At 70.1% G+C, this 56584-nt stretch carries 47 protein-coding genes, 1 tRNA gene and 2 rRNA genes (2 of these 50 running past the window's edge); 23 read left to right on the plus strand and 27 right to left on the minus strand.

Annotated features, from left to right (window positions below):
- The 3 genes from ACQP2Y_RS01005 to ACQP2Y_RS01015 form a co-directional block, all read left to right on the plus strand.
- Positions 1-2185, plus strand: a 23S ribosomal RNA gene (locus tag ACQP2Y_RS01005) (it extends 928 nt beyond the left edge of the window).
- A gap of 114 nt (positions 2186-2299) precedes the next feature.
- Positions 2300-2416, plus strand: a 5S ribosomal RNA gene (rrf, locus tag ACQP2Y_RS01010).
- A gap of 412 nt (positions 2417-2828) precedes the next feature.
- Positions 2829-3668: a hypothetical protein gene (locus ACQP2Y_RS01015; RefSeq protein WP_433723684.1), complete on the plus strand. Its 840-nt coding sequence runs from the start codon at positions 2829-2831 to the stop codon at positions 3666-3668.
- Positions 3669-3814: 146 nt separating this feature from the next.
- On the opposite strand, the gene ACQP2Y_RS01020 is transcribed toward ACQP2Y_RS01015, so the two are convergent.
- The 3 genes from ACQP2Y_RS01020 to ACQP2Y_RS01030 are packed head-to-tail and all read right to left on the minus strand — an operon-like array spanning position 3815 to position 7829.
- A complete protein-coding gene (locus ACQP2Y_RS01020; protein WP_433723686.1) occupies positions 3815-5212 on the minus strand; it encodes an FAD-binding oxidoreductase in 1398 nt (465 codons plus the stop codon).
- Positions 5209-6018, minus strand: a complete 810-nt coding sequence (locus tag ACQP2Y_RS01025) for an alpha/beta fold hydrolase (RefSeq protein WP_433723688.1) — start codon at positions 6016-6018, stop codon at positions 5209-5211. The genes ACQP2Y_RS01020 and ACQP2Y_RS01025 overlap by 4 nt, the downstream gene beginning before the upstream one ends.
- Positions 6019-6038: 20 nt before the next feature.
- Entirely contained in the window at positions 6039-7829 is a 1791-nt protein-coding gene (locus tag ACQP2Y_RS01030; protein WP_433723690.1) for a LamG-like jellyroll fold domain-containing protein, read from the minus strand.
- 143 nt (positions 7830-7972) lie between these two features.
- Between ACQP2Y_RS01030 and ACQP2Y_RS01035 the strand changes: the two genes are divergently transcribed.
- Both ACQP2Y_RS01035 and ACQP2Y_RS01040 read left to right on the plus strand, forming a co-directional pair.
- Positions 7973-9112: a glycosyltransferase family 4 protein gene (locus ACQP2Y_RS01035; protein WP_433723692.1), complete on the plus strand. Its 1140-nt coding sequence runs from the start codon at positions 7973-7975 to the stop codon at positions 9110-9112.
- Positions 9109-10230 (plus strand): glycosyltransferase, encoded by a 1122-nt coding sequence (locus tag ACQP2Y_RS01040; protein ID WP_433723694.1) that lies wholly within the window; start codon positions 9109-9111, stop codon positions 10228-10230. The genes ACQP2Y_RS01035 and ACQP2Y_RS01040 overlap by 4 nt, the downstream gene beginning before the upstream one ends.
- Here ACQP2Y_RS01040 and ACQP2Y_RS01045 read toward each other — a convergent pair.
- The gene (locus tag ACQP2Y_RS01045) at positions 10193-11380 is read right to left on the minus strand and encodes a phytase (protein WP_433723696.1); all 1188 of its coding nucleotides are present in this window, start codon (positions 11378-11380) and stop codon (positions 10193-10195) included. The genes ACQP2Y_RS01040 and ACQP2Y_RS01045 overlap by 38 nt on opposite strands.
- Positions 11381-11477: 97 nt before the next feature.
- On the opposite strand from ACQP2Y_RS01045, the gene ACQP2Y_RS01050 reads away from it, so the two are divergent.
- Entirely contained in the window at positions 11478-12068 is a 591-nt protein-coding gene (locus tag ACQP2Y_RS01050; RefSeq protein ID WP_433723698.1) for a TetR/AcrR family transcriptional regulator, read from the plus strand.
- Here ACQP2Y_RS01050 and ACQP2Y_RS01055 read toward each other — a convergent pair.
- Both ACQP2Y_RS01055 and ACQP2Y_RS01060 read right to left on the minus strand, forming a co-directional pair.
- Entirely contained in the window at positions 12065-13165 is a 1101-nt protein-coding gene (locus ACQP2Y_RS01055; protein WP_433723700.1) for a Gfo/Idh/MocA family protein, read from the minus strand. The genes ACQP2Y_RS01050 and ACQP2Y_RS01055 overlap by 4 nt on opposite strands.
- Positions 13162-13920 carry a sugar phosphate isomerase/epimerase family protein gene (locus ACQP2Y_RS01060; protein ID WP_433723702.1) on the minus strand — a complete coding sequence of 253 codons (759 nt, stop codon included), beginning with the start codon at positions 13918-13920 and terminating at the stop codon, positions 13162-13164. The genes ACQP2Y_RS01055 and ACQP2Y_RS01060 overlap by 4 nt, the downstream gene beginning before the upstream one ends.
- Positions 13921-14308: 388 nt before the next feature.
- Here ACQP2Y_RS01060 and ACQP2Y_RS01065 point away from each other — a divergent pair, with 388 nt between their 5' ends.
- Complete coding sequence (locus ACQP2Y_RS01065) at positions 14309-14731, plus strand: hypothetical protein (RefSeq protein WP_433723704.1); 423 nt, start codon at positions 14309-14311, stop codon at positions 14729-14731.
- 141 nt (positions 14732-14872) lie between these two features.
- Here ACQP2Y_RS01065 and ACQP2Y_RS01070 read toward each other — a convergent pair whose 3' ends face one another.
- Positions 14873-19681, minus strand: coding sequence for an ExeM/NucH family extracellular endonuclease (locus ACQP2Y_RS01070; RefSeq protein ID WP_433723706.1), 4809 nt, complete (start codon positions 19679-19681; stop codon positions 14873-14875).
- Between the two features lie 248 nt (positions 19682-19929).
- Here ACQP2Y_RS01070 and ACQP2Y_RS01075 point away from each other — a divergent pair, with 248 nt between their 5' ends.
- From ACQP2Y_RS01075 to ACQP2Y_RS01085, 3 genes are all read left to right on the plus strand, one after another.
- A complete protein-coding gene (locus ACQP2Y_RS01075; RefSeq protein ID WP_433723708.1) occupies positions 19930-21078 on the plus strand; it encodes a calcium-binding protein in 1149 nt (382 codons plus the stop codon).
- A gap of 128 nt (positions 21079-21206) precedes the next feature.
- Positions 21207-22100: a helix-turn-helix domain-containing protein gene (locus ACQP2Y_RS01080; RefSeq protein ID WP_433723710.1), complete on the plus strand. Its 894-nt coding sequence runs from the start codon at positions 21207-21209 to the stop codon at positions 22098-22100.
- Positions 22097-22885: an SAM-dependent methyltransferase gene (locus ACQP2Y_RS01085; protein ID WP_433723712.1), complete on the plus strand. Its 789-nt coding sequence runs from the start codon at positions 22097-22099 to the stop codon at positions 22883-22885. Before ACQP2Y_RS01080 ends, ACQP2Y_RS01085 begins: the two co-directional genes overlap by 4 nt.
- A 7-nt stretch (positions 22886-22892) precedes the next feature.
- Here ACQP2Y_RS01085 and ACQP2Y_RS01090 read toward each other — a convergent pair whose 3' ends face one another.
- Positions 22893-23483, minus strand: coding sequence for a hypothetical protein (locus ACQP2Y_RS01090; RefSeq protein WP_433723714.1), 591 nt, complete (start codon positions 23481-23483; stop codon positions 22893-22895).
- Positions 23484-23581: 98 nt separating this feature from the next.
- Positions 23582-24334, minus strand: a complete 753-nt coding sequence (locus ACQP2Y_RS01095) for a TetR/AcrR family transcriptional regulator C-terminal domain-containing protein (RefSeq protein ID WP_433723716.1) — start codon at positions 24332-24334, stop codon at positions 23582-23584.
- Positions 24335-24436: 102 nt separating this feature from the next.
- Here ACQP2Y_RS01095 and ACQP2Y_RS01100 point away from each other — a divergent pair, with 102 nt between their 5' ends.
- A complete protein-coding gene (locus tag ACQP2Y_RS01100; RefSeq protein ID WP_433723718.1) occupies positions 24437-25954 on the plus strand; it encodes an MFS transporter in 1518 nt (505 codons plus the stop codon).
- Positions 25955-25968: 14 nt separating this feature from the next.
- Here ACQP2Y_RS01100 and ACQP2Y_RS01105 read toward each other — a convergent pair whose 3' ends face one another.
- Both ACQP2Y_RS01105 and ACQP2Y_RS01110 read right to left on the minus strand, forming a co-directional pair.
- A complete protein-coding gene (locus ACQP2Y_RS01105) occupies positions 25969-26610 on the minus strand; it encodes a response regulator (protein WP_433723720.1) in 642 nt (213 codons plus the stop codon).
- Complete coding sequence (locus ACQP2Y_RS01110) at positions 26607-27764, minus strand: sensor histidine kinase (protein WP_433723722.1); 1158 nt, start codon at positions 27762-27764, stop codon at positions 26607-26609. Before ACQP2Y_RS01110 ends, ACQP2Y_RS01105 begins: the two co-directional genes overlap by 4 nt.
- 135 nt (positions 27765-27899) lie before the next feature.
- On the opposite strand from ACQP2Y_RS01110, the gene ACQP2Y_RS01115 reads away from it, so the two are divergent.
- Positions 27900-28307 (plus strand): hypothetical protein, encoded by a 408-nt coding sequence (locus tag ACQP2Y_RS01115; RefSeq protein WP_433723724.1) that lies wholly within the window; start codon positions 27900-27902, stop codon positions 28305-28307.
- Positions 28308-28314: 7 nt separating this feature from the next.
- The gene (locus ACQP2Y_RS01120) at positions 28315-30159 is read left to right on the plus strand and encodes a WD40 repeat domain-containing protein (RefSeq protein ID WP_433723726.1); all 1845 of its coding nucleotides are present in this window, start codon (positions 28315-28317) and stop codon (positions 30157-30159) included.
- Here the strand turns inward: ACQP2Y_RS01120 and ACQP2Y_RS01125 are convergent.
- The 3 genes from ACQP2Y_RS01125 to ACQP2Y_RS01135 form a co-directional block, all read right to left on the minus strand.
- Complete coding sequence (locus ACQP2Y_RS01125; protein WP_433723728.1) at positions 30119-30619, minus strand: MarR family winged helix-turn-helix transcriptional regulator; 501 nt, start codon at positions 30617-30619, stop codon at positions 30119-30121. The genes ACQP2Y_RS01120 and ACQP2Y_RS01125 overlap by 41 nt on opposite strands.
- A gap of 8 nt (positions 30620-30627) precedes the next feature.
- Positions 30628-31875 carry an FAD-dependent oxidoreductase gene (locus ACQP2Y_RS01130; RefSeq protein WP_433723730.1) on the minus strand — a complete coding sequence of 416 codons (1248 nt, stop codon included), beginning with the start codon at positions 31873-31875 and terminating at the stop codon, positions 30628-30630.
- Positions 31876-32022: 147 nt separating this feature from the next.
- Positions 32023-32943 (minus strand): DUF4265 domain-containing protein, encoded by a 921-nt coding sequence (locus tag ACQP2Y_RS01135; RefSeq protein WP_433723732.1) that lies wholly within the window; start codon positions 32941-32943, stop codon positions 32023-32025.
- Positions 32944-33570: 627 nt separating this feature from the next.
- On the opposite strand from ACQP2Y_RS01135, the gene ACQP2Y_RS01140 reads away from it, so the two are divergent.
- Complete coding sequence (locus ACQP2Y_RS01140) at positions 33571-33885, plus strand: hypothetical protein (protein ID WP_433723734.1); 315 nt, start codon at positions 33571-33573, stop codon at positions 33883-33885.
- 387 nt (positions 33886-34272) lie between these two features.
- Positions 34273-34344 (plus strand) — tRNA-Lys (locus ACQP2Y_RS01145).
- Between the two features lie 18 nt (positions 34345-34362).
- Here ACQP2Y_RS01145 and ACQP2Y_RS01150 read toward each other — a convergent pair.
- From ACQP2Y_RS01150 to ACQP2Y_RS01160, 3 genes are all read right to left on the minus strand, one after another.
- Positions 34363-36597: an alpha/beta hydrolase gene (locus ACQP2Y_RS01150; RefSeq protein ID WP_433723736.1), complete on the minus strand. Its 2235-nt coding sequence runs from the start codon at positions 36595-36597 to the stop codon at positions 34363-34365.
- A gap of 175 nt (positions 36598-36772) precedes the next feature.
- Positions 36773-37315 carry an aldo/keto reductase gene (locus ACQP2Y_RS01155; protein WP_433723738.1) on the minus strand — a complete coding sequence of 181 codons (543 nt, stop codon included), beginning with the start codon at positions 37313-37315 and terminating at the stop codon, positions 36773-36775.
- A gap of 112 nt (positions 37316-37427) precedes the next feature.
- Positions 37428-38051, minus strand: coding sequence for a dihydrofolate reductase family protein (locus ACQP2Y_RS01160; RefSeq protein WP_433723740.1), 624 nt, complete (start codon positions 38049-38051; stop codon positions 37428-37430).
- A 214-nt stretch (positions 38052-38265) separates the two neighbouring features.
- Here ACQP2Y_RS01160 and ACQP2Y_RS01165 point away from each other — a divergent pair, with 214 nt between their 5' ends.
- The 3 genes from ACQP2Y_RS01165 (at position 38266) to ACQP2Y_RS01175 (ending at position 40956) form a co-directional block, all read left to right on the plus strand.
- The gene (locus ACQP2Y_RS01165; RefSeq protein WP_433723742.1) at positions 38266-38652 is read left to right on the plus strand and encodes a hypothetical protein; all 387 of its coding nucleotides are present in this window, start codon (positions 38266-38268) and stop codon (positions 38650-38652) included.
- Positions 38649-39560 carry a hypothetical protein gene (locus tag ACQP2Y_RS01170; protein WP_433723744.1) on the plus strand — a complete coding sequence of 304 codons (912 nt, stop codon included), beginning with the start codon at positions 38649-38651 and terminating at the stop codon, positions 39558-39560. Before ACQP2Y_RS01165 ends, ACQP2Y_RS01170 begins: the two co-directional genes overlap by 4 nt.
- Positions 39561-39729: 169 nt before the next feature.
- Positions 39730-40956 carry a pectate lyase gene (locus tag ACQP2Y_RS01175; protein ID WP_433723746.1) on the plus strand — a complete coding sequence of 409 codons (1227 nt, stop codon included), beginning with the start codon at positions 39730-39732 and terminating at the stop codon, positions 40954-40956.
- A gap of 47 nt (positions 40957-41003) precedes the next feature.
- Here ACQP2Y_RS01175 and ACQP2Y_RS01180 read toward each other — a convergent pair whose 3' ends face one another.
- Positions 41004-41378 carry an aldo/keto reductase gene (locus tag ACQP2Y_RS01180; protein WP_433723748.1) on the minus strand — a complete coding sequence of 125 codons (375 nt, stop codon included), beginning with the start codon at positions 41376-41378 and terminating at the stop codon, positions 41004-41006.
- The gene (locus tag ACQP2Y_RS01185) at positions 41326-41856 is read right to left on the minus strand and encodes an aldo/keto reductase (protein WP_433723750.1); all 531 of its coding nucleotides are present in this window, start codon (positions 41854-41856) and stop codon (positions 41326-41328) included. The genes ACQP2Y_RS01180 and ACQP2Y_RS01185 overlap by 53 nt, the downstream gene beginning before the upstream one ends.
- Positions 41857-42092: 236 nt before the next feature.
- On the opposite strand from ACQP2Y_RS01185, the gene ACQP2Y_RS01190 reads away from it, so the two are divergent.
- Positions 42093-42365: a helix-turn-helix domain-containing protein gene (locus ACQP2Y_RS01190; protein ID WP_433723752.1), complete on the plus strand. Its 273-nt coding sequence runs from the start codon at positions 42093-42095 to the stop codon at positions 42363-42365.
- A complete protein-coding gene (locus ACQP2Y_RS01195) occupies positions 42358-43665 on the plus strand; it encodes a type II toxin-antitoxin system HipA family toxin (protein ID WP_433723754.1) in 1308 nt (435 codons plus the stop codon). Before ACQP2Y_RS01190 ends, ACQP2Y_RS01195 begins: the two co-directional genes overlap by 8 nt.
- Here ACQP2Y_RS01195 and ACQP2Y_RS01200 read toward each other — a convergent pair whose 3' ends face one another.
- A complete protein-coding gene (locus tag ACQP2Y_RS01200) occupies positions 43666-46446 on the minus strand; it encodes a BTAD domain-containing putative transcriptional regulator (protein WP_433723756.1) in 2781 nt (926 codons plus the stop codon).
- 128 nt (positions 46447-46574) lie between these two features.
- Between ACQP2Y_RS01200 and ACQP2Y_RS01205 the strand changes: the two genes are divergently transcribed.
- The 3 genes from ACQP2Y_RS01205 to ACQP2Y_RS01215 are packed head-to-tail and all read left to right on the plus strand — an operon-like array spanning position 46575 to position 50402.
- The gene (locus ACQP2Y_RS01205) at positions 46575-46943 is read left to right on the plus strand and encodes a hypothetical protein (RefSeq protein ID WP_433723758.1); all 369 of its coding nucleotides are present in this window, start codon (positions 46575-46577) and stop codon (positions 46941-46943) included.
- Positions 46944-46990: 47 nt separating this feature from the next.
- The gene (locus tag ACQP2Y_RS01210) at positions 46991-49345 is read left to right on the plus strand and encodes a glycoside hydrolase domain-containing protein (protein WP_433723760.1); all 2355 of its coding nucleotides are present in this window, start codon (positions 46991-46993) and stop codon (positions 49343-49345) included.
- Positions 49338-50402 (plus strand): hypothetical protein, encoded by a 1065-nt coding sequence (locus tag ACQP2Y_RS01215; RefSeq protein ID WP_433723762.1) that lies wholly within the window; start codon positions 49338-49340, stop codon positions 50400-50402. Before ACQP2Y_RS01210 ends, ACQP2Y_RS01215 begins: the two co-directional genes overlap by 8 nt.
- An 8-nt stretch (positions 50403-50410) precedes the next feature.
- Here the strand turns inward: ACQP2Y_RS01215 and ACQP2Y_RS01220 are convergent, their stop codons facing one another.
- The 7 genes in view from ACQP2Y_RS01220 to ACQP2Y_RS01250 are tightly spaced (at most 2 nt apart) and all read right to left on the minus strand, a layout consistent with a single transcriptional unit that may run on beyond the window.
- Positions 50411-51790 carry a DUF4407 domain-containing protein gene (locus ACQP2Y_RS01220; protein WP_433723764.1) on the minus strand — a complete coding sequence of 460 codons (1380 nt, stop codon included), beginning with the start codon at positions 51788-51790 and terminating at the stop codon, positions 50411-50413.
- Positions 51787-53256: a hypothetical protein gene (locus ACQP2Y_RS01225; protein ID WP_433723766.1), complete on the minus strand. Its 1470-nt coding sequence runs from the start codon at positions 53254-53256 to the stop codon at positions 51787-51789. Before ACQP2Y_RS01225 ends, ACQP2Y_RS01220 begins: the two co-directional genes overlap by 4 nt.
- Positions 53253-53759, minus strand: coding sequence for a hypothetical protein (locus ACQP2Y_RS01230; protein ID WP_433723768.1), 507 nt, complete (start codon positions 53757-53759; stop codon positions 53253-53255). The genes ACQP2Y_RS01225 and ACQP2Y_RS01230 overlap by 4 nt, the downstream gene beginning before the upstream one ends.
- Entirely contained in the window at positions 53756-54439 is a 684-nt protein-coding gene (locus ACQP2Y_RS01235; RefSeq protein ID WP_433723770.1) for a protein DA1, read from the minus strand. The genes ACQP2Y_RS01230 and ACQP2Y_RS01235 overlap by 4 nt, the downstream gene beginning before the upstream one ends.
- On the minus strand, positions 54420-55421 hold the full coding sequence (locus tag ACQP2Y_RS01240) for a hypothetical protein (protein ID WP_433723772.1): 1002 nt from the start codon (positions 55419-55421) through the stop codon (positions 54420-54422). The genes ACQP2Y_RS01235 and ACQP2Y_RS01240 overlap by 20 nt, the downstream gene beginning before the upstream one ends.
- Positions 55418-56395: a protein phosphatase 2C domain-containing protein gene (locus ACQP2Y_RS01245; RefSeq protein ID WP_433723774.1), complete on the minus strand. Its 978-nt coding sequence runs from the start codon at positions 56393-56395 to the stop codon at positions 55418-55420. Before ACQP2Y_RS01245 ends, ACQP2Y_RS01240 begins: the two co-directional genes overlap by 4 nt.
- Before the next feature lie 2 nt (positions 56396-56397).
- Positions 56398-56584, minus strand: the 3' portion of a protein-coding gene (locus tag ACQP2Y_RS01250) for a vWA domain-containing protein (RefSeq protein ID WP_433723776.1). 521 nt of this gene lie beyond the right edge of the window; 187 of the gene's 708 nt are visible here — the last part of the coding sequence; its start codon lies beyond the right edge, outside the window — the gene reads right to left on this strand; it ends in the stop codon at positions 56398-56400.

A 56584-nucleotide genomic window follows, 5' to 3' on the forward strand; every position in this document is an offset into this window, starting at 1 on the left:
GCGTGTTTCTTGCCGGAGGTAGAGCACTGGATGGTCTAGGGGGCCTACAAGCTTACCGAAATCAGCCAAACTCCGAATGCCGGTAAGTGAGAGCGCGGCAGTGAGACTGCGGGGGATAAGCTTCGTAGTCGAGAGGGAAACAGCCCAGATCACCAGCTAAGGCCCCTAAGCGTGTGCTAAGTGGAAAAGGATGTGGGGTCGCATAGACAACCAGGAGGTTGGCTTAGAAGCAGCCATCCTTTAAAGAGTGCGTAATAGCTCACTGGTCAAGTGGTTCCGCGCCGACAATGTAGCGGGGCTCAAGCACACCGCCGAAGCTGTGGGACTCACATATTAACCCGGTTTGGTCTCTTGAAGATTGGATCCAGGTGTGTGGGTCGGTAGGGGAGCGTCGTGCTACCGGTGAAGCGGCAGGGTGACCTAGCCGTGGAGGTTGCACGAGTGAGAATGCAGGCATGAGTAGCGAATGAAGGGTGAGAAACCCTTCCGCCGGATGACCAAGGGTTCCAGGGCCAGGCTAATCCGCCCTGGGTGAGTCGGGGCCTAAGGCGAGGCCGAGAGGCGTAGTCGATGGATAACGGGTTGATATTCCCGTACCCGCAAAGGAGCGCCCAAGACGAACCTTGTTGTGCTAACCACGCGAAGCGCCGGCGACTTTCGGGTCAAGGGTGTGGAGTCTGGGAACCTGGCAGGTAGTAGTTTAGCGATGGGGTGACGCAGGAAGGTAGCTGATCCCGGCCGGTGGTTGTGCCGGGGTAAGCGTGTAGGCCGTGTCATAGGCAAATCCGTGACACATGAGGCTGAGACGTGATGCCGAGCCGATTCAGGTGAAGTCAGTGATCCTATGCTGCCGAGAAAAGCCTCTAGCGATGTTCCGAGCGGCCCGTACCCCAAACCGACACAGGTGGTCAGGTAGAGAATACCGAGGCGACGGGCGAACTGTGGTTAAGGAACTCGGCAAATTGCCCCCGTAACTTAGGGAGAAGGGGGGCCGGACGCGTGAAGCCCCTTGCGGGTGGAGCGTGGTATGGCCGCAGAGAGCAGGGGGAAGCGACTGTTTACTAAAAACACAGGTCCATGCCAAGTCGTAAGACGATGTATATGGACTGACGCCTGCCCGGTGCTGGAACGTTAAGGGGACCTGTTAGCCTTTCGGGGCGAGGCGGAGAACTTAAGCGCCAGTAAACGGCGGTGGTAACTATAACCATCCTAAGGTAGCGAAATTCCTTGTCGGGTAAGTTCCGACCTGCACGAATGGCGTAACGACTTCCCCACTGTCTCAACCACAGGCCCGGCGAAATTGCAGTACGAGTAAAGATGCTCGTTACGCGCGGCAGGACGGAAAGACCCCGGGACCTTTACTATAGCTTGACATTGGTATCCGAATGTAATTGTGTAGGATAGGTGGGAGCCTGTGAAGTCCGGACGCCAGTTCGGGTGGAGGCAATCTTGAAATACCACTCTGTTGGATTTGGGTATCTAACTTGCGGCCCTGATCGGGTCGAGGGACAGTGTCTGGTGGGTAGTTTAACTGGGGCGGTTGCCTCCTAAAAGGTAACGGAGGCGCCCAAAGGTTCCCTCAGCCTGGTTGGCAATCAGGTGTTGAGTGTAAGTACACAAGGGAGCTTGACTGTGAGACTGACAGGTCGAGCAGGGACGAAAGTCGGGACTAGTGATCCGGCACTTGCGAGTGGAAGCGGTGTCGCTCAACGGATAAAAGGTACCCCGGGGATAACAGGCTGATCTTCCCCAAGAGTCCATATCGACGGGATGGTTTGGCACCTCGATGTCGGCTCGTCGCATCCTGGGGCTGTAGCAGGTCCCAAGGGTTGGGCTGTTCGCCCATTAAAGCGGTACGCGAGCTGGGTTTAGAACGTCGTGAGACAGTTCGGTCCCTATCCGCCGTGCGCGTTGGATACTTGAGAAGGGCTGTCCCTAGTACGAGAGGACCGGGACGGACGAACCTCTGGTGTGCCAGTTGTCCCGCCAGGGGCACGGCTGGTTGGCTACGTTCGGAAGGGATAACCGCTGAAAGCATCTAAGCGGGAAGCTCGCTTCGAGATGAGGTATCCCACCACCTTGAGTGGGTAAGGCTCCCAGCTAGACGACTGGGTTGATAGGCCGGAGATGTAAGCCTAGTAATAGGTTCAGTCGACCGGTACTAATAGGCCGAGGGCTTAACTACACCAAACTTGATGTTCGACCGCGTCCACTGTGTGATTCACAGCAAACAACCACCCCACCCCAACCCAGCATGTGGTTGGGGGCGTGGAGTGTTGGTTGTGTCGCTGATAGCTGTTTCGGTGGTTATAGCGGAGGGGAAACGCCCGGTCTCATTCCGAACCCGGAAGCTAAGCCCTCCAGCGCCGATGGTACTGCACTCGGGAGGGTGTGGGAGAGTAGGACGCCGCCGGACTTAACGTTGGGAAAGGCCCACACCAGTGATGGTGTGGGCCTTTTCTATATCCCCTTTTGGAGCTCACCCCGGCCGGGGTGAGCTCATTTTGCGTTTCTAGGGGCCTGCCGGCCAGGTTGGGGGTGGTTCTGCCCGGCAGCGAAACTGTGACGGTGTAGCGGCCGCAGGTGCGTATGGACGGTCTTGCCCCTGAAGATCGGGGTGACGCTGCCGTCGGCGTTGACGCTCGTGCCGGCGGAGACAGTCTGGGCGGCCGGCTTCGCCGTCAATGCGTAGCGGACGCGGGCACCGACGACCGGGATCATCGTCGGTGGGAAACGCGGCCCCGTTGTCTGACCCGTTGCGAAGTGGAGGATGGCGTGATGGAGTCTGGCGGCGTGGTCGTGTAGTTGACGGAGGCGGTGGGTAATAGGTGAACGTGATTGTCCGGGTGGGAGCGTTCGCCGTGGCCGTGGGTCTGCTGGCCGGCTGTTCCGCTGCTGACGGTGGCGGACGGGACTACAACCCGGCCCATCAGCCTCGCTATGTCGTGCCTGACGAGTCCGACGGGGTTCCCGGTCCGGCGGCCACGTGGCCCGGGTCCGGCACCGGTCTCGGGCTGCCGGGCATCGGACAGGCCGCACCCAGCGAACCCGACCATGTCGTCCGCGGCGGTGCCGTTTCCGCTATCAAGAACAAGCCGGCGACCTTCTCACTCGTGAACGCTGCTGATGTCGTACGGGTGACGGTCGGGGATCTTGGTACTGATCTTTTTGAGGTCTCCACCCCCGCGGAGTCCAAGGTGGTGCCCAAGGTTGATGTTGACGGGCCCGCCGTTGTCGCGGGGTTGCGGGACACCGGGCTCACTGGTCCGGCGCTGGTCACCGTGGTGCTCAGCGACGATGTGCGCTGGAGTGTGCGGCTGGCCGGCGGTGCCAGCGACCAGGCCGTTGACCTCAAGGGCGGACCTGGGGGCGATGTCGACTTCGCGGCCGGCACGAGCCGGGCCGAGGTGTGGCTTCCGGCCGCCAGTGGCACTCAGCGGGTTGTTCTCGGCGGTGGGGCCAGCCAGCTGGTCGTCAACCTGACCGGGGCGGCGCCCGTGCGGGTCGCTGCGAAGAACGGGGCCGGCGAGGTCACGGTGGACGGGCAGACCAAGTCCGGGGTGCCCGGGGGCGCGGTGTACACCGCACCGGGCTGGGACGCGGCCGCTGACCGCTTCGACATCGACGCCACCAGTGGCGTCTCCTCAGTAACCGTCGCCCGCAGCTGACCCGACCGCCGACGCGGGAAGCGTGACTGGCGGGAGGCGCTGGAACGGTCTGGGGCCCGAGCCGATCTCAGGCCTGGGAATGAGACCATCACGGTGCACGGCGGCAGGCGCCAAACAGGGGTCGGCGTTCGCCGACCCCGAAGCGGCTACGGCAGATCGGGGTCGCCGACTACCTTGCCGGGGTTGAAGAGGTTTTGCGGGTCCAGGGTCTGCTTCACCGCCTGCATCATCGCCAGCGCCGGCCCCTCCAGCTCCTGCCGCATCCCCCGCCGCTTCAACAGACCAACCCCGTGCTCGCCGGTCACCGTGCCGCCCAGTCTGATCGCCGCCGCCAGGATTTCCTCGAATGCCGCCTGCGCAGCCTCCCGCGCAACCTCATCCCCGACCGGCGTCCGGATCAGCGGATGCAGATTTCCGTCCCCCGCGTGCGCGATCGTGGCGATAGCCACCCCGTGCCGCGCCGCGCTTTCCTCGATCGACGCGAGCATCGTCGGCACCGCCGACCGAGGCACGCAGACGTCTTCGGTCAGCACCGGGCCCAGCCGTTCCATCGCCGGATAGGCCAGCCGCCGCGCGGCGAACAGCGCCTCAGCCTCGAATTCGTCGGTCGACTGCTCGGCCCACTGCGCGCCCGCGTCCCGGAAGACCTGGGCCAGGGCGTCCGCTTCGGACTGGCCCGATTCTCCCGGCGTGTCGATCTGCGCCAGCAACAACGCCTCGGCCGTCGCGGACAGGCCGAGGTGCTTCCATTCCTCCACCGCTTGCAGGCACGCCCGGTCCAGCAGCTCCAGCGCTGTGGGGAGCAGGCCCATCCGGGTGGTCGCGGCCACCGCGTCGCCGGCGGCGACGATGCTGTCGAAAGCCCCCACCACGGTACGGGGAGCAGCAGCGCGAGCCGGCCGCAGCCGCAACGTGACCTCGGTGACGATCCCCAGCGTCCCCTCGGCCCCGACGAACAGGCTGACCAGGTCGTAGCCGGCCACACCCTTCGTCGTGCGGTGGCCGAGGCGCACCGCCGTACCGTATGCGCCGGCCGGGCCTCCCACGACGGCCTGCAGGCCAAGCACGTAGTCGCGGGTCACGCCGTATTTCAGGCAGCACAGGCCGCCGGCGTTCGTCGCCACGTTGCCGCCGATGGTCGACCACGGTGCGCTGGCCGGGTCCGGTGGGTACCAGAGGCCGTGCGCCGCGACGGCCGCCTTCAGGTCGTCGTTGACGACGCCGGGCTGGACCACCGCGATCATGTTGTCGGGGTCGATCTCCAGGATCTTGTTCATCCGGGTGAGGTCGAGGATCAGGCTTCCGTCGACCGCGTTCGCCCCGCCGGACAGACCCGTGCCGGCTCCGCGCGCGATCACCGGGATGCCGCGGGCCGCGCAGGCCGCGACGACGGCGCTCACCTCTTCCGTGCTGCGGGCGCGGATCGCGCCGACCGGCCGGCCTGCCGGGGCCCACTCGGCGTCATCGTGGCTGAGGGAGTCGAGGACGTCCGGGTCGACGATCAGGTCCAGGTCCGGCAGGTCCGTTGCCAGCGAGCCGGTCATGCCAGGCCGGCCAGGAACTTGAGCAGTGCCTCGTTGACCAGGTCGGGTTGGTCGATGTTGGCCGCGTGGCCGCTCTCCTCGACGATCAGCGCGGCCGCGCGCGAGTTCGTCGCGGCCGCGGCGGTGGCGTGCTCGCACGGCCACAGCTGGCTGTCGCGGCCGGCGATGAACAGGCTCGGCACCGCGACCCGGGCCACCACGTCACGCCAGTCCTGCTCGGCGTGGTCCTGCAGCAGGGGCCACGTCTCCGGGGCGCGGGCGTCGCTCATCTGCGGCACCCGGCCCAGCGCCTCGATCAGCCGGCCCAGCCGCTGCACCGACTCGGCGACCGGCCGGCCGCGGCCGGTGTCCGGCACGCCGTCCTCGAAGAAGGTGCCGAGGTTGTGCCGGGTCAAGCCGTAGAAGCCGTACGGCCAGACCTCGTCGTTGACCATCTTGGGGGTCTGGTCGATGGTGACGATGCCACGCAGCCGGTCGGCGCCGAACAGGTCGTAGTAGGCCCAGATCGCGCTCGCGCCCATCGAGCCGCCGACCAGGACGACCCGGTCCAGGCCGGTGGCGTCGAGGAAGTCGCGGATGTCCTTGCCGTGCCGCGCCATCCGCTGGCCGTACGCGGGATTGTCCGAACTCCCGTGCGAGCGGCGGTCCAGGCCGAGCACCCGGTGGCCGGCGCTGAGCAGGGCCCGGCGCTGCAGCTCCCAGGTCTCGGCCGAGGCGGTGAAGCCGGCGATGAGCACGACCGGCTGCCCACCGCCCTCGTCGGTGTAGTGCAGGTTGACCCCGTCGCTGGTGGCGATCGTCGACATGTCTCGACACTACGGCGGGCTCACGGCACGCGCTGGAGGAACTGCCCCCGGGTCAGAGCCCGGGCGGTGATCCGGACGTCGCCGAGCCAGCCGTAGAAGCCCTGGCCGTAGCGCAGGTCGAAGGACGTGGCACCGAGCACGAAGGGGCGTCCCAGAGTGGCGATGCCGTGTGACGCCTCGCTCGGGTTGCGCAGGATCTTCGAGCCGTCGATCCACACGGTCGTCCGGCGGCCGTCGTTCACCACCGCCACGTGCATCCACCGGCCCACCGGCACGGCGTGGCTCCACGACGTCGGGTCCGCGTCGCGGTCGGCCGGGTAGACCACGTACTGCAGGAAGCGTTCGGGGGACACGTTGAGGCTGCAGGTCGGCTCCAGCGGTGACCAGCCGCTGTGCTTGCCGGCGTCGCCGCTGCGGCCCTCCCAGCTGAGGATGCCCATCCAGGCGTGGTCGCCGACGAACGGATCGGGCAGCTTCAGGAACGCCTCGATGGTGTAGCCGCCGGTGAAGGTCATGCCGTTCAGCGCGGCGTGCGGGCCGGTGTGCAGGATCGCGCCGCGGTCGGGGCCTTTGCCGCCGTCGAAGCGGAGGCTGGCGTGGGCGGGCTGGGCCGGGTGGTGCTCGGCGGACAGCGTCAGGACAGCTGAGCCGCTGTTCGCCAGTCGCCGTACCGTGAGGTCGTTGCCCTTTCCGGTGAGGTCCCGGACCGTGGCGCCGTCGGCGACCGACTGCCCGGCCCCGTCGAAGCGCCAGTAGGCGGCCGTGTGCCGGTCGACGACCGCGGCGGCCGGCCGGGGCGCGGGCAGCGCCGGCGGGTCGAAACCGGCGAACCGCTCGGCGAAGTCGATCTCCAGGCTGAACCGGTCGGCCGGGCCGGTGAGCTCGATGGTCTCCGCTTCCAGCGGCGTGCGCGCCGCCGGTCGCTCGGCCAGGAACCAGGGTGCGAACGTCTCGACGTCGATGGTGTCGCGGGCGAGGTCGAACGTGTAGGTCCGGATCATCCCCGCGCCGCCGTAGTAGCGGTCCTGGTAGTTGGTGATGTGCACGTGGACGTCGTGCCCGGCGTCGTTCTTCAGCACGGTGCGCCCGGGCGGCCAGTAGTGGCCGTTGAGGGTCAGGAAGATCTGGTCGTTGCCCTTGATCAGGCGGTCCCACAGGCGCTGCCCGTGGGCGGACAGGGCCGCGACCCCGGCGTCGTCGGCGTAGGCGAGGTCATGGGTGGTGACGATCGCCGGCACCCGCCGGTGCTTGTCCAGGATGCTCTGCGCCCAGGCCAGACCGCGGTCGGAGATGCGCCAGTCCAGGGCGAGCACCAGCCACTGCCGGCCGCCGGCCGTGAGCAGATGGGCGCTGTTGTAGCCGTCGGCGGACGCGCCGGCGAAGGTGGGCATCCGGGCGAAGCGGTGCGGGCCGAACGCTTTCAGGTACGCCGAATCGCCCCGCTGGTCGTCCGTGGACGAGTTCACGTCGTGGTTGCCGGCGAGCACGCTGTACGGCAGCCGCCCGTCCAGCCGCCGGAAGCACTCCCCGGCCAGTCCGAGCTCCGCGGCCGTACCGTGCTCGGTGACGTCGCCGAGGTGGGTCATGAAGACGACCTCACGCTGGTCCAGCAGGTAGCGGAACGTCTCGCGCAGCGGCGCCGGGTCTGCACTGTCGGCATCGAAGAGGTACTGGGTGTCGGGCAGTACGGCGAGGGCGAAGCGTTCACCCGTACCGCCGCGGGTCTTGTCGGCCGCCTGGGCGGCCGATCCGGTCAGCAGGGGTACGGCCGGGGCGGCCACAGCCGCGCGCAGCAGGTTCCGTCGATCCACGGTGATCACTCTGCTGAAGCCGTGGCAACAGCCGACGTCGGCGAGGCGAAGAACGGGCGAACAGCGCTCTTGTCGCCCACCATTCCCGTTCCGGTCACAACATCGTGGCCTGGTGGAGCGGGACCGGCACCCATCCTCTGCCCATGCGAATCGCGCTGGTCACGGAGTCCTTCCTGCCGGATGTCAACGGTGTCGCACACTCGGTCGTCCGGACCGCCGAGCATCTCGTGCGGCGCGGGCACGACCCGCTGGTGATCGCGCCCCAGCCGCCGCCCGGGGTCCGCGGCACGGTCGGTGAGCTGCCCTATCCGGTGGTGCGTATCCCGTCGCTGCCGATGCCCGGTTATCCGCAGATCCGGCTCGGGCTGCCGACCCCGGCGCTGACCGCGGCGCTGCGGGCGCACGGGACCGACGTGGTGCACCTGGCGAGCCCGTTCGTGCTCGGGGCGTGGGGTGCGGCCGCCGCCCGGGCGCTGCGGGTGCCGGCCGTCGCGGTCTATCAGACCGATGTCGCCGCGTACGCCCGGGCGTACAAGGTGTCGATGACCGAGCATGCCGCGTGGCGGTGGATCCGGACCGTCCACAACGCGGCGTTCCGGACGCTGGCGCCGTCGACGGAGTCGGTCGCCGCGCTGAACGGCCACGGTGTGCGCCGGGTGCACCTGTGGCGGCGCGGGGTCGACGACGTGCGGTTCCACCCGCGGCACCGCAGCGCCGGCCTGCGCCGCGCGCTGGCGCCGGGTGGCGAGGTGCTGGTCGGCTTCGTCGGGCGGCTGGCGGTGGAGAAGCAGGTCGATCTGCTCGCGCAGACCAGCCGGCTGCCGGGGGTACGGCTGGTGGTCGTCGGTGACGGTCCCGCCGCCGGTACGTTGCGCCAGGCCCTGCCCGACGCCGTGTTCCTGGGGGCCAGGCACGGCGCCCAGCTGGCCCGGATCTACGCGAGCCTCGACGTGTTCGCGCACACCGGCCCGTACGAGACGTTCGGCCAGGCGATCCAGGAGGCGATGGCCAGTGGGCTGCCGGTGGTTGCGCCAGCTGCCGGTGGGCCGCTCGACCTGGTCGCGGACGGCCTGACCGGACATCTCGTGCCGCCGTTCCGGGCCGAGGGCTTCACCGCGGCGATCGCCGGGCTGGTTGCGGAGCCCACCCGGCGCGCGCTGTTCGGTGCCGCGGCCCGGGTCGCAGTCGAGGGCCGGACGTGGGCCGCGGTCGGCGACGAGCTGATCGGGCACTATGAGGCCGCGCTGCAGCCGGCCGCCGAACGCGAGCTCGTGCCGGCATGAGAATCGTGCGGCTCGCCAACTTCATCACGGCCCGCTCGGGTGGGCTGCGGACCGCGCTGCGGGAACTGGGCGCCGGCTATCTCGCCGCCGGGCACTCGCCGGTCCTCATCGTGCCCGGCGCCCGGTTCGCCGACGTCGAGACCGAGCAGGGCCGGGTCATCACGCTGCCCGGGCCGGAGGTGCCGCGGCTGGGCGGCTACCGGGTGCTGCTCGACCGGCGCCGGGTCGCTGACACCTTGGCCCGGTTGCGGCCGGACCACCTGGAGGTCTCCGACCGGACGACGTTGCGCTGGACCGGCAACTGGGCGCGGCGGCACGGCGTCCCGTCGATGATGGTGTCGCACGAGAGCCTGGACGGGCTGCTGCGGCTATTCGGCGGCGGCAACGCGCGGTGGCTGGCCGACCGGCTCAACGCGCGCAGCGCCGCCGGCTTCGACCGGATCGTGTGCACCACCGGCTGGGCGGCGGCCGAGTTCGAGCGGCTCGGGGTTCGTGACGTGGCCCGCGTACCGCTGGGTGTTGATCTTGATTTGTTCTCACCGGCCCGGCACGATCCGGCGCTGCGGCGCCGGTGGGCCGCGCCCGGCGACGCCCTGCTGGTGCACTGTGGCCGGTTGTCGGTGGAGAAGCAGCCGCGGCGCTCACTGGCGGCCCTGGCCGAGCTGCAAGCCGCCGGAGTGCCCGCGGTGCTCGTGGTGGCCGGCGGCGGTCCGCTGCGGCCCGCGCTGCAGGCGGAGGCGGCCGAGCGTGGGCTGCCGGTCCGCTTCGTCGGTCATCTGCGCGACCGGACCGAGCTGGCCGCCCTGCTCGCGACGGCGGACGTGGCGCTGGCGCCCGGACCGATCGAAACGTTCGGCCTGGCCGCGCTCGAGGCCCTGGCCAGCGGTACGCCAGTAGTGGTCAGCGCCTCGAGCGCGTTGCCGGAATTGATCGGAACGGCCGGGGTGGCCGCCACGACCGACGCCTCCTACGGCGCCGCGGTCCGCGCCCTGCTCGACCGCCCGGACCGCCGGGTCGCCGCCCGCGCGCAGGCCGAACGGTTCCCCTGGTCGGCGTCGGTGGCCGGCTTCCTGTCGATCATCACCGCAGGCCGAGCGCGCGCCAGTCGACGAACTTGAAGTCGGTGCTGACCCGTCCGCCGTCCGGGGTGTTCTCGCCGTCGTGCAGGACCAGCAGGCCCTGCGGGTAGCCGGGCAGCCGGGCCGAGGTGGCGGCGGCGCCGTCGGAGTGCTGGACGCCGTCCGTGGCCGGCCCGTCGACCACGGTGAAGCTGCTCAGCGGGCGGTTCGTCCGGCGGTCGTAGACGAAGAACCGGCTGTCGCCCTGGCCGGAGACCAGCAGGTAGTCCTCGTAGAGCGTCGCGCCCTCGACGTCGGCGTGGATGCGGCCGCCGTAGCCGGGGTCGTGCCCGGTGTCGAGCGTGCAGTCGGCGCTGTACGGGACGCCGTACTCGGCGACGCGTTCGACCATCGACCGGCGCTTGGTCCGTAGGTCGATGCGCCACAGGCCGACGTCCTCCTGGCTCGCGTAGAGCACGCCCGCCCGCGCGTCGATCACCATGCCCTCCACCTGCGGGTCCTCGCCCGGGTCGCCGCACGGCCGCCAGGTCGTCCCGTTCGGCAGCCGGAAGCTGCCGGGCAGGTCCAGCGTCTCGCGCCGGGTGTAGGTGACCTTGCCGCCGGTGGCCCGCAGCCGGAAGAAGCCGAGCCGGGTGGTGTGCCGGCGGCTGACCACGGCCAGGTCGCCGCGCGTGGCCAGGCCGTAGCCGGTGGCCTGCTCCTCGACCTCGGCCTGGTCGGCGGAGAACAGCAGCGGCGGGTCGGCGACCGTGACATCCGCGAGCCGGCTGGTGGCCGGATCGATCCGGTAGAAGCGCAACTGGTCGCGGCCGCGGTCGGTGACCACGGCGAGATCGGTGCGGCGCCCGCCGAGGCGGAAGCCGGTGACGACGTCCACGTTGTTGAAGCGGCCGCCGGCCGGGGTGGCGATCGCCTGCACCTCGCGGCCGGCCAGGTCGTAGGCCCGCAGGCCACCGTTCTTGGCGGTGCCGATCACCAGGCTGCGGGCCCGGTCGCCCGGATGCACCCAGATGGCCGGGTCGTCGGCGTCGGCGTCACCGCCGGCCTCGTCGTCGAACAGGGCGGGCGTCTCGGCGCGGGCGGTGACCTGCTTGTCGCCCGGCTGCTTGACAGCAGCCCGGGCGGGACCGGTGAGGGCGGGCACGGCCACGGTGGTGGCGGCCAGGATCAGAGCGAGGGTACGGCGCATGTGCAGCGAGCCTGCTGGGTCCCGATGGCCGTACGGTGGCGCGCAGTCACCCTGGTGATGAACGGTCGATGCGCCGGCCGTACGGCATGATGGCCGGGTGACCGGGGGTTATCTGAAGGGCCGGATCCGTCGGGAGGACATCATCACGACGGCCGTCGCCGTGTACGCGGAGACCGGCTACCACGGCTCGTCCCTGCGCGAGATCGCCCGCCGCGTCGGCATCACCCACGCCGGCCTGCTGTACTACTTCCCGACCAAGGAGTCGCTGCTCGCCGCCGTGCTGGAGCGCCGGGACGCGCAGGACACCGAGCGGGAGCACCTGGCCGTACCGCCCGGCCGGGAGGCCCTGGCCCACCTGGTCGCGCTGGCCGAGCACAACGTCCGGCACCCCGGCATCGTCGATGTGTACGCCCGGCTGGCCGCCGAAGCAGTCGCGGCGGACCATCCCGCGCACGACTACTTCGAGCGGCACTACCGGATGGCCCGCGACTACGCGACCGCCTCGTTCCGGGTGCTGGCCGCGCAGGGGGAACTGCGCGCCGGCGTCGACCCCGAGCACGCGGGCCTGAACCTGGTCGCCCTGATGGACGGCCTCCAGGTGCAGTGGCTGTCCAACCGCAGCGCGGTCGACCTGGTCGGCGCGCTGCGTTCCTACGTCCAGAACCTGATCACCGTCCCGCTCGACTAGAGAGTCCGGGCGTAGGGATCCCAGTCGGCCGGCAGGGCGGGTGGCGTGTCGGCTGTGCTCTGCACGACCACCGGCCGCCGGTCGGCGATGGACTCCTCGATGGACTGCATCGCGTCGAGCACGTGGTAGGCGAGCGCTCCCGAGGCGCGTTCCGGCACGCCGGCCCGGATCGAGCGGGCCAGCTCGAGGACGCCGGTGCCGCGCGAGGCCTGATGCCCCTGCGGCGCCAGCTCCTGCGGGTCGCCGCCGGCCAGCAGGTGCAGCTGGGTCGGGCCGTCGAACCTGTTCGGATCCGGCAGGACGGCGGTGCCCAGCGTGCCGGCGACCTCCAGGGTGGTCCGGGGCAGCGCCGAGTCGAAGGTCAGCACCACCTGCGCGGAGCCGCCCCGGCTGAACTCCAGCAGAGCGGTGACGGTGGTCGGGACGGTGACCGGGAATTCCGTACCGGCTCGGGGGCCGGAGCCGATCACCCGGGTCTCGCGGGCCCGTCCGCCGGTCGCGGTGACCCGGCCGATCGGTCCGAGCAGCTGCACCAGGGCGGTCAGGTAGTACGGGCCCATGTCCAGCAGGGGACCGCCGCCGGTCTGGAACAGGAACTCCGGCGCGGGGTGCCAGCTCTCCGGCCCGGGTGACTGGAACAGGGCCAGCGCCGTCCGGGGCTCACCGATCCGGCCGGCGTCGACGGCCCGGCGCGCGGTCTGCAGGCCCGCACCGAGCACTGTGTCCGGTGCGCTGGCCACCCGCAGGTCCAGTTCGCGGGCCCGGTCCAGGAGCTTGCGGGCGGACGGGCGGTCCAGCGCGAGCGGCTTCTCCGCCCACACGTGCTTGCCGGCCTCCAGGGCGGCCAGACCCACGTCGACGTGTGCGGCCGGGATGGTGAGGTTGACGACGAGCTCGATGGCCGGGTCGGCGAATAGTTCCCGGGCCGTGCCCGCCGCGGGGACCCCGTGCTTGGCCGCCTGCGCGGCGGCCCGGGCGGTGTCCAGGTCGGCGACCATGCGGACGTCGAGGTCCGGGAAGCTGGTCAGATTCCGCAGGTAGGTCTCGCTGATCGTGCCGGCCCCGATGAGGCCGACCCGGACCGCGCCGTCGCTCACTGCCCCTCCCCGTCCTGCTCCTCGTGGTCGCGCAGGAACGCCAGGCTGGCGCCGAGCGCGGTGAAGATGTCCCCGTCGTAGCGGTCGAATTCGACGACGCGCAGGGCCTGCGGCGCCGCGGCCAGGACCTCGAGGACGGGCACCCGGCCCTGGCCGGCGGGGACCTGGCCGGAGCCGTCGGTGGCGAGGTCGCCGTCCTTCACGTGAATCGCGCGCACTCGGTCGCCGAGGCGGCGGAGCAGGGCCGGCGCCTCCGCGCCGCCGGCCGTCGCCCAGTACGTGTCCACCTCGAGGACCACGGCCGGGTCGAGCTGCTCGGCGAGCACCTCGAAGGCGGTCCGGTCGGCGATCCGGGACTGGAGCTCCCAGAAGTGGTTGTGGTAGCCGACCGTGACGCCGTGCTCGGCGGCCACCTTCGCGGCGTCGTTGAGCGCGGCCGCTGTGGCGGCGATGTCGGCGGGGTCCTGCCAGCGGGCCGGCTCGACCATCGGGTCGATGACGATGCCGATGCCCAGTTCGGCGGCGGCGGCGAACACCGCGGGCTGGTCGATGCGCTGGTCGAGGAGCTGGGCGTGGGCGGTCGGCGCGGTCAGCCCGTGGGCCGGCAGCGCGGTGCGCAGCACGGCGAGGTTCTCCCGCACGCCGTACGGCTCGACCTGGGTGAAGCCGAGGCTGGCGAGCCGGGCGAGGGTGCCGGCGGGGTCGTGGGCGAAGGCGTCTCGGACTGAGTACAGCTGGACGGAAAGCTTGCTCATCGCTACCTCCAAGCGGTCTTCATCTTTTCTACCAGCTGGTCAAAATTGACACCAGAGAGTGCTCGCCCGATCAAGTAATCGGCATGATCCACCGGCTTTATCGCGTGTCGCTATTTCGCGGCAATAAGAGAGGAATGACGGCCCGGCCAATGGGTATGAACCGGTCCTAATAGGCCGAAAGTATGAGCCCTTGTGACCGCTGGTTGAGCGCTCATCGGCCGTTCGGTGGATTAGTCGGCGCGGGGAACGATTTTCGGGTTTTCTGCCCGGTATGCAGGCGACACGGAATATCACCTAATCGGGTTAATGTGGACGTAGATCCACAATTCCGGCACTGGATCATGATTCTGTGGATCTAGCAATAAACCTGCCGAGAAAAGGTGGTTCCATGAGTAAGGCAACACGAATGCTGGCCATGACCGGAATGGCGCTGGTCGCCGGTGCGACGATGGCCGCCGGCCCCGCGGCGGCGTCCTCGTCGACCGCCCAGGGAACCACGTCCGCCACGCAGAGCACCCAGCAGCAGGCGAAGACCGACCGCGGCCGTGACCGTGACTGGGTCGCCGGCTACTACCGCACGCGCCTCCAGTGCGAGCGGGTCGGCCGGATCGGCGAGCGCTTCGACCGCTGGGACGACTACGAGTGCGAGCGCGTGCGTCGTGGCTTCCGGGTGGTCTGGCGCCTCGACGTCGAGCGTGACTGGCACGGCGGTGGCGACTGGGACAACCACAACGGTGGCGGCCACGACTGGGACAACGACAACAACCACCACGGTGGCGGCCACTGGAACAACAACCGCCCGCGTCGCTGACGCCCAGCACCAACTGACCCGACACAACGTCGTCGGCCCGCGGTTTCCGCGGGCCGACGACGCCCGTTTCCCGGTTCCACTCCCGGAAACGGCGGAAGGCCCCGGCCGGGCGGCCGGGGCCTTCCTTTTTCCGGTACGGCGTTACCTGGTGATCTTCCGCGTATAGCTCTTGCCGGTCGAGGTGTTACCGACCTTGTCGGAGCCCCAGTAGGTGACCGTCAGGGTGCCCTTCTTGACGCCCTTGAGGCCGAGACTCCAGGTGCCCCGGGCGGTCGGCGTCACGGTGAAGACCGTCGCCTTGGCCGAGGCCTTGCTCTTCGAGGAGGTCTTCACCCAGGTACGGCCGGTGTAGTAGTACCACTTGCCGTTGCGCTGCTCGATCAGCTTCACCCGGACCCGGGCCACCCCGACGCCCTTGTCGGTTGCCGTACCCGTGATCTTCGACCAGGAGGACGCCTGGCCGGCGTTCTTCGGCACGTTGAAGGTCACGACCGGCTTGTGGGTGTCCTTGGTGACCTTGACCGAGCCGACCGTGACCGGCGTGCCGGCCCCGGCCTGGTTGAACAGCGTCACCTTGACCGTGAACGTGCCGGCCCTCGGGTAGACGTGCGCCGCGCTGCCGACGTTCGGCGACATCACCGAGGTCGCGCCGTCGCCCCAGGCCACGGAGACCTTGCTCGCCTTGCTCACGCCGCTGAGGCTGAGCTTGACGGACTGGCTCGCCCAGATCGACCTGCGGTCCAGGGCGTACCGGCCGGGCTGCGCCGCGACGACCACCGTGGACGGACCGGTGAAGCCGGCCGCCGCGGTGTTGCCCGCCTCGTCGGTCAGCGCGACCGACACCGGGAAGCTGCCCGCGGCCGCGTAGGTGTGGGTCGCGGTCGTCGCGCCGGCCGCCAGGGTCTGCGGTGTGGTGCCGTCGCCCCAGGTGATGACCCGCCGGATGCCCGCCGGCGCACTCACGTCGTCGGTCAGTGCGGTCTGGGTCAGGGTCACCTTCTGGCCGGGCCAGAGCGCCGCCGCGTTCAGGGCGAAGGTGCCCGTCGGCGCGGTGGAATCCGACACGCCCGGGGTCGCCCGCGGCGCCGGGTCGGCCGTGACCGGCGTGTGCGCGGCGAAGTAGTTGACCAGCATCGTCAGGTCGTTGTCGCCGGTCGTCACCTTGTTGCTGCCCCCGGCCAGGGCGGCGAAGTTGTCACCGCCGGTGGCCAGGAACGAGTTCGTCGTCACCCGGTAGGTGCCCGCCGGGTTCAGCGTGACCCCGTTGAGCTTCAGCGACGAGGCGATGATTCGCCGGCCCTGCGGCTGGGCGGCGTCGTAGGAGTAGGTGAGCCCCTTCGACACGCCCAGGTGCAGCACCGGACGGGACGCCCCGGCCGGCTGCCACTGCTGCTCCAGCGCCAGCTTGATGTCGGCGCCGGTCAGCGTCTGGGTGATGACGTCGTTGGCGAACGGCTGCACGGCGAACGCGTCGGCGTAGGTGATCGTGCCGTCGGTGCCGTACTTGAGGTCGGACCGCAGGCCACCCGGGTTCATCAGGGCGATCTGCGCCCCGCCCCGGCCGGCGTCGCGGGTCTGGTCCAGCTGGACGTCGGCGATGAAGTTGCCCATCACCGACTCGATGCCACGGTCCTCGTTGCCGGCGGCGGTGTAGCCGCGCAGGATGTCCCCGGTGATCTTGCCCAGGGTCTGCTTGCCGAGCTCGGCGGCGGCCGCCTTCGCCTTGGCCACGAGGTCGGCGATCGCCGGATCCGGCGTGACGCCCGTGACGGGGAGCAGCTCAGCCGTGGACGCGGTCACCGCGCGGGTGGCCGGGTCGTAGGTGAGGACGGCCTTGCCGAGCTTGAGGCCGTAGTCCTCGGCCTGGATGACCGGCCGTGTGCGCGACGTGCCGGGGACCGGCACCTCGAACGCGTACGGCTGGTGGGTGTGGCCGCTGAGGATGGCGTCGATCTCGGGGCTGACCTGGGTGTACTTGCCGAAGACGGGATCGGCGGCCAGCTCGGCGGCCGAACCGATGTGCTCCGACGCGGCCCCCTCGTGAGCCAGCAGCACCAGGACGTCGGCCTCGCCGTTCGCCGCGTTGCCGTCGGACAGCTCGGTGGCGAGCTTGTTCGCCTCGGCCACCGGGTCACGGAACTCGACCCCGGCGATGCCGCCCGGCGCGACCAGCGAACCGGTCTGCTCGGTGACCACGCCGATGTAGCCGACCTCGACGCCGCCCAGGCTCTGCACGGAGTAACCCGGCAGCACCCGCTTGCCGTCCTTGTAGACGTTGGCCGCCAGGTACGGGAACTTCGCCCGGTCCTCGACCCGGCCCACCAGGTCGGCGAGGCCCTTGTCGAACTCGTGGTTGCCGACCGCGGCGACGTTCAGCCCACCGGCGTTCAGCACGTCCAGGGTCGGGTTGTCGTTGTCGATCGCCGAGACGAACGTCGACGCCCCGATGTTGTCACCGGCGGAGACCCACGCGGTGTTCGGGTTGGCCGCGCGCAGCTGGTTGACCAGCCCGACGAGCTGAGCGGCGCCACCGACGGCCTGACCGTTGACGGTGGCAGGCGACTCGAGCCGGCCGTGGAAGTCGTTGATGCTGAGCAGCTGCAGGTCGACCGGCGCGGTGAGCCCGGTCTCCAGGCCGATCACCACCGGGTCGTGGTCGCTGGCCCGGTACGGACCGGCGTCGTAGAACGGCGCGTACACGTCGTACTCGTAGGCGTACGACTCGACGGAGTTGATGTTCCAGATGTCGACGCCGGTGACCCGCTCGGCGAGCGAGGCGGTGGCCAGCCCGTGGTCCAGGGAGCCGGTCTCGCCGCCGAAGACGTACGAGTACTTGTCCGGCGCGCCGGTCGTGTGCACGTCGGTGAAGCCCTTGTCGTACAGGGCCTGCATCGGGTCTTCCCGCGTGTAGGCGTTGAAGTCGCCGAGCAGCAGCACCCGGTCGCTGCCGCTGCTCGCCTTCAGCTGGTCGACGAAGCCGGCCAGCGAGTTCGCCTGCCGGACCCGGTCGCCGTTGTACGGGCCCTGGCCGTCCCCGCTGTCGACGTTGTCGCCGCTCGGCGGGGTGGAGGCGCTCTTGGACTTGAAGTGGTTGGCCACGACGGTGAAGGTGATCGCGCCGGAGGTGAACGTCTGCGCGATCGGCTCGCGGGCGTTCGACCACACCGACTCGTCGTTGATCGACCGGGCCGCGCCCTTCGGGGTGACCTTGGCCGGCTTGAAGATGATCGCCGTGGTGATGAGGTCCTGCTGCGCGGCGGCCGGCAGCTCCGCCGGCGACCGCACGTAGTCCCAGGTGCCCGCGCCGTCGACCGCGTTCAGCGCGCCGACCAGCGTCTTGAGCGCCAGCTGCGGGTCGTCGGCCTCGAACCGGACCGAGTTCTCGATCTCCATCAGCGCGACCACGTCGGCGTCCAGCGCGGTGATCGCCGAGACGATCTTCGCCTGCTGCTTGGCCAGCGCGGCCGCGTCGGTGGCGCCGCGCGCCTCGCCACCGAAGTGGACGAAGTAGTTGAGCACGTTGAAGCTGGCCAGCTTGATGTCACCGCCGACCGCGGCGGGCGCCGCGGTGCGCGGGTTGGTGTCCTTGAACGTCGTGCGCGCCGTGGGCGGGGTGGCCGCGTCGACCGGGGTGGTGGGCTGCAGGCGCCACTCGCTGAACCCGAAGCCCAGGACCGCCGGACCGAACGATTCGACGGTGTCACCCACGCGGACCGGGTCGGTCTTGGAGAGGTACGGCGGGGCCAGGCCGGCCGAGGACAGGTTCGTCGTGCGCCCGTCGTCGAGCAGGATCCGGCCGAGCTTGTTCGCGGCCTTGACCTGAGCCGCGGCCTCGGTGCCGGGGCGGGCCACGTCGGTCGGCACGCGGGCCGGGGCGTGGCCGGCGGCGAGCACGATCTCGCCGTACCGGTTGGTGTTGTAGACGTCGGAGACGGTGAACGCCCCGACCGGCGCGACCAGCATGCCCTCGGCGGACTCGCGGGCGTCGTCGGCCAGCGGCAGGCTCAGCGGTACGGGCGCCGGCAGCGGCGCGTCGTGCGCACAGACCTGCACGTCGGTCTTGGCCGCGATGCTGAGCTGGGTGAACGCGTTGAACTCGTTCGCCGTGCCACTGACGCGGACCAGGTCACCGAGGGCGACCGTGGGAGCCGTGCCGGTGGGCAGGTAGACGAAGACGGCGTCGGAGGCCGTACCCGCGGCGACCGGGCGATCGCCGCCGCTGCCCGCGGTCTGCACGTAGATGCCGTTGTAGCCACCGGTGCGGTGGTCGGCGGTCACGACGCCCTCGACGGTGACCCGGGTGCCGGCCAGCGTGGTGGCGGCGCCGGTGCCCTGCACCTCGGCGATGGTGTGGTCGACCGCGACGGTGCAGCCCGGAGCCGGATCAGGATCGGGATCGGGGTCCGGCGCGACGGTGTTGCGCACGCCGAAGGTGTTCGCCGCCGCCTTCCAGACGCCGTCGATCTTCTGCAGCGAGTCGGCCGCGGTGGTGCTCTGCCCCTCGGTCACGCCGATGTCGGTGCCGGTGGTGCCGGCTGCCGGGCCGCCGGTCGCGGGGAAGGCCCCCTCGTAGGTGAGGAACTCGGCGACTGCGCCGGCCGGGTTCACCAGGGCCACGCCGTCCGGGCCGTTCTGAATGCCGTCCACCGGATACCGCTGCACGACCACCCCGGCGGCCGGCACGGTCCCGGCGAGCGTGTCGGTGTCGTAGACGACGCCACCGTTGCCGTTGTAGAGCACGATCTGCCAGCCGGACAGATCGGAGCCGGCGGGCGCCTCGATCTCGACGGCCTCACCGCTGTCGGTGCCGGAATTGTCGTAGTGAATTTCGCTGATGAATGGTTCCGCGACCGCTTTCGCGGCGCGTACCGGCGTTGTTTCCGCGGCGCGGGTCGGCGCTGTCGCGGCGTGCGCCGGACCGGTGAGACCGAGGCCGAGGGTGGTGGCCACGAACGCCGCACCGAGAGCGTGACGCCCTGACCGGGATCGCGGAGCGCCCCCGGCTGCGGGCAGATATCGACGCATTGAATTTTGTCCTTCCAAGGTACTGATGCGCCGGAGCGTAAGCAGGTCCAATGACGATCAACGCTCGTTCAGGTAACGAACAGGCATACGAGTCGGCACCCGAGCACGAGCATGGCTCACGTATAGTCGCCGCCGATCACCACAGCACACTTTCTCGACACGGGGGATTCTGCATGTTCCTGTTCCACCGCAAGGCTTTGACGGCCGCCGGCGTCACCGCGGCAGCGGTCGCCGCAACTACGTTCTTCGCTGTGCCCGCCCAGGCGGCGTCCGCGGGCGCGGCCAAGGTCGTCGGCTCCTCGGCCGTGCAGTTCAACGCCCTGCTGGGCAAGAGCAACGGGCTGACCATCACCATCTCGGGCCGCACCGTCACGCTCGACGACAAGGTCGCCATCAAGGCGGGCAAGGGCTGCAAGGCGGTCAAGGGCGACAAGACCAAGGTCAAGTGCAAGACCAAGAAGAAGACGTCGCGGCTCAGCGTCGCCCTCGGTGACAAGAACGACTGGGTCGTCAACAAGACCTCCGTCTACATGCTCGCCGACGGTGGCTCCGGCACCGACAAGCTCACCGGTGGCTCGGCCGCCGACCAGCTGCAGGGCGGCACCGGCAACGACAAGCTGTACGGCAAGGGCGGCATCGACACGCTCTTCGGCGGCTCGGGCAACGACCAGCTGGTCGGCAGCACCGGCAACGACCGCATCGACGCCGGCCCCGGCGCCGACAAGGCCTACGGCGAGGCCGGGAACGACCTGATCCTGGGCGGCTCGGGCAAGGACATCCTGTCCGGCGCGGCCGGCAACGACGAGATCGCGGGCGGCTCGGACAACGACACGATCACCGGCGCGGCCGGCAACGACGTGCTCGTCGGCGACGCGGGCAACGACCGGATCGTCGCCTCGACCGGCGACGACATCCTCTACGGCGACGCCGGCAACGACACGATCGCCGGCGACGCGGGCAAGGACATCATCTTCGCCGAGGCGGGCAACGACAACATCGCCGGCGGCGACGGGGACGACATCCTGTACGGCAAGGCGGGCAACGACACGATCGCCGGCAACAAGGGCGACGACATCCTGATCGGCGAGGACATCGTGTCGGGCCGGCCGTACGGCAGCGACGCGGCCCTGGACCGGCTCGACGGCGGCGCCAACGCGACCGCGCTGGGCGACTACTGCCTGGCGCTGGCGGCGGCCACCGTGCGGAACTGCGAGGGCACGGCGGATTCGGCTCAGGCGCGTACGGTGGCTCCGGCCGCACAGCTCGAGATTGCGCGGCAGGCCCAGACCCGGGCGGCCACCGCCCGGGCGGCGGTCAAGTAACAGCAAGCACTGACGGACGGCCCGATTGCGCGGGATTCACCCCCCGCTTGATCGGGCCGTCTTCCGTGTACTGGTTTCGGGTGAATTCCGGTGGCATGCTGGCTTCGGAAAGCGGCCGGAGGTGCGCGGTGGAGACATCACCCCAGCGGGACGGGGCAGGCGACACCCCCTCAGCCGTGCGCGTTCTGGTCGGCGCCTACCTGCGGCAGTTGCGTGAGGACAGTGGTCTGACCAGGGCCGAAGCCGGCGTTCCGCTGCACCTCGCGGAGCCGGCGATCACCGGCATGGAGCTGGGCCGGGTCGTCCTCGACGAGCGCGACGTCCTCGCTCTGCTGTCGCTCTACGGCATCCACGACGCTCACGAACGGGCAGCCCTGCTGGCGCGCGTCCGCGAGGCCAACGCGCCCGGCCACTCGCATTCCTACAGTGACGTGACACCGAACTGGTTCCAGCGATACCTGAGCCTGCAAGCGCGGGCGTCGCTGATCCGGACCTACGAGGTGCAGTCCGTGCCCGGCCTGCTGCAGACCGAGGCGTACGCCCGGGCAGTCGTCCCACGCCGGGTACGGCAGCGGCTGGCGCAGCAGCAGGTGCTCAACCGCCCGGACCCGCCGAAACTGTGGGCGCTGGTGCACGAGGCAGCGCTGCGGCGCCCGGTCGGTGGCCGGGCGGTGATGCGTGACCAGCTGGAGGCGCTGATCGCCGTCGTGACCAAGTCGCCGAACGTACGGCTGCAGGTGCTGCCGCTCGCCGCGGGCGGGCACGCGACAGCCGGCGGCTCGTTCACGATCCTGCGGTTCCCCGAGCCCGACCTGCCGGACATGGTCTACCTCGAACAGCTCACCAGCGCGCTGTACCTGCACAGCCGCGCGGACATCGACTTCTACTTCCACGCGGCGAACCGCCTGTTCGTCGAGGCCGCGCCGCTGCGGGACACCGCCGGGATCCTGGAGCGGATCATCGACGACCTGCGCACTCCACCACGGACCCGTACTCCACGAAACGAAGGGCATCCTCGATGACCGACGGACAGGCGCCGCAGATCGACACCACCGTCCCGCAGACGGCCCGGGTCTGGAACTACTGGCTGGGTGGCAAGGACAACTACGCGGTGGACCGTGACCTCGGCGACCAGATCGCCAAGGAATACCCGATCATCGTCGACATCGCCCGAGCCGACCGCGCGGTGCTGAACCGGGCCGTCCGCTACCTGGCCGGCGAGGCCGGCGTCCGGCAGTTCCTCGACATCGGCACCGGCCTGCCGACCACGAACAACACCCACGAGGTGGCCCAGGAGGTGGCCCCGGAGTCCCGGATCGTCTACGTCGACTACGACCCGCTGGTGCTGGTGCACGCCCGGGCGCTGCTGACCAGCGGCCCGGAAGGCGCAACGGACTACATCGACGCGGATCTGCGCGACACGGAGACGATCCTGCGGGAGGCGGGGCGCACGCTGGACTTCACGAAGCCGGTCGCGCTGATGCTGTCGGGGATCCTGGCCCACCTGCCGTCGGCCGAGGAGGCGGCAGCGATCGTCCGAAGGGTCATGGACGCTCTGGCGCCGGGGAGCTATCTGGTGGTGGTCGACGGGACCAACACCAACCCGGAGCTGAACGAGGTCATGAAGATCTGGAACGCTACGGCGAATCCGCCTTATGCGATGCGGAGTCCGGAGGAGATCGCCAGTTACTTCGAGGGGCTGGAGCTGGTGGAGCCGGGTCTGGTGGACGTGACTCGGTGGCGGATCGAACCGGGGGAGACTCCGCCGCTGCACAACTTGGTCGGGGTCGGCCGTAAGCCTGCCTGAGCTTCGATCACAGGCACGGCGGGGTGTACCGGTGGAAGCGCATCCCTCGGAAGGTCAGCTCGTTCGGGGTTTTGCCGACGAAGACCAGGCCCCGAGCCTCACTGATCGCGTCGGCGAACGAGTGGGCGGGAGCGCCGAGCTCAGGCACTGCCGTCCACGCCTCGGGCCGGAAGCTGAAGAACCTGGTCACCGTCCGGCCGTGGGTCGAGGGGATTGCGGTGGCCCATTGAGCTCCGCCGCTCCAGTGCGAGGCGGGCCGTAGTTGCACGTACAGGTCGTCGGTTGCGCTGTAGGTCAGCCAGAATCCCCTGGAGCTCGACAGGTCGACCTGGGCCTCGAACTGGTTGGCGAGCCAGACGACGACCACGTGCCATTCCGCGTTCAGGAAGGTGACCTCGGCTTTGTAGCCGGTGCGGGTGGGCACGAGCAGGCTGCCGGTCGCTGGGATCGTGGTGCCCTCGCCGCTGGCCAGCCATTGCTGGAGGCGATCGATCGAGGGGGTCGCACACTCGTGGGTGCTCGGGGATGGTGGGCGAGCGTTCGCGGCTGTGGGAGCCATGAGCAGGCAGGCGGCGAATGCCGCCAGAGATGACCTCATTGCCACTGACAGTCGCTGCATGGACAGCCTCCCCGCTTCAGTAAACCTTGTTAAAGGTTGTCTGGCGGCTCGGAGGAAGTCAAGAGCATCGATGTAGTTCAGGCCTGCGCTGAACCCGGGTGCTTCGCCAGCCACAGCTCCAGGCCGTCGAGCACCCGATCGAGTCCGAAGGCGTACATCTCCTCGAGCACCTGGTCCGGGTCTCGGCGCATCGGCCCGGTCTCCTTGCGCCACTTCTCGTATTCAGGGTTCTCCGGACCGAGTCGCTCGAGGTAGGGCTCCACGTCCTCCGCGACCTGCTGCCACGTCTTTCCCGTACGCCTGAGAGCCGACCTGACCGCCGCCTCGGAGGTCGCCGCGCCGATGGCGTGCGAGTTCAGTACGGCGGTCGCATGTGACAACGCCATGCCGCTGAAGCCCGCCCTGGTGAACAGGGCCACGAGCTGTTCGCCCAGCCGCATCGCGTTCGGGCCGAGGGTCGGGTGCAGCCCGAGCAGGCCGATCACCCACGGGTGCCGCAGCAGCGCCGACCGCATGCCGTTCGCGCAGATCGACGCGCCCATCCGCCAGCTGGTGTCGCCGGGCACCGGCACGTAGACCTCACCCAGGACTTCGTCGACTGCCAGTTCGAGCAGCTCGTCCTTGTTGGCCACGTGCCAGTACAGCGAGGTGGCACCCGAGCCGAGCTTGGTGCCGAGCCGGCGCATGCTGAGCCCGGCCGGCCCCTCCGCGTCGAGCAGCTCGATCGCCGCGCGGACGATCTGCTCGCGGCTCAGGCTCGGCTGGCCGGTCTGCGCCCGGGGTGGCCGCAGCCAGACGGAACCGGTGAACGAGTCGGACTGCGACGGCATGCAGGATCCCTTCGACCTGCCCATTCTAAAGGCCCTCGCACAGTGTTCGAGTCCACTGGTACGGTGTGCGAGTCAATCGCACACCGTACGAGAGAGGTCGTCATGACGGACCGCAACCCTCGTCGCTGGCTGATCCTCGGCGTGCTCTGCCTGAGCCTGCTGGTGGTCGTCGTCGACAACATGGTGCTCAACATCGCGATCCCGTCGCTCATCCGCGACCTCGGTGCGAGCACCGCCCAGATTCAGTGGATCATCGATGCCTACATCCTGGTCTTCGCCGGCCTGCTGCTCACCGCGGGCAGTCTGTCGGACCGCCACGGCCGCCGCCGGGGGCTTGTGACCGGGCTGATCGTCTTCGGCAGCGCCTCGGTGCTGGCCACGGTGTGCCAGACCCCCGAGCAGCTCATCGCCGTCCGCGGTCTGATGGGCGTCGGCGCCGCTTTCCTGATGCCGGGCACCCTGTCGATCCTCACCACCGTCTTCGCCGAGGACGAGCGCAAGAAGGCGATCGCCATCTGGAGTTCGGTGCTGATGCTCGGCGCCCTCGGTGGTCCCAGCCTCGGCGGCCTGTTGCTCGAGCACTTCTGGTGGGGCTCGATCTTCCTGCTCAACGTGCCGATCGCCGTCCTCGGCATCGTCGCCGCCCTGGCGGTCATCCCCGAGTCGCGGGGCCGGGCGAGCCGTCCCGACCTGCTCGGCGCGCTGCTCTCGATGATCGGCATGACGGCCCTGGTCTGGGGCGTCATCAACTCGGCGCAGCACGGCTGGGACTCACCGTCCACTCTCGGCGGTTTCGCGGTCGCGGTGGCCGGGCTGGGCGCGTTCACCTGGTGGGAGCGCCGGGTCGCTGAGCCGATGCTGCCTCTCAAACTGTTCCGCGACCGGAACTTCGCGGGCGCCAGCCTCTCGATCGTGCTGTTGTCGTTCTCCGCCGGCGGCGTGCTGCTCGCCCTCACCCAGTACCTGCAGTTCGTGCTCGGCTACGAGCCTCTCAAGGCCGGCACGGCGTTCATCCCGATGCTGGTCACCGCGATGGCCTTCAACGGCGTCGGCGTCGTGATCGACAAGCGCTTCGGCACCCGTACGGCGCTGGCAGCCGGCCTGCTGCTGGTGTCGGCGGGCTTCGGGGTCCTCGCGTCGCTGGCGCCGGGCGACGGCTACCCGAAACTGGCCCTCGCCCTGGTCGTCCTCGGCATGGGCAGCGGCACCGCCGGACCCGCCGCCTACGGAACGCTGATGAGCGCCCTTCCCCCGGATCGGGTGGGCGTCGGCTCCGCCGTGAACGACACGGTCCAGCAGGTCGGCACGGCGCTGAGCGTCGCCGTACTCGGCAGCGTGCTCACCGCCACCTACCGCGCCGCGATGCCGGCCGACGTGGCCGACCAGGCCCGCGACTCGATCGGCGACGCCCTGCGCATCGCGGCCACCACCGGTGACGCCGCGCTGGCCCGGGTCGCGCAGGATTCCTTCGTCTCGGCCATCGCCTCCACCTCCCTCATCGGTGTCGCCGGCGGCATCATGGCGGCAGTCGTCGCCGTGGCCGTTCTACGCCCGAAGCCGCGGGTGGCCGCCGCCGAAGAAGCCGCCGCCGCCGAGCCGGAGTCGCAACTGGCCGGCTGAGCCCCGGGGACAACTCACGGAACGCTGAGGTCGTGCCGGAAGGCGTACGCGACGGCCTGGGCCCGGTCGCGGGCGCCGATCTTCGCGAACAGGTGGTTGACGTGACTCTTGACCGTCGCCTCACTGACCGTCAGGCGCGAAGCGATCTCGGCGTTGGACAGGCCGCCGGCCATCAGGGACAGCACTTCGGCCTCGCGCGGCGTGAGACCGTCCGGGAACCCCGGCCGCGGCGCCGGCTCACCGGCGATGGCGTCGACGAGGTGCCGCTGTACGGCCGGATCGATGACGGCATGGTCGTCGACCACCTGCCGTAGCGCCTCGTGGATCTGTTCACCGCCGGCGTCCTTGGTCAGGTAGCCGCGGGCGCCGGCCCGTACCGCGTCCAGCACCGACCGGTCGTCCGAATACGTGGTCAGCACCACCACCCTGACCTCGGGCGCCTCGGTACGCAGCCGGCGGGTGGCCTCGACCCCGTCGCATCGCGGCATCCTCAGGTCCATGAGCACGACATCCGGCCGTACGGTCCGGGCCAGCGTGACCGCCTCGGCGCCGTCCGTGGCCGTGCCCACCACCTCGACGCCCTCCATCAAGGCGAGCACCATGCTCAGCCCTTCGCGGACCACCCGCTGGTCGTCGGCGATGAGCACCCGGATCATGCCGGCACCGCCAGCTCGACCCGGAATCCGTGACCGGTCGCGCCCGCACTGAGGGTCCCGCCCAGCAGCTCGGCCCGTTCCCGCATCCCGCTCAGCCCGTAACCGTCCGTCTCGTCGGGAATCACGGGCGGCCCGGCGGCGAAGTCCTCGACGATCAGGCGGGTATCGGTGGCTTCGTACGCCAGGCGCAGCGAGACGCGGGTCGGCGATGCGTGCCTGGTCACGTTGGTCAGTGCCTCCTGGGCCACCCGGTAGATGGCCAACCGCGCCTGCGACTCCAGTGGGTGCGGTTCTCCGGACACCGCGAACTCGCACGGCACGGCCTGGTCGCGGGTGAACTGCTCGGCCAGCCCGGCCAGCCGGTCGGGACCCGGCAGGTCGTCGTCGCGCAGCAGACCGATGGCCCGCCGGGCCTCCTCCAGACCGCTGCGGGCGAGGTGGTGGGCTCGGTCGATGGCGACCACCAGCCGCGGATCGGCCGGATCCCGCGCGACCAGCATGCGCGCGCCCTCCAATTGCAGCGACAGCCCGGACAGCGAATGGGCGAGCACGTCATGCATCTCGCGGGCCAGCCGCTGCCGCTCGGCCAGCACGGCCGCCTCGGCCAGCGCCGCCTGGCCCGCTTCCCGCTCGGCGAGCAGCCGCTTGGTCTCGCGCTGCGCCTCGGCCAGCCGGAACGCCAGGTACATCAAGCCGAACAGCACGGCGAACCCGGCCAGCACGGCCAGGAAACCGAAATCCTGCCCGGTCATCGAGGCCGCCATCTCGAGCACCACGAACGCTGCGATCAAAACCGGGACAGCCACCCGTACGGGCATCAGCCCGGTCGCCGCGCACAGCACCGCGACCAGCACCCCCACCGAGCCGGGGCCGCTCGGCTGCACCGCCACCAGCGTCACCGAGCTGACCAGCATCGCCCCGACGAACACCACGTGCGCCGGCCGGACCGGTCGGCGGGTGGTCGCATTGCGGCCGAACACCCCGATCACGAACGTGACGGTGGCCAGCACGACGACCAGCCGCCGGCCGGTCGGCCCGAAGCCGGGCCCGGTGGCCGCGGCCGCCCACCCGAACCACGCCAGCATCAGCGGCGTCAGCAACTGCATCCACCGCACCACCCGGAGACGGGTCAGCGCGGGTTCCTCGGTGTGCACCCTTCGAACCTAGAGCGGTATCGGCGCGGCAGCATCGGTTCACGGTTGTAGACGTGTCTCCACCCCGGGGTGGAGACGGAACTTCGATCCGCGCGCCGATGCCCCGGCCCGGCTCCGGCTCGCAGGCTGGGCGGCATGAGAAACGACCCTCTGAACGCCGCTGTGCGGCTGCTCACCGCTTTCCTGGTGATCAGCCTGTCGACCGTCGTCGCCGTGGTGCTGCTGCGCCACCATCCCACTCTCGTCACCGCGGCCGTCTGGGTCCGTACGCCCCTGGTCGCGGCCAGCGCCGCGGTGCTCCTGCTGTTCGCCCGCCGCGCGGCCGCCGGCCACCGCGGCTCGTTCCGCCGGCTCCGCATCATCTCGATGGTGGTGCTGGCCGCGATCATCGCGGTGGTCGCCTGGCCGGGCGCGTTCCCGGTGTGGCTGCGCGTCGAACAGGCCGTGTGCGGTCTGCTCATGCTCGGCGTCGTAGTGGGCGTCAACCGTCGCGCTGCTCGCTCGCGTACCGCTGATCCTCGGCCGGAGGCCACAATGTTTTGATCTTTCCATGACCGAACGGGACGGCATCGCCGAATACGGATCGCCCGCCTTCCGGGCGGGGAACTGGTCGGCGCAGTTCACCGGTACGGACGACGGGCGGACGCTGCTCGCGATGGACTCCGGGCGGGTCGATGCGATCGACCTGGGCACGGGTGTGGTGACGACGGGGCCCCGGGTCAAGGCGGTGGCCACCCGCGGGGATGTCGTGGCCGTGGCGTCGGAGGAACGACCGGACGCGGTCACGCTGCTGGCCCTGCCGAAGCTGACGGTGCGGGAGGAGATCGACGCCGGCGGCCGGGTGTGCCAGCTGGCGGTCGGCGGCACGACGATCGCGGCGCTCACCGCCGACCCGTACGCGTTGGCGCTGTTGGTGGATGGCACCGTGCACCGGATCGACCTGCCCGACGAAGCGACCTGCCTTTCCGTGTCGCCGGACGGGACGCTGGTCGCGGTCGGTACTGACCAGGGCCGTACCGGAAATGTGCTGGTCGTGGACGCGACCGGGACGGTCCGGCACACGCTGACCGGTCCGCGGGCGCCGGTCAGCGCGGTGGCTGTCTCCGCGGCGCAAGACCTGGTGGTGGCCGCGGCCGGGCCGCGCGTGCTCGGCTGGACGCCGAGCGCGAAGAAGCCGAAGGCGAGGACCCTGTGGGTGTCACCCAAGGAGGGCGCGTCACTGGCCGGGATCACCCCGGCCGGGCGGCTGATCGCGTACGCGCAGCAGGCGGCGACCGTCTCGATCGATCCGGCGACGGGTGCCGCCGACTGGGAGACCGGCTCGTACGGCCCGGCCCTGATCCACGACGACCGGGTCATCTCCGCCCGGTTCGGCGACTGCCGCGAGCTCGACCCGTCGACCGGGGCGGTCCGGCACACGTGGACGCACCGGGGATACGTGAACCGGTTGTCCGCCGTCGGCGAGACGATCGTCGGCAGCGGCCTGGACTCCCGCCCGATGCTGTTCCGGCCCGGGGCGCCCGGAATCCCCGAGCTGGGCGACGGCCATTCCCGGTCCGTCATCGCCGTCTCGTTCGACGGCGACCGGTTCGCCACGGCCGGGGAGGACCACCGCGTCTGCGTCTGGGAGCGAGGCCGGCCGTCGCCGGTGTTCACGGCGATGCTCGACGAGATGCCGAACGTCCATCGCCGCCAGGGCATCGCGCTCGACGGGGGCACGCTGTTCGTCGGTGACGGCGAGCGCCTGCTGCGGTTCACGGTCGGTGACCCGGAGCCCGAGGCGCGCAGCGAGGAGCTGGACGGCAAGGTGGTGGCCGTGGCGTCGCTGGCGGACCGGGGCGAGGTGCTGGCCGCCTGCTCGAAGGGCTACCGCAACGGCGTGCTCTACCGGCTCGACGCGCGGACGCTGGAGGTCCGTGCGCAGGCCAAGGCGCCGTACGTCCTCGGGTCGATGGCATACACGCCGGGCGCCGCGACGTTCGACCTGCGCTGGCCGACCGGGTTCCGGACCCACGAGATCAAGGGATTCCAGGGCGTCGGGGAGTACGACCATTCCGCCCACCGCTCGCAGGTCTACCTCACACCGGACCACGCGCTGGTGGTCTACGTGGAGACTTCGTCACTGCGGGTTCTGGACGTCGCCACGCGCGCCCCGCTGCACGATTCGATCACCATCCCGGCCGTGATCGGCGAGCCCTGCATGTCCTCCGGCGGGCTGCTGACGACTGGGCACACCGACGCGATCCGTTTGTGGGACGTCCGTTCCGGCACGCTCGCCCGTCAGCTGCCGGTGCGCACGCCCCTCGACCGGGGGTCTGTCCTGCGCTGGACGCCCGGCGAGACGGCGGTCCTGGTCACCCACTCGTCGGGTGGACTCCAGGAGGTGCCGGCGTAGCGGTCAGCTGTTCCAGCTCGTCGAGGTACATCGCCTGCATGTGTTCGAAGTGCCGTACGAGCAGCATCAGCGCTTCGACGCTGTAGCCCTCGATGAGCCGCTCCGCCCGCTCGGCGAACCGCTCGTACGGTTTCTCCAGCTCGGCGATCCGCTCCGGCCGCAGGGTGACGATCACCCGCCGCCGGTCCGCCGGATCGCGTTCGGCCGTGACATAGCCGGCCTGCTGGAGCCGGCGGAGCATGCTGGTCACGGCCCCGGTGGTGAGGTTGGTCCGCTCGGCGACCTGCCCCGCGGTGGCGGATCCGACATCCGCCAGGAAGTCCAGGCACTCCAGGTCGCTCACGGTGAGGCCGAGGCGGTCCGCGACGGCGTACCGGAACACCATGGACAACCGCGAGGTCTCCCGTCCGGCGCGCATGAGCCCGGCGATCGCGGACGCCCGGTCGGGCTCGGGGGACATGCCCGCCATCATGCCTCCGGCACGGTGACCCGGTGCAGCCGAGGTAGCACACGGGTCAGCACCCAGTGCGGAGCGGCCGCGCCCCCGGTGAGACGGCGCATCAGCCCAGCGGCGGTGTCCACGGCGCGGAAGGCGTAGGGCACCATCTCGTCCTGGTAGCCGGCGATCGCCTCCTCCACCGGCGTACCGTCCGCCCGGGCCTCGACGAGCCGCTGCCCGAGCAGCGCGGCGTCACGCAACGCGGTGTTGCCGCCGTGAGCACCGAACGGCGGCATGACATGCACCGCGTCGCCCATCATCGTGGCCCGGGGCACCGCCCACCGTTGCGGGCGCCGGCCGGTGGCGAAGAGGTTGAGAACCGTGGCATCCAGCTCGGCCGTGTCGACCAGCCGCCGGATGAGCGGGTGGAAATCCGTGGTCATCCGGACGGCCAGATCCCGCAGCGCCAGCAGATTCCCGCGGACGCCGGTGGGCACCTCCTCCTGCCGGAGCAGCAGCCCCCACATGACGTAGTCGTCGCCGGTGGGCGCATAGCTGCCCGGGGCCATACGCGCGAAGGCTTCCAGCGGGCTTTCGCCGAACTGCATGGAGGTGAAGAAGAAGGCGCGGCCCGGCTGGTCGGCGATGGCCAGAACCCCACTGGTACGCAGCGCGTCCGGGATGACGCTCTTGCCGTTCTGCCGCAGGGGTGACCGGCCGTAGACGCCGGCCATCGGGGTGCTCATCGGCTCGGCGTCGGGCATGAGCTGCGTACGCAGTGCCGAACCGACGCCGTCCGCGGCAACGACGACGGTCGCCGCGACGGCCCCACCATCGGTGAACCGCAGCCGCAACCCGGCCGGACCGCCGCTGTCCACCGCGGCGGCCGCCTTGCCGTAGTGGATGCGTCCGTCCAGCCCCGACATGAGGATCGACCGCAGGGTCAGCCGGTCGACCTGGCGGGTGGCGTGCGGTTCGTCTTTGAAGTTGATGGTGAACGCGTCCCGCAGTCGGCTGTCGGTGAAGCGCAGGTGGCCGCCGGGTTCGTCGCCGGTGGTCAGTGCCAGGCGGTACAGGGGGCGGGGGAGGCTTTCGCGCAGGGCTTCCAAGCCGTACCGGTCGAGGATGATCCGGTAGCCCTGCTGCCGGACGAAGGGGCCGGGGTCGCGTTCGTAGACATGCACGTCGATGCCGGCGCGCATCAGGTGCTGGGCGAGACAGAGGCCGGAGAGGCCGGCGCCGGCGATCGCTACTGAGAAGTCAGTCGATATGCCCATGCAGGTTATCTTAATGACTAAGATGTTTTGAGCAAGGCCGGTCTGTCATCCCAAGATTGCGGGCTAGCTAGGTGGCGCAGCGTTGGTAAAGGAGGAGGCATCCACATTGCGGCGTCAGAGGAGCGCTTCGACCGCTGACCCGGGTTGTCAGATCAGCGGGGTGTCCAGGTCGATGCGCAGGCTGGATCGGTATTCGACGCGGCCCTGTTCCTCCCACGTCCGTAGCCGCTCGTGGATCCGGCCGGCGGTCTCCGCGGGAGCGGCGACGGCGAGCAGAGCGGTGCCGATCTCCTCCACCGTCGTTCCGGCGAACTCGCCGGCCAGGGCGTGGACGTCGGCCGGCTCGGAGCAGCGCACCGCGAAGGTGACCAGGCCCGAGGGGCGGGTCACCGCACCGGCGTAGCCCCGCCTGTTGACCCGAACGACGTCGCCCAGTGCCAGGCGGGTCTGCAGGAACGGCACCGCGCAGATCTCACTGCTCTGTGCGTTGAGATGACGGGCCGCGAGTTCCTCTTCCCACGGCTGCTCGCCGGCCACCAGGACCAGAGTGAGGATCGTGCCGTCGGCGCGGTCCGCCCAGGCCGCTTCTGGGTGGACCAGCATGCGGCCGGCGAGTACGCCTTCCGCGGTCTCCTCATCCGGTGTGGTCCACCGCGAGCGGATCCAGAACCCCATGGTGACCAGCACCACCATGATGCCGAGGAAGCCGACCGGCTGGTACCAGTAGCGCCACGCGGCGCCGGAGACCAGTCCCGGACCGGCCGCCTCGGACGGCCGGTCCGGGTCGATCGCGAGCGTGATCCGGTCGCCGGCCTCGGGAGGCAAGGCCCAGCCGATGTCGAGCAGATCGGTGCGGTGGATCTGCCCGAGGTAGGAGTACTCGACGCCGATCACCTTGAAGTGCCGGCCGAACGAGCTGTCCCGCTGGCCGAGGACCTGGGCGCCGACCGTGGTGTTCCCGGCCCGGATGTCGTCGGCCCGCTGGTTCAGCGAGACCAGGCCCAGGGCGCCGGCGCCGGCCAGCGCCAGACCGGCCAGCAGCCACCACAGGCGTCGAGCAGTCCGCATGGCTACTGCATCACCGCATCCACGGCTGGATCAACGGCGAACATTCCTGTCATCTCGCCCATGAAGGTGGTCAATGCACCGACCGCGACCTTCACCTGATTCTTGACCGCCTTCGACACGAAGCATTACTTCATGGAGTATTCGTAGCTTTGGGCCTGGCCCGCGGCCAGTCTTTCCCGAGTGTATTCGAGGGGTCCTGCCGGGCCTGACTCTCGCGAGTTCGGCGGGGACTGTGCCACCTCATGCATGCCCTGCTACGGCGGTTCGTCGAGCTCATCGAAGCTGACCTGAGGGGGACGGCTTCGTCCGCGGTGGGCCGCTTTTCCGGTATTTCGACCCCGAAGGCAACGGCATCGCGCTCGACATACAGCGCACCACCGCGTTGTGCGGAGAGGTCGAGTTTTTCGTCAACGTCGGGGTGCTACTCGCGCCGTACCTGCGCTACCAGTTGGGAGAGGGGGACCCGGGCCGCGAAGCCTTGCCTTACCACAGCATCTGGCAGCATCGCCTGGTGGCAACTGACGACACTGCGGAGCTGCCGGACCACAGATTCTCGCTGTCCACGGACACCGATGCGGAACGTGCCGCCTTCATCGTGCGGACCTGGGTGGCAGAAACCTGCCCTGGATGAAGAGCTGGCTGGGCGATTTCGGCGCGATGCTCGCCGCCATCGACCAGGACCGCGAACAAGCTGATCGGGCCAGCGCCGAGCAACTGGCATCCGGGCAGTGGAAGCCGGGCGCCTGGCCGGACGGCCATTGGTACGAGGGGATCATCCGCGTCTACGCGCACGCTGAGCGCGGCGACGTACAGGCGGTTCGGGTCGAGCACTCCGGTCGCGAGGACAGCGGCCCCGATTCGCTGAAGGCCCACGCACTCGCCATCCCAAGCAGCGCTTGCACGAACGGCAGGGATAAGTGGGCTACTCCGGTTTCGTCATAGTCGCGCACACCGGCGGCACACGCCTCGACGAGTTCGTCTGCATCGACGATCTATTCGTGACCGTGATTGACGACGTTCGCGCCGGCGGGTGGCAAATCGGATTCCTCGGCCCAGTCGACGAGACCTCGCCCGAAGACCCCGATGTCAGTCTTCACGGTTGAGGGACCGAACCCGGAACTCGCGAACAAAGCCATGGCCGGCCCGACTGCCATCGCCGCGGTCCCTGACCGCGACTGATGGCGCAGCGAAACCCTCACGAGCGCTACGAACGCCAACGCTGCTCAGCAGTGCGTTTGCCAGGACTGCAGCCCCATGATCAGCGCAAACACCGACGCGCCCGGGACAGGGCTCTCGTCGTCAACCCCGGGCAGGTACCCTGATCGACGCGGGCTGCTAGCTCAATGGCAGAGCTGTGGACTTTTAATCCATAGGTTCCGGGTTCGAGTCCCGGGCGGCCCACCTTGACCTGCGGTTATGTCACTGCTCCGCGCCCTCTGTCCGCTGGCTCGCCTCGGATCGGAACAGGCGCGGGGCGAAGTCGATCAGATTCTTCTGCCATGTGTCCCAGCCGTGCGGACCCGGGGTGACCCCGGCGAACTCGTATCGAACACCGATCCGGTCAAAGGCTGCCATCGACGCCAGCGTGATCGGGTAGACGAAGTCGGTCACATTGCCGGTGTATATGCGCAGCAGCTTCGTCCCGTTGTTGATCGCCGTCGGGTCGTAGCCCGTCGGGTCGGGCGTGGGAGAGAAGCCGATGCCCGCGGAGAAGGTGCCGATGTAAGCGAATTCGCCCGGGTGGGTTTTGAGCACGTCGAACGTCTGGAAGCCGCCCATCGACAGGCCGGCGAGCGCTTGCCGGGCCGGGTCGTCGGAGAGGTGGTAGCCGGCCCGTGCCGCCGGCACGATGTTCTCCAGCAGCTCCTTCGGGAAGTCGGAGACGTTGCCGTTGCCCATCACGACGACCATCGGCACGAGGGAGCCGTCCAGGAACTCGTTGTCGAGGATCTGCTTGGCCCGTCCCATCTCCAGCCAGTCGGTGTAGTTCTGGCCACCGCCGTGCTGGAGATAGAGGACCGGGTACGGCGTTGGCCGCGCGGGATCGTAGCCGGGCGGTGTCCACACGTACGCCGAGCGTTCCTCCCCGGCCACCGTGCTCTGGTAGGTGAGCCGGTTCACTGCGCCGCCCTTTCCGGCGGGGACGTCGGCGAGCAGACGTGACTCTTTCCCGGGTACGAGGAACGAGCTCCACGTCGGTTCCGTGGTGATGCTCGTCGGGTTCGACGTGTCCTTCTTCGAGGCCAGGTCGACGATGAATTTGTAGTAGTAGAACCAGGGCTTGAGCGGTCCGACGGTTACGCGCCACCGGTCACCGGCGCGAGTGAGCGGCATGTTGACCCAGCTTCCGCCGGGCGCCCAGTTGCCCCAGAGCGTGACATGCTGCGCCCCGGCGAATTCGGTGCCGGTCTCGGCGGTGACGAAGATGTCCCCGTTGACTTCCCTGGTCAGCCACGGCGTCGGGGTGGTGCCGGGCGCCGGCGGCGTGAACTCGTGCCGTGGCACCACGTGACCGCGGCTGGGGCGGTGGTTGCTCACCGGGCGGAAGAGCCGCGGCGCGAAGTCAGTCAGGTTCTCCTGCCACGCCTTCCAGTTGTGGCCGGCATCCGGGTTCACCCCGTCGAACTCGTGCCTGATATGGGCCTTGTCGAGTTTGCGCAGCAATCGGTACGTGGGGTTGTACGCGGGATCGGTCAGGTTCCCGGTGTACAGCCGCAGCAGCTTGATACTCGCGTTGACCGCCTTGGCGTTCACGCGAAAGCCCTCATCGGCGAAGACGCCCCCGAACGAGCCGACAAAGGCGAAGGATCCCGTACGGGTCAAAGCGGTCCGGACCGCCTGCACGCCGCCCGCCGATGCGCCGGCGATCGCCTGCTGCCGGGGATCGCGGGTGACGTTGTATCTCCTGCCGATCGCCCCCGGGAGCGGGGAGCGCGAGACGTCGTCCTCGTCGCTCATCACGACCACCATCGGCTCGATCCGGCGCTGCACCGAGAGGTTGTCGAAGATCTGTCCGGCACGGCCCAGTTCCGTCCAGTCGGCGTGGCCTCCGCCTTCGCCGGGCAGGAGATACAGGATCGGGTACGGGCGCCGGCGGTCGGCGTCGTACCCCGGCGGCGTCCACACCGTCGCCGACCGTTGCTCCTGCGCTGTAGCGCCCGGATAGGTGACGGCTTCGACCTTCCCGCCTTGCCCCGGTGCCACGTCGGCGAGGTATCGCGCAGAGTCTCCCGGGACGAGGAAGGTACTCCAGGTCGGGTCCGAGGTCACCGAGGTCGGATTCGTGGAGTCCTTGACGACCTTGGTGTAGTCACCGCGGAGGCGGTAGTAGTACAGCCCAGCCGGCAGTGGACCGATTATCGACGTCCAGGCGGTGCTGTTGCCGGAGCGCACCAGACCGAGTTCCGACACGTTGAAGGACGGGCCGAAGTTGCCCTCGACGACGACAGAGGACACATTGCCCATGGTGTTCTGAACAGCCTCCGCAGGGACAGCGAAGGACGCGAAACCTTCGGACACGGTCAGCCATGGTGCCGCCGCTTCTGCCGCTGCCGGCTGCGCGCCGGCGGCAGCGGTTGCGGTGCCCATCGAGACGGTGACGAGCGCCGCCAGGAACCGGCGTGCGCCCCGCTGGTGGTGGAATGATGCTGACATTGACTCCACTCCTTTGCGTTCAGACGACGCACCGGAACTCCTTGCGACGGAGTTCGAGGCGGGGGCCGAAACTTCCGGACTTGTACCGGAAGCAATGACAGCAATCTATGCGTTGCCTCTTCGGGCGGTCAAGGTAGGCAGCGCCGAGCGGGCCGGCGGTCGTGGATCCCATGGCCTAGGCCGGACGGTTCCACGCAGGCTTGACGGACATCATCTGGGCGGTCTTGGCGGGGTCACGATCGATCAGGTCCCCCAGCACCTCGTCGATCTTCGCCAGCAGCTGCACACCAGCTGCGAGAGCGTTTTCGGTGACCTGCTCGGGGCGGGAGGCGCCGATGATGGCCGAGCTCACCCCGTCCGTCTGCAGGGTCCAGCCACCGCGAGCTGGGCCATCGAGAGGCCGGCGTCCGCGGCGAGCGGACGTAGCTGCTGTACGCGATCGAGCAGCACCCGGCCGATGAACCGGGGCGTCCGCCCGCCGCTGGTGGCGCGCGAGTTCGCCGGCAGCGGCCGGCCGGGCTGGTACTTGCCGGTGAGCACGCCCTGGGCCAGCGGCTGGCTCGCACAGCGGCAGCACTTGCGGCTCGATGACACGCCACAGCATGTTGTACTGCGGCTGGTTGGCGACGATGCGGTTGCGCAGCCCGAGCTCCGCGGCGATCCGCAGGGCGGCTTCGATCTGCGGGGCGGTCCATTCCGGGACGCCCAGGTAGAGCACCTTGCCTGGCGTACCAGGTCGTCGAAGGCGATCAGGGTCTCGTCGAGCGGGGTGCGTTCGTCGAAGCGGTGCGCCTGGTAGAGGTCGACGTAGTCAGTGCCGATGGATCAGCCTAGTCAGCCGATCTGTCGTCGTTTCTGATGTTGTAGGTGAGGAAGGCGGCACCGCTGCCCAGCACGGTGTGGTCGGTGAGTTGCCAGCTGCGCGGGTCGAATGTCGCGGTGCGGGAGAACAGCGGGATGCCCGTGCCGATGGTCAGGGCGCCCACTTTGAGGATCAACTGGTCGATCTCGGGATAGAGCGCGCCGGCCAGTTCGGCGCCGCCGATCAGCCAGATGTCCTTGCCGTCCTGGCTTTTGAGGTCGCGTGCCGTCTGGGCCGGGTCGGTGGCGATCAGCTCGACGGTGGGGTCCGGGCTCTCGGTGAGGGTCCGGGAGAAGACCAGGTGACGCAGGTGCGGGAAGGCGTTGGTGACCCCGGCCTTGAGCCCGATCTCGTAACTGCGGCGCCCTTCCAGCACGGTGTCGAAGTGGCTGCCTTCGGCGGTGATGGACAGGGCGGCGCGGGCCGGGCCGGGCAGCGTCTCGGGGTAGTGGGTTGCGATGTGCCCGATGTAGTCGGCCGGCAGAGGCCAGAAGCCGTTCGGGCCGGTGGGATCGGCGCCGTCCGGGCCGGCGATGAAACCGTCCAGGGTCGTGGCGATGTAGTACACCAGCTTGCGCAACGGGGGCCTCACTTTCGGGACGGTCAGGCGGTGTGCGGAGTGGCCGATGAGAATCTTTCCATGGCCACCTCTGCGCCCGCCGCGACCACGGGGCGGGCCGCCCGAGGCGGCCGGCAACACCGTGCCACGCCGCCTCCACGGTCGACCTGGACGCGTATGTTGGGAGCCGCCACATCGAGTCTTGTCACTCAGGCTCGTACAGTGCCGGTCCATCGAGGAGGGTCCCGTGCCGATGACCCGGGTCGCCGCCCTGTGCGCGAACCTCGAGCTTGATCCGCGACTACGCGAAGCGCTCGACGACGGTGGCCTCACCGACGCCCAGTGGGATGCCCTCGTGGCCGCGGTCCGCGCCGGCCGGCCGGGCGACGCCATCGTTTCGCTGCTCGACGCCGTGGAGGAAGCCGCCGGCTCTGCCGGTCTGGACGGCATCAGCACCGGACCGCGCGGGTTCGAGCCGCTGCCCGGCGGCACGGCCGGATCCCGGTCGGTGCGCGGATGGCGGTGCCCGCACCCGCGTCCCTGCGGCCGGGGTGAACCCGACCGCGGTGGGCCGGCACCTGCCTGTGCGCTGACCGGCGACCCGCTGGCCCCGGTACGGATCGTCAGCGAGTGACCGGATTCCTCGAGGCACTGGGCAAGAAGGCTGCCGAGCGGTGGCTGGTTCTGCTCGTGCTGCCCGGTGTCCTGTGGCTGGCGACCGCTCTCGTGGCCGTGCACCTCGGTCACCGCAACGCGCTGCACCCCGGGGTCGTCGTCGACTGGATCAGCCGGTGGACGAAGGTTCCGCACCCCTCGGGTCTGCTCGTGGCAATCCTGACCGGAACGCTGGTCGGCAGTGCGGCGGCGGGCCTCGTGGCCACTGGCGTGGGCTGGGTGTTGCGGCGCGCCTGGCTGACTTCCGGCCGGCGCCGGCCCGCCCGGTGGCTTGTCGAGTGGCGGCGAGCCCGGTGGCGTCGCGAGTCCGGCCGGGTCGAGGTGCTGGTGGCGGAGGCAATCGGAGCGGCGGGCGCCTCGTCGGAGGTGGTGACCGGGCCCGCGATCGCCGAGGCGCTGGCCCGCCGCGACGCCATTGCCCTGGAAGTGCCGGACCGCCCCACCTGGGTCGGAGACCGCTGGCGGGCTGCCACCGTACGGGTCCGGCGTGCGTACGGTCTCGATCTGACCGTGGTCTGGCCGCGGCTGTGGACCGTCCTGCCGGAACAGCTACGGACTGACATCGCCGCTGCTCAACTGGCCTATACCTCCGCGGCGGCCCTGACCGGGTGGGCGGTTCTCTACGCCGCTCTCGGCGTGACCTGGTGGCCGGCGCTGCTCATCGGTGTGGTGGTGGCGGGCGCCGGTGTGTTTCGGGCGCGGACTGCCACCGCCACCGTGTGCGATCTCGTGGAGACCGCTGCCGACCTCTACGGTCCTGCCCTCGCCGAACAACTCCGTATGACTGTGTCAGGGGCACTCACCACCGATATCGGCGACGAGATCAGCGTCCGACTCCGGAAGGACCCGCCCGCCGAGCCGGGCTGACCCGCAGTTCACACGGGAACTCCCTGGCTGTAGGGGTCGCCCACAGTCGGCACACTGCAATCCTGCAACTCCTTGTTATTGCATCGAGGTGTATCTATTGTCGCCAGGTAAGCGCTTTCCTGCCTGTGGGCGGTGGTGCCACGCTCTCGATGACGAAGGTGAGACAGGGATGAAAAGATCAGTTGCCTTGCGGTGGATAGCCGGCGGGGCCACCGCGGCCACCAGCGCCGCGATCCTGCTGGCCATGCCGATGTCGCAAGCTTTGGCCGCCGACAACCTGAGCCTCGGCGCCGGTGCCGACGGCTCGAGCAAGGCCAGCGGCTCCAGCTACGGCAACGTCAAGGACGGCAGCACCAGCACGTACTGGGCGCCGGGCAGTTCGACCGGTTATGTCTCGGTGAAGTGGGGCAGTGCCACCACTGTCTCCTCGGCCGTCATCAAGCAGGCCTCGGGTGGGGGGTCGATCAACTCCTGGCGGCTGCTCAACGCTGACAACGGCGCCGTCCTCGCCAGCGGCAGCGGCAACCCGACCAGCATCTCCTTCTCGTCGACCTCGCTGAAGAAGCTCACCCTCGACATCACCGCCGCGTCGAGCGCGCCGCGGATCGCCGAGTTCGAGACCTACGCGACCGGCGGCGGCTCCACCCCGACCAGTACCCCGACTGCCGGTCCGACCAGCAGCCCCACTCCCGGGCCGACCCCGACGAGCAACCCGGGCACGCCGACCGGTGCGTGGCCGTCCTCGGCCGGCTCGGTCAGCATTTCCGGTACGGTCAACGTCTCGGGCACCTTCGACGGCGGCATGAAGACGTACTGCTGCATCGGCGACGGTTCGCAGAACGAGTCCCAGGACCCGATGTTCAAGATCGCCAACGGTGGCACCCTGCAGAACGTCATCATCGGCTCGCCCGCCGGTGACGGTGTGCACTGCGAGGGCACCTGCACCATCCGCAACGTGTGGTGGAACGACATCGGCGAGGACGCCGCGACCTTCAAGGGCACCGGCAACGGCACCAGCTACGTCATCGGTGGCGGCGCGCGGTCCGGCAGCGACAAGACCTTCCAGCACAACGGCAACGGCACGGTCAGCATCTCGGGCTTCTACCTGAGCGGCTCCGGCAAGCTGTACCGCGGCTGCGGCAACTGCACCAGCTCGTACGAGCGCCACGTCAAGATCGACAACGTGCTGCTGAACGACATCGACATGGTCGCCGGCATCAACAGCAACTGGGGCGACACCGCCACCATCACCCGCGTCACGATCAGCAACAGCTCCAGCGTCGTGGTCTGCGGCAAGTACCAGGGCGTCAGCAAGGGCAGCGAGCCCAAGTACCTCGGTGAGGGCTGGAACGACAGCAACTGCAAGGTCAACCGGAGCGACATCACGATCAGGTAGATCCTGTGTCCTTCAGGGCGCCCGCCAGTCGGTGGGCGCCCTTTCGGTCACCAGGCGTGAGCCTGCGGGGCTTCGCCCGGGCCCGGCCAGATCTGATCGAGTCGCCGCATGACCGCGTCGTCCAGGTCCACCGAGAGCGCACCGAGGTCGGCCCGCAGCTCCTCGATCGTCATCGCTCCGACGATGGTCGAGGACACGACCGGGTTGCGCAACAGCCACGCCAGCGCGACGGCCGCCGGCTTTGCGCCCAGCTCCCGGCACAGCGCCTCATAAGCTTCGAGCTGGTCGCGGTGGGCCTCGACGCGGTCGTCGGAGACCGCGGATTCGAGGGCGCCGCCAGCAGGCCGGCATGCAACGGACTGTACGGAATCAGCCCGACGCCGAGGTGCGCAGCGCGGGAACCAGCTCCTGCTCCACGGCACGCACGGCGAGGTTGTACAGGCTCTGCTCGGAGATCAGACCCAGGAAATGCCGCGCCGAGGCCGCACTCTGCGCCAGCGCCACATCCCAGCCGGCGAAGTTGCTGCTGCCCACGTAGGTGATCTTGCCCTCGCGAACCAGCTGCTCCATCGCCTGCCAGATCTCCTCCCACGGCGTGGCCCGATCGACGTGATGCATCTGGTACAGAACGATGTGATCGGTCTGCAACCGCCGCAGGCTCGCCTCGCACGCGCGCCGGATGTGGTACGCCGACAGCCGCCGGTCGTTCGGCCCGAGCCCCATCGGCTGGTACACCTTCGTGGCCAGGACGATGTCGTCGCGTCGGCCACTGCGCTGCAACCACCGGCCGACGGTCTGCTCGGAAACGCCGTACCCCTGCTTCATGTCCGGCGACTGCGGCCCGCCGTAGACATCAGCGGTATCGAAGAAGGTGATGCCGGCGTCGATCGCGGCGTCCATAACGGCGAAGCTGGCCGTCTCGTCCACGAGGTAGCCGAAGTTCATGGTCCCCGAGGCCGATCCGGCTGACCAGGAGACCTGAGCGCCCTAAGTGGCCGTACGTCATCTCGTCGCTCATGCACGAGCGTACGTTCCGCTCAGGCGGGGATGTGCACGTTCGTGCACTGACTTCATGCGGTGCGCGAACGTGCACATCGGCTATGGTGTGCATGAACGTGCACATACGGAGGCGCACAATGCGGATAACCAGCGCGCGGGACCTCGGCTTGGCGGTCCGTCAGGGCAGGCAGGACCGGGGCCAGACCCAGGCGGAGCTTGCCGCTGCGGCCGGCGTGAGTCGCCGCTGGCTTTCCGACCTGGAAGCGGGCAAGGCGACCGCCGAGTTCGGTCTGATCCTGCGCACGCTGGACGCGCTCGGAATCGGCCTGGATGCGTTGCCCGTCGATCCCGTGCCCGGCGGCATCGACCTTGATGCCCTCCTCGGGGACACCGGGAGCGAGCGTGGCTGAGCAGGCCGGAAAGCGCTTGGCGGTCCTCATGGCCGGCAAGCAGGTGGGGATCGTCGAGCAGGGCGAGGGCGGGCGCCTTTCGCTCGAGTACGACGAGCAATGGCGGATCGCGAGTGACGCCACACCACTGTCGCTCTCGCTGCCGCTCGCCCGGCGCACGCACGATGACGTGGCGGTCCGGCCATTCCTGTGGGGGCTGCTGCCCGACAACGAACGCGTGATCGAGCGGTGGGCGCGGACCTATCAGGTCTCAGCGGGCAACCCGTTCGCTCTGCTACTGCATGTCGGCGAGGACTGTGCGGGGGCGGCCCAGTTCGTCATGCCGGAGCGGGTTGAGGCGGTGCTCGGTGGCGACGGTGGTGTCAAATGGCTCGGCGAGGACGAGGTGGCTGAGCGGCTGCGCACGCTGCGCGCGGATCCCACGTCCTGGCATGTGCACAACAGCGGGCAGTTCAGCCTGGCCGGGGCGCAGGCCAAGACAGCCCTGTATCTCGATCCGGATACCGGTCGGTGGGGCGAGCCGTGGGGTGCGGCACCGACAACCCACATCCTCAAGCCTGCGGTCGCCGGGCTGGACGAACACGACCTCACGGAACATCTGTGCCTGGCCGCCGCACAGCGTGCAGGCATGCCGGCCGCGCACTCTTCCGTGGTCAGTTTCGCCGGTGAGCGGGCCATTGTGGTCGAACGCTACGACCGCCTCAATCAGAGCTCAGCCGAGGCGGTCCGACGCGTCCATCAGGAGGACATCTGTCAGGCTCTTGGGCTCGCCCCGACCGCGAAGTATCAGAACGAGGGTGGCCCTTCGCCAGAGCAGATCATAGATCTGATGAGGCGGGAGATCCGGCCGGCGGACACCGCAGAGGCGCAGGTCGCCCGTTTCGTCGACGCGCTCGCCTTCAACTGGATCATCGCCGGGACCGACGCGCATGCGAAGAACTATTCGCTCCTGCTCGCGGGCCGGCAGGTTCGATTGGCGCCGCTGTACGACGTGGCCAGTGTGCTCCCGTACGACGACATGTATCTGCCGCGCCTTCGGATGGCCATGCGGGTGGGTGGCGAGGATCGGATCGAGCGCATCACCGGTAGGCACTGGCGTCGATTCGCCGAAACGAATGGGCTTGACCCCGACAAGACTGTGGCACGGGTAGATGTGCTGGCCGAGCGCACGCCTGGATGCTTCGCTGCCGCAGCGAGCGATGATGACGTAACGGCGCTCGGCAGCGGTCTGCCGACGAAGCTGGCCGAGCGTATCGCTGCCCACGCCGTTCGATGTCGCCGCGCACTCGGGCGGGAGTGATCAGCAGAGGGTTTCGGCGGGCTCGGGGATCCGGGCTCGAAGTCTCTCCGCTTCCAGCGGGTTGATCGTTTCCAGGAGCTGCACCGCGAGCTCCCAAGCGTCCCGGGCCCGCCCCGGACACCCCGCCGCCTCGTGGGCATTGCCGAGGTGTTTCAGCGTGTCCGCCTCGCCGTGCTGGTCGCCGAGCCGGCGGGACAGCTCCACCGACGCCTCGTAACACGCGATCGCCTCCTCGTGCTCGCCTCGGCCGAGGCGGATGTATCCCAGGCTGTCCAGCGTGTTCGCCTGGCCGAAGCGGTCGTCGAGGCTCTGCTGGATCTCCAGCGCCTCCTGGCAGAGCCGCAGCGCCGGTGCATACTCGCCCAGTTCGGCCAGGATCCAGCCCACCGAGTTCAGGGCACCCGCTCGTCCGCTCCGGTGCTCGGCCCGGGTGAAGAGGTCCAGCGCCAGCGTTGCCTGGTGCAGGGCTTCCGCGTGGTCCTGGCGGCGGGCCGCGATCCGGCCCAGGCCGCGGTGGGCCAGGGCCTGGCCGCTGTCGTCGCCGAGCTCCGCGAAGCGGTCCCGGGCCTGGGACAGCTGCTGCCCGGCCTCGTCGAGCCGGCCGAGTCGCAGCAGGGCGATGCCGAGCAGCCGGTGGGCGTGCGCCTGCGGCGGGCGGTCGGCCAGCCGGTCCGTGGCGGTCACCGCAGCCTGTTGGATGGCCAGCCACTCGTGCCAGTAGCCGCGGCGGTGGAAGAAGTTCGCCAGCGCCCAGGCGAGTTGCCAGGTGTGCGCGTCGTGGCCGGTGGCCGCGGCCCGGGTGACCAGTGCCGGGAACGTCTGTCGTTCGGTGTCGAACCAGGCCAGCGCGGCGTCGTGGTCGGCGGGCCGTTCGGGCACCACCCCGGGGGACGGCTGCTCCAGCCGGATCGGGTCGCGGTTCGGTCGCAGCAGGCGGTCTGCTTCGTACGCCGAATGCAGGTAGTGGTCCAGCAGCCGGCGCAGTGCCGCCTTCCTGTCCCGATCGGTGTCCTGCAGGTCGGCCAGCTCGGCGGCGTAGGCGCGCAGCAGGTCGTGCAGCGCGTACCGCTCGGGGCGGTGTTCGTTGAGCAGGTGCGCGGTGGTCAGCTCCGTCAGCTGGCGTTGGGCTGTCGCAACCGGGATGCCGGCCAGGCCGGCTGCCGCGGCCGGGCCGACGTCGGCTCCCGGGTGCAGGCTCAGCAGGCGGAACAACTCGGCCGCGCCCTGGCTGAGCGCCCGGTACGACCACGAGAACACCGTCCGGACGTCCGCGATCGGGTCGCCGGTGTCGAAGGCGGCCAGGCCGCTGCGGCTCTCGTGCAGTTCGTCGGCCAGCTGCCGCAGCGGGGCGCGGGGGTTCGTGACTGCCCGGGCGGCGACCACGGCCAGGGCGAGCGGCAGTCCGGCGCACAGTTCGATGATTTCCCGTACGGCGGCCGGCTCCGCGGCGGTTCGCGCCGCTCCGATCCGTACCGTCAGCAGGCCGACGGCCTGGGCCGGGCCGAAGAGCTCGACCGGCACGGGGTGGGCGCTCTCGGCGGCGACCAGTCCGGGGAACTGACGGCGGCTGGTCACTACGACAAGGCAGCCCGTGCCGCCCGGCAGCAGGGGTCTCACCTGCTCGACCGAGCCCGCGTCGTCCAGCAGGATCAGCATCCGCCGGTCCGAGAGCAGCCCTCGATACAGCGCCGTGCGGGCCTCGAGTGTCGCGGGGATCGCCGCCGTCGGAATCCGTAGCGCTTCCAGGAAGCCCTGCGCCGCGTCTGCCGGGTCGACCGTGGTCCCGGCCGGGCCGAAGCCGCGCAGGTTGACGTAGAGCTGGCCGTCCGGGAAGCGTCGGCGGATGCGGTACGCCCAGTGCACCGCCAGCGCGGTCTTGCCCACGCCCGGCATTCCGGAGAGCACCGCGACGGTGACGCCGACGGGCTCGGCCTCGGAGCGGCGCAGGATCTGATCCAGCTGCGCCAGCTCGGTGCCGCGTCCGGCAAATCCGGGTACGGCCGCCGGCAGTTGCGCAGGTGCGACTGTGCGGGCCGGAACCGGCGCTTCGCGCAGCAGGGCGGTGTGCACTGCGGACAGTTCCGGGCCCGGGCTGGTCCCCAGCTCCTCCGCCAGCCGGCCACGCGCGGCCTCGTAGCGTTCGAGGGCCTCGGTGGTACGTCCGGCCGCGGCGAGGGCTCGCATCAGCGCGGCGACCGGATTCTCCAGCAGCGGATGCTCGTCGACCAGGCGGCTCAGCCGGTCGATGACCACGTCCGGGCGACCGGCCCGCAGCTCGACGTCGGCCCAGGCCACGGTGGCGTCGACCAGCAGCGACTCCAGCCGTTCCCGGGTGCGGGCGGCCCAGTCCCCGGCCAGCCCGGACAGTGCTTCGCCGCGCCACAGCGCCAGCGCCTGCCGCCAGAGTGCGGCGCGTTCCTCGACGCCGTGCCGGTTGTCGCGGGCCTGCTCGACCAGTCGCTGGAAGCGGTGCAGGTCGACCTGTTGGGGGTCGACGACCAGGTGGTAGCCGCCGTCGTGGCGGGTCAGGCGTACCGGGTCCGGGCCGCCCGCGCGTTCCAGCAGCCGGCGGATCCGGGCCACGTGGGTGTGCAGCGTCCGCCGGGCGTGCCGGGGCGGGTCGTCGCCCCACACCCGTTCGACCAGCCGGTCCACCGGAACCGGGCGATCCGCGTCGATGAGCAGGGCGGCCAGGACCACGTTCTGTTGCGGCCTGACCGGTGGACCCATGGTGCCGTGCTCGTTGCGTACGTCCATCGGACCCAGGACGAGGAACTCCATCCGCCCATCCAACCCGGTCCGGCGCGGCCCGTCGCATCGATTGTCAAGAATTCGGCCCACATCACCCCGGCATGCTCTGACCCGCGACTCAAGTCTGCTTCGGACGGTCGGGGGAGGAAGGACGGAACATGAGACGGAAACTGCTGGGGATGGCGACGGTGCTCGGCTGCATGGTCGCCCTGGTGGTGACGGCACCGGCGGCGCCGGCATCCGCCGCGGGGGGCTGCTGGTACAGCGGAAACCATTGGTGGTGCCAGAACTACTACGGCGCAGGGGTCTACAACCTGAGCTGGGACGGCCGGACCGAACTGGTCGGCCGCATGTACAGCACCACCAGCTGGTTCGACTGCCGGGACGAGACCACGCCGGCCTGGGTCGGGGGGCCGCACCCGTACCGGTGGGAGTTCACCCAGGCCGACAACGGTGAGTACGGCTGGATGAAGGACTCCGAGATCATCAGCGAGACCGACCCGCTGCCGGTCTGCCAGCCCACCTGAGAACCCCACGCCACGAGCGTGAATGACATGAGAAACGGGGGCGCTTCGTGGTCGACCAGATGGTTCTCCAGGCGCAGAGATGGGTCAACAAGACGTACGGGTCGGTGCCGGGCTACAACCCGTGCGACGAGACCGGGAGCACAGGCTGGGACACCATGTTCTCGCTGACCCGGGCTCTGCAGCACGAGCTCGGCATCACCACACTGTCGGACAGTTTCGGGCCGACGACGTTCGCCCGGCTCTCCAGTTACGGCCCGGTCGGGATCAGCTCCTCCAACACCAGGATGCGGGTGATCGCCGAGGCGGCCCTCTACTGCAAGGGCTACAGCGGCGGCGCCCTCGACGGCAGTTTCGACGTGGACACGCAGACCGGGCTGACAGCGATCGTGCGGGACATGGGTCTGCCCATCACCACGATCGTCAGCGACGTCACGCCCAAGGTGTTCAAGGCGCTGCTGAACATGGACGCGTACGTGCTCACCGGGGAGGACGGCAGCGATGCCGTCCAGACCTGTCAGCGCTGGCTCAACGCGTCCTACATCGGCCGCGGCGAGTTCTTCGTCGGGCCCTGTGACGGGCACTTCTCCCGCAACGTGCAGACCGCCCTGGTGTACGCGCTCCAGTACCAGCTGGGCATGACCGACAGCCAGGTCACCGGGGCCATCGGGCCGGGCACCCGGGCCGGTCTGCAAGCACAGGCCGGCGTGCGGAACGGCTCCCAGGACAACGGGCCGACCGGGTGGGTCCGCTTGTTCCAGTGCGCTCTGGCGTTCAACAACTACGGCAACCGCTGGGGCGACGGGGGCGGCACCTTCAGCGCCGAGGTGGAACGCATCGTCAAGGTCTTCCAGCGGTTCTGCATGCTGGCCGAGACCGGTGCCGGCGACTACCAGACCTGGATGTCGTTGCTGGTCTCGACCGGTGACCCGGAACGGTTCGGCAACGCGATCGACTGCATGATGCCGCTCAACGGCGCCCGGCTCAAGACGGTCAAGGACCGCGGGCACACCATCGTCGGGCGGTACCTGACCGGCGGCACCAACAAGGTGCTGACCCATTCCGAGATCGCGCTCATCACCGAGGGCGGGCTGTCGTTCTTCCCGATCTACCAGGAGTTCGGCGACGGGGTCGAGCACTTCACCTACAGCCAGGGCCGCAGCGCCGGCGCCGCGGCGTGCGCGGCCGCCCGCGGATTCGGCATCCCGTACGGGACGGTCATCTACTTCTCGGTCGACTTCGACGCCCAGGACGGCGAGATCAGCAGCTCGGTGATTCCGCACTTCCAGGGCGTACGGGATGCCGTGGCCGCCGACGGTGACCACTACTCGGTCGGCGTGTACGGCTGCCGCAACGTCTGCATCCGGTTGCAGGCCGCGGGTCTGGCCAGCCGCAGCTTCGTCAGCGGCATGTCCACCGGCTTCAGCGGCAACCTCGGGTTCCCGCTGCCGCAGAACTGGGCCTTCGACCAGATCAAGAACCTGCTGCTGGCCGCCGGTACGCCCGGCGAGCTGGAGATCGACAACGACATCAGCTCGGGACGCGACCTCGGGGTCAACAGCGTCACCCGGCCGCGGGACCCGAACGACGGCTTCTACACCATGCTCATCTGGCTGGAGGCGCGCGCCGGGCAGTGGCGCGAGCAGCACAGCGAGCGATCCGCGCCGGAGCTCGTCGCGCAGTGGCTGCGGATGCGGTCCAACACGTTCGGCTTCACCGGGTCGGACACCGTGTTCGGGGAGCTCGATTCCGGCTTCATCGACTTCGTGCGGGGCTACGCCGGCCGGCCCGACGACCGGCCGCTGCGCGATCCCAGGCATCTCTGGGACTCCGACCTCGACCACTTCGGCGCGTCGTTCGGGTCGGTGCTCAACCACGACATCGCCGGCGACCGCAGCCAGGTCAATCTGGCCGACTTCGGGACCTGGGGCGGCGACGCGCTGAGCGTGCTGGGCCAGTGGTTCCAGAGCGGCCTGCCGGCCTCGCAGGCGTACGCGTTCGCCGCCGACCGCCTCGCCACCAGGGCGGACAACTCCTACCTCTCACTCAGCGACTACATCGCCGACGTCGACGCGTGGGTCCTCGGTCAGCAGAGCCGGGCCGATCCGAACGTCCCGCTGTCGACCCTCTTCAAGCAGGCGTACGCGTCCCCGGCCACCGCGAGCAGCCGGTACGCGAGCTTCTTCGCCCGCCGTTTCAACTCCGACGCCGACCTCGCCAAGGCCGCCGCGAACAGCATGTTCTACGAGCCGGGGGACTCGTCGACCGTCTGGATCCGCGACCTGTTCTGGCTGAAGCAGTTCGGCGACCTCCTGAACCCGACCCCGGTGTACCTGCCGGCCGAGGCGCGTGAGGGCGTCGCACGGGCCTTCGCGGATCTGGTCGTCCGGTACGCCCGTGCGTGACATGCCTGACAAGGAAGGAAGCCACCTGATGATGCCCTGCGTCTCGCGCCGCCAGGTTCTGACAGTCGCCGGAGTCGCGCTGGGGGTCGGCGTCGTCGACCTGGCCGGGCCGGGATCACCCGCGTCGGCCGCTCCGGGCAGCGAGGTGACGCTGGAGCCGGTCGCCGACCAACCCGTCGCTGTGCTCTCCGGTGACGGGGCCGCCCCCGCCGTCTGCCCACGGCAGCTCGCGGTGAAGGTGCTGCGCGGCGTCGAGCTGCCCGCCGGCGCCCAGCTGAGCGTGACGTTCGACCCGCGCCTCTACGCACCCCTCAGCGCACCGGTCATCACCCGCAACGGCCGGCTCGTCACCGCCGCCAGTGCTGTCGTCACCAGTGCCACGACCGGCCTGCACACCAGCACGGTCACACTGAAGCAGGCCGTGCCGTCCACAGGGGAGCTGCTGCTTGTCGTCGGCACCGCGCACCCGTTGCTCTACCCGTACGATCTCGTCCGGCAGCCGTCGGTGCCGACCGCCCAGCTCGGCCGGACCGCGAAGAGCGCCCCGGCCGAACGGCGCCTGCAGCCCGGACGCCCGTCGGCGTTCGGCGGGCCCGCGACCCCGTGGGGCATCGAGCTCGACGGCGCGTGGAGCCGGCACAGCTGGGGTGATCGGGCGCAGTTCGGCTACTACCACCCGATCCGCGTGACCTTGCGGAGCGTGGGACCGGGCAAGGCCCGGGCCACGTCGGCGTTCGCGGTCTCCGTCGACCCGCAGCTGATCACCAGCGTCCGGATCACCGCCGTCGAGCTGAACCGCAAGCCGTACCGGGGCGGCGCGGATCTGACCGCCACGCGGCGGACCGGCTCGCTGTACCAGACCCGCTGGCGGGTTCCGGTGCGGCTGGCGCCCGGCGACGTGCTGGACGTGACGCTGACGGCAACCCGCCTGGCCCCGCCCGGGGCGCTGCCCACGATCAAGCATCCGGTCGTGAGCTTGATCTCGGCGGACGACGCCGTCGCGCAGCGATCGACCGGCAAGAGCACCCTCACCAGAGCGGATTCGGTCTGGCAGTGACCCGTTTGCTACGGGATGGTCGGCACCGAATAGCCGTTCGGTGAGCGGGGGGCCGGGGCGGGCGCCGGGTTGACGAACGGCCCGCTCTGGCCCGCGCCGAGCACCAGGGTGTCGTCGTCGTCGGCCGGCATCACGAACTGCATCGGGTTCTGGTGGGCGGCCTTGAGCTGCTGGTGGCGCCACTCCTGCAGGACCGTCTGGGCCACCTCACGTTGCACGTCCACGATCTCCTGCACGAAGGCGTCGATCGAGGCGGTCTCCGCGGTGCGGCGGGCCTGGTTTTCGTACAGGGCCAGGTCCTGGCCGCCCTGCAGGTCGTCGGCGGCCACGTCGTGGAAGGCCTCGTCCTTGCGCTCGCGCAGCCGGTCGTAGACGCTCGGGCTGCCGATGCTCAGCAGGATCTTGAACAGCACCGGCAGCACTTCGAAGGCGGTCAGGAACAGGATCAGCACCAGGTGGGCCGTGAACAGCGTCGGGTTCGCGTCGGTCAGCCGGCTCATCGCGGTCATCCGAGCCAGCAGGCCCTCGTTGTTGCGTTCGGAGGCGGCGAACTCCGCCTGGGCGGCGTCGCGCGCCTCGATGGACTTCGCGAGCTCGGCCCGGGTGGCCTCCAGGTCCGTGCGGACCTGACCGAGGCTTCCGGTACGCGTACCGCGCGCGGCCGCCTCGGCCTGGGTGACCGCCTCGGCCTGGGCGGCCCGTTCCCGCTTCAGCCGGTCCCGGTTGTTCTTCTTGAGCTGGTACGACTTGCCCTGTCCGGCCTTGCCGCTGCCGCACGAGCCGTCGTCCTCGCAGATGACCTGGTTTACCGCGGCCTGGTACGCCTTGTCGGCCGCGGCGTAGTCGGCGCGGGCCTTGGCGACGGCCGGGTTGCCGCTGACGTCGCCGCCCTTGTCCAGGTCGGCCTGCATGGCCGCCACCGACTCGGTGAGCTGCGGGATGCGGGCGAACCGCTCGTCGGTGGCCAGCTTGCGGGCGAAGATGTCCTGGGCCTCACGCTGCATGACCTGGAGTTCGGCGTTGATCTCGTCCTGGAAGATGCGCAGCGTCAGCGGGGTCGACACGACCAGGCCGATCAGGACGCCGAGCAGCACCCGCGGCGCGGCGAGCATCAGGTTCTGCCCGATGGTCGCGCGGCGCTGGGTGCCCGAGATGAGCCAGCGGTCCAGGTTCATGATCGCCACGCCCCAGGCCAGGGCGAGCACCACGCAGACGACCAGCGGCAGCCGCATCGCCATGTGCAGGGCGAAACCGCAGGACAGCGCGCCCAGCATCGAGGTGGTGAGCACGGCGCCGCCGAGGCCCAGGTACTTGACGCGCTCACCGTACGGGCAGCTCCGGAGGATCTCGGGATCCGCGCCGGACAGCCAGATCAAGGGTGAGTTCATGGGTTGTGCCTTTCGATTCTGAAGCGGTCGGTGTTCCGTGGGCGCCGGAACGACGGGAAGCGTGGTGGTGCGGAGCCGGCGAACCGCGGCGCGGCCGCGGGCAGCCGGGCCGCGACGGGATCCGGCAGGGCGGGCCGCTCGGCCAGGGGGATCGCCGAGGGCGGCCGGGCCGGCGGCGGTACGGGCGCACGGAAAGTCGCGTCCCCGGGCTCGCCCGCACCCGATCGCAACGACAGCGGGAAGCGCACCCGCACCGCGCCGAGCTGGGGCACCCGCAGCACCTCGATCCGCACGGTGCGGGCCTCGGCCACCCCGAACGGGCCGACGGCGTGCAGCACCACGGGACGGGGCCGGTCGATCGGCACCGCGACGCTGCCGTTGGCCGGCCCTGCGTCCCGGCCGTCGAGCAGGATCCGGTGCGCGAACCGCGTACGCCAGGAGACGGTGACGCTCTCGCCGCTCAGCACGTAGCCGCGGTCCACCCGCAACTCGTCGATGACCGGGTCGCCGATCCAACGGCTGAGGGTGTGCACCCAAACGCCCGCCGCGGGCCGGGCGGTGCCGTCCTGCCAGCCTTGCTGGAAGGTACGCGCGAAGAGGTCGTGCACCTCGGCGGGCAGGAGCCGCAGTGCGGCGGCATAGCGGTGCGCGAAGGCCGCCGAGCCGGCCAGGTGATGCTCCGGCCAGGTCCGGTTGCGCAGATAGCCGCCGATCACTCCCGGGCTCAGGTCCGGCAGGAAGTGGTACGGATGGTGCCCGGTCAGCACCTCGTGCAGGGCCACCGCCAGCGACCAGCGATCGGCGGCGGCGGTGGCGGCCTCGGGATGCTCACCGACGCCGTCGTACAGCTCGGGCGCGAGGTAACCGGCGGCGGCCCCGACGGCCAGCGGCAGGTGGCCCGCGTCCGACGCCATCGTCGCGGATTCCACCTCGGTGATCCGTACCCGGCGGTCGGCGACGTGCAGCAGCAGGGTGGACGCGTCCAGGCCGCCGTGCACCGCGCCGAGGCCGGCCAGGTCACCGGCCGCGGCGGCCAGCGCGTACGCCAGCTCGAAGCGGGTACGCATCGGCTCCGCCGCGAGCAGGCCGGAGGTGAGCGCCTCGTGCAGTGGCAGATAGCCCTCGGCGTACGGGTCCGGGGCGAGCACCGCGTGTGTGCCGGGCCGGCCGGGCAGGTCCACCGTGCCGTGCCACACCGCGGCCGCGGCCAGCCCGTCCGGCAGCGGGTGGGCGAACGAGGCCAGCCGCCGGCAGAGCTCGGCGGTGTGGGCGGCGTGCCGGTCCCCGAGCACCGGGAAGCCCAGCAGCAGCCCGGACACCGGCCGGCCGTCCACGCTCAGGACCTGGTATCCGTACGTGCCGACGCCGCCCGGCCGGGGCCGGAAGCCCAGCGTGGCACCGACCATCGGCAGACCGGGCCCGGCGCTGGTCCGGACCGTGCGTACGTTCACCGTCCGGGTGCTCATCGCAGCAGCACCGTGTGCCGCCGCCGGGAACGCAGCTCGGCGAGCCGGGCCCACCACTCGTCGGCGAGGTCGGTGGGATCGTCCACTGCGGACAGCAGGACGCGCAGGTCGTCGGGACAGACCACATAGGCACCCGGAGAAACCAGGACGAGCACGTCGACTGCGCCGGGCAGCCCGTCGGGGGTGTGGGCGAGGAACTGCTCGGCCAGATCGGCGAGGGCGACGGTCGCGCCGTCCGGGCGGGCCGCGGTGGGGCAGGGCACCCGCAGGTCCCACGGCGGCGGGGTGCCGACCGGGATGACGCGTACCAGGTCGGAGCCGTAGATGACGGCCGCGAAGCCGTGGTCGTCACCGCCGGGGGCGGCGTCGACCCGAGCGATGGTCTGGGCGATCGCGTCGCCGACGAGCCGGCGTCCGCCCGGGTCGTCGCAGTATCCGGCGTCCACGGTGAAGACGACCAGGCGGTGCGCCGCGCGGGGCCGGGGCGGCCGGGCGCCGGTCACGGGAGCCTGCCCGCGGAGCGGACCGTGCGCAGGACCGGCAGGAAGCCGTGCCGGCGTACGGCGGCCTTGATCTGCCGGAACCCGTCGCCGTAAACAGGGTCGGGGTCTTGCGCGATCGCCTCGCGCAGCAGCCGGGCCCGGGGGTCGCGTTGCCGTTCCAGCCAGCCGTCGGAGGCGAACTGGCTCAGCCCCTCGGCGATCGGCGGTGCCACGATGCCGAAGCCGCGCTGGACCATCCACGCGTGCATGCATTCGTGCGCCACCACGGCACCGAACTGCGGTGCGGGCAGGCCGGCGACGATCGCCAGGTCGACGACCTCCGCGTCGATCGACATCGTGCATCCGGTCACCGTGCCAGCGGGCGCGCCGCTCATGGCCACCATCTCGCCCGTGGAGACCAGGCGTACCCGTACCGGGGTGGTCAGGCGCAGGCCGAGCTCGTGCAGACCGGTACGGATCCGCGGCAGCAACGCCTTCACCCCGGCCTGGGTCACCACCGCGGTACGCGCGCAGCGTGGACAGAGCCCGTCGGCGTCCGCGCCGGGCACCGCACAGGACCGGCAGGACGGGCCGGTGTGCCGGAGGCAGACGCGCTCACCCATCGGCGTCTCCCACCAGGTGTCGCCGAGGGCGGCGGCGCACAGCCGGCACACGTACGGGTCAGGCGGGGATCCAGCCATGCGGCCCGCGCCTCCATCCGGTCTCGCGCGGCTGCCGGATCGGCACTGCGGCGGGGACCACCGGCATGGCCGCGATGCCGAGCCGGGAGCGCAGGTAGAAGACCCATTCGCGGGCCAGCGGACGCCGGGCCGGGTCGGCGCCGAGGCCCAGCTTCAGCAGCCGCAGGCCCTGGGTGTCCAGCACCGCCGACGCGCTGCGCCAGTCCCGGTTGAGGGACGAGCCCTTGCCGGGCACGAGGCAGCGCAGCACGAACAGCGCCAGCTTGTAGCGGTCGGTCGTGAAGCTCTGGCCACCCGCGCGTTCCGGCGGATCCCAGTCGGGGCTGTGCTGCTGCTTGTTGACCGCGGCGCTGCCGTGCACCCGCGCCGCGTCACAGTCGACCAGCAGCACACCCGGCCGGGGCCGGAGCTGGTAGAGGACATTGCGGGCGGACACATCACCGTAAACGAGGTTGGCGCCGTGCAGGATCGACAGGATGTAGGAGAAACGCTCGCAGATGCGCAGCCGGGTGTGCGGATCGCCGTCGGCCGGCACGTCGACCTCGCGGCGCCGGGCCACCGCCGCCTCGAAGATCAGGTGCTGGACCTCGCGGGGCACCTGGTCGCGGCGGCCGGACGGCAGCGCCATCTGCTCGAAGTAGCCGCCGGGGATCAGCTTCATCAGCACGCCCAGCGGTTCGTCGGCCGGACCGGCGACCGCGCACAGCGGCCACACGGTCATCTCGTCCAGCACGGCCCGGCGCTGGGCGGCCAGGCTGCGCCGGACGTCGACCAGCTTCTCCAGGCCGCCCAGCGACGCCCGGACGACGCTCAGGTTGTACTCCTTGAAAACCAGCTCACCCGGCTCGTCCACCAGCTGGAAGTCGTCGAGCCGGTGGATCGTGCCGTTCGCCCCGGAGTTCAGCCGGGTCATCGGGCCCAGCGCCGACACCGGAACCGAACCCCGGCGACGGGTGGCGGCGCCCGGCCCGGCTGGGCTCATCGTGGTTCCTGCGGACTCGCCGGCCAGATCGCCACGACCGTGCGGTCGTCGTCGTAGCTGCGCCGGCCGAAGCCGACCTGGTCGGCGAAGGCCAGCGGGGCCGGCGGCCGCTGCCACCACTCGGCGAGCTGCGCGGCGACCTCGCCGCGGGCCTCGGCGATCGGGTCGCCGGTCCCGTCGGTCATCAGCAGCAGGGTGGACCGGTGGTCCAGCATGTGTTCCTGGTACGGCAACCCGCCGGGATCCCGGGGCACCTTGGGCAACGCCACGACCCGGGAGCTGCCGACCTCCTCGCCCTCGCCCTTGACGGCGGACAGGCTGGTCCAGGCGCCGTCCGGCGCGATCGCCCAGGCGGGGGAGTCGCCGGTCCACGCCACGTAGACGTGCCGCAGGCCGTGCCGTTGGTAGCCGGTCTCGCAGACCAGGAAAGTGGCGGTCGTCGCCATCGCCGCGGCGACGTCCGTCTCGGTGGGAGGGTCTGCGGCGTACCGCTCGGGGTCGTAACGGCGCAGGCTGCGGGTGCCCTCGGTGAGGATCGTGGCGGCCAGGCCGGTGAAGATCTCGTGCCACGGGAGCTCGGCTGCCTCCGTACCGTGGTCGAGGCGGCGCACGACCTCGCGCGGACCGCGGCGCGCCACGAAGGAGGCCGCCTCGTGGGACAGGTGACCCGCCGATACGCCGTCGGCGACCACCGCGACCAGCCAGTCCTGCCCCGCCGTGACCGCGAAACCGTAGGCGTCCTGACGCGGGATGCCGTTCTGGCGGTGCGACAGGCCGCGGACGCTCGCCGCGCGGATCTCCAGGTCACCGACCGAGCCGTGATCGACCGTGGTGTCCGGTGGGTGGGCCGGGTCGGTACGCAGCAGCGGGCGAACCTCGGCGTGGGCCCGGCCGGGATCGCCGATGGTCGCGGGTGGGTCGGCGACCGCCCGCGGGTCCTGCAGCGCGATGTCGACGTCGGATTCGATGGTCACGGTCAGCTCAGCCAGTCGTCGTCGACGTCGATGGTCGGCGGGAGCTGGCTCTTGTCCGGCAGTACGAAGCCCGAGTTGCCGTCCACCGCGCTCTGCCCCGAGGACAGCACCGACGAGATGAGGATCTCGGCCATCGCCTTGATCGCGGCGGCCGCGTCCGCGCCCGAGGTCATCGTGTAGAGCTTGCTC

The sequence above is a fragment of the Actinoplanes sp. CA-051413 genome, assembly GCF_050955795.1.
GTDB lineage: Bacteria > Actinomycetota > Actinomycetes > Mycobacteriales > Micromonosporaceae > Actinoplanes.

Bases quoted from the DNA above. Each gene is read 5' to 3' on its own strand.
- ACQP2Y_RS01020 (WP_433723686.1), bottom strand. From the start codon at position 5,212: ATGACCGGCTCGCTGGCAACGGACCTGCCGGACCTGGACCTGATCGTC.
- ACQP2Y_RS01025 (WP_433723688.1), bottom strand. From the start codon at position 6,018: ATGTCGACGATCGCCACCAGCGACGGGGTCAACCTGCACTACACCGAC.
- ACQP2Y_RS01035 (WP_433723692.1), top strand. From the start codon at position 7,973: ATGCGAATCGCGCTGGTCACGGAGTCCTTCCTGCCGGATGTCAACGGT.
- ACQP2Y_RS01040 (WP_433723694.1), top strand. From the start codon at position 9,109: ATGAGAATCGTGCGGCTCGCCAACTTCATCACGGCCCGCTCGGGTGGG.
- ACQP2Y_RS01045 (WP_433723696.1), bottom strand. From the start codon at position 11,380: ATGCGCCGTACCCTCGCTCTGATCCTGGCCGCCACCACCGTGGCCGTG.
- ACQP2Y_RS01060 (WP_433723702.1), bottom strand. From the start codon at position 13,920: ATGAGCAAGCTTTCCGTCCAGCTGTACTCAGTCCGAGACGCCTTCGCC.
- ACQP2Y_RS01065 (WP_433723704.1), top strand. From the start codon at position 14,309: ATGAGTAAGGCAACACGAATGCTGGCCATGACCGGAATGGCGCTGGTC.
- ACQP2Y_RS01075 (WP_433723708.1), top strand. From the start codon at position 19,930: ATGTTCCTGTTCCACCGCAAGGCTTTGACGGCCGCCGGCGTCACCGCG.
- ACQP2Y_RS01085 (WP_433723712.1), top strand. From the start codon at position 22,097: ATGACCGACGGACAGGCGCCGCAGATCGACACCACCGTCCCGCAGACG.
- ACQP2Y_RS01090 (WP_433723714.1), bottom strand. From the start codon at position 23,483: ATGAGGTCATCTCTGGCGGCATTCGCCGCCTGCCTGCTCATGGCTCCC.
- ACQP2Y_RS01095 (WP_433723716.1), bottom strand. From the start codon at position 24,334: ATGCCGTCGCAGTCCGACTCGTTCACCGGTTCCGTCTGGCTGCGGCCA.
- ACQP2Y_RS01100 (WP_433723718.1), top strand. From the start codon at position 24,437: ATGACGGACCGCAACCCTCGTCGCTGGCTGATCCTCGGCGTGCTCTGC.
- ACQP2Y_RS01105 (WP_433723720.1), bottom strand. From the start codon at position 26,610: ATGATCCGGGTGCTCATCGCCGACGACCAGCGGGTGGTCCGCGAAGGG.
- ACQP2Y_RS01115 (WP_433723724.1), top strand. From the start codon at position 27,900: ATGAGAAACGACCCTCTGAACGCCGCTGTGCGGCTGCTCACCGCTTTC.
- ACQP2Y_RS01120 (WP_433723726.1), top strand. From the start codon at position 28,315: ATGACCGAACGGGACGGCATCGCCGAATACGGATCGCCCGCCTTCCGG.
- ACQP2Y_RS01125 (WP_433723728.1), bottom strand. From the start codon at position 30,619: ATGTCCCCCGAGCCCGACCGGGCGTCCGCGATCGCCGGGCTCATGCGC.
- ACQP2Y_RS01130 (WP_433723730.1), bottom strand. From the start codon at position 31,875: ATGGGCATATCGACTGACTTCTCAGTAGCGATCGCCGGCGCCGGCCTC.
- ACQP2Y_RS01135 (WP_433723732.1), bottom strand. From the start codon at position 32,943: ATGCGGACTGCTCGACGCCTGTGGTGGCTGCTGGCCGGTCTGGCGCTG.
- ACQP2Y_RS01140 (WP_433723734.1), top strand. From the start codon at position 33,571: ATGAAGAGCTGGCTGGGCGATTTCGGCGCGATGCTCGCCGCCATCGAC.
- ACQP2Y_RS01150 (WP_433723736.1), bottom strand. From the start codon at position 36,597: ATGTCAGCATCATTCCACCACCAGCGGGGCGCACGCCGGTTCCTGGCG.
- ACQP2Y_RS01175 (WP_433723746.1), top strand. From the start codon at position 39,730: ATGAAAAGATCAGTTGCCTTGCGGTGGATAGCCGGCGGGGCCACCGCG.
- ACQP2Y_RS01185 (WP_433723750.1), bottom strand. From the start codon at position 41,856: ATGGACGCCGCGATCGACGCCGGCATCACCTTCTTCGATACCGCTGAT.
- ACQP2Y_RS01190 (WP_433723752.1), top strand. From the start codon at position 42,093: ATGCGGATAACCAGCGCGCGGGACCTCGGCTTGGCGGTCCGTCAGGGC.
- ACQP2Y_RS01200 (WP_433723756.1), bottom strand. From the start codon at position 46,446: ATGGAGTTCCTCGTCCTGGGTCCGATGGACGTACGCAACGAGCACGGC.
- ACQP2Y_RS01205 (WP_433723758.1), top strand. From the start codon at position 46,575: ATGAGACGGAAACTGCTGGGGATGGCGACGGTGCTCGGCTGCATGGTC.
- ACQP2Y_RS01220 (WP_433723764.1), bottom strand. From the start codon at position 51,790: ATGAACTCACCCTTGATCTGGCTGTCCGGCGCGGATCCCGAGATCCTC.
- ACQP2Y_RS01225 (WP_433723766.1), bottom strand. From the start codon at position 53,256: ATGAGCACCCGGACGGTGAACGTACGCACGGTCCGGACCAGCGCCGGG.
- ACQP2Y_RS01235 (WP_433723770.1), bottom strand. From the start codon at position 54,439: ATGGCTGGATCCCCGCCTGACCCGTACGTGTGCCGGCTGTGCGCCGCC.
- ACQP2Y_RS01240 (WP_433723772.1), bottom strand. From the start codon at position 55,421: ATGAGCCCAGCCGGGCCGGGCGCCGCCACCCGTCGCCGGGGTTCGGTT.